Annotated in this window: 37 protein-coding genes and 1 pseudogene (1 of these 38 cut by a window edge); 26 read left to right on the top strand and 12 right to left on the bottom strand. The window is 75.8% G+C overall.

What is annotated here, in order from left to right; translation table 11 throughout:
• Window positions 1-95 (bottom strand): annotated as a pseudogene (locus tag NF338_RS12060) (superoxide dismutase); the annotation flags it as partial.
• A 147-nt stretch (window positions 96-242) separates the two neighbouring features.
• Here NF338_RS12060 and NF338_RS12055 point away from each other — a divergent pair.
• A complete protein-coding gene (locus tag NF338_RS12055) occupies window positions 243-599 on the top strand; it encodes an iron chaperone (RefSeq protein ID WP_264031001.1) in 357 nt (118 codons plus the stop codon).
• 106 nt (window positions 600-705) lie between these two features.
• Window positions 706-1,143, top strand: a complete 438-nt coding sequence (arfB, locus tag NF338_RS12050) for an alternative ribosome rescue aminoacyl-tRNA hydrolase ArfB (protein ID WP_264031000.1) — start codon at window positions 706-708, stop codon at window positions 1,141-1,143.
• A 94-nt stretch (window positions 1,144-1,237) separates the two neighbouring features.
• Here the strand turns inward: arfB and NF338_RS12045 are convergent, their stop codons facing one another.
• Window positions 1,238-1,867 carry a putative glycolipid-binding domain-containing protein gene (locus tag NF338_RS12045; protein ID WP_264030999.1) on the bottom strand — a complete coding sequence of 210 codons (630 nt, stop codon included), beginning with the start codon at window positions 1,865-1,867 and terminating at the stop codon, window positions 1,238-1,240.
• Between the two features lie 62 nt (window positions 1,868-1,929).
• On the opposite strand from NF338_RS12045, the gene NF338_RS12040 reads away from it, so the two are divergent.
• The gene (locus NF338_RS12040; protein ID WP_205201125.1) at window positions 1,930-2,349 is read left to right on the top strand and encodes a VOC family protein; all 420 of its coding nucleotides are present in this window, start codon (window positions 1,930-1,932) and stop codon (window positions 2,347-2,349) included.
• On the opposite strand, the gene NF338_RS12035 is transcribed toward NF338_RS12040, so the two are convergent.
• Window positions 2,346-3,029 (bottom strand): helix-turn-helix transcriptional regulator, encoded by a 684-nt coding sequence (locus tag NF338_RS12035; RefSeq protein ID WP_264030998.1) that lies wholly within the window; start codon window positions 3,027-3,029, stop codon window positions 2,346-2,348. The genes NF338_RS12040 and NF338_RS12035 overlap by 4 nt on opposite strands.
• Window positions 3,030-3,260: 231 nt before the next feature.
• On the opposite strand from NF338_RS12035, the gene NF338_RS12030 reads away from it, so the two are divergent.
• From NF338_RS12030 to NF338_RS11965, 14 genes are all read left to right on the top strand, one after another.
• The gene (locus tag NF338_RS12030; RefSeq protein WP_264030997.1) at window positions 3,261-5,087 is read left to right on the top strand and encodes a fatty acyl-AMP ligase; all 1,827 of its coding nucleotides are present in this window, start codon (window positions 3,261-3,263) and stop codon (window positions 5,085-5,087) included.
• A complete protein-coding gene (locus NF338_RS12025; protein ID WP_253051680.1) occupies window positions 5,084-5,350 on the top strand; it encodes an acyl carrier protein in 267 nt (88 codons plus the stop codon). Before NF338_RS12030 ends, NF338_RS12025 begins: the two co-directional genes overlap by 4 nt.
• Window positions 5,347-6,333: a 3-oxoacyl-[acyl-carrier-protein] synthase III C-terminal domain-containing protein gene (locus tag NF338_RS12020; RefSeq protein ID WP_264030996.1), complete on the top strand. Its 987-nt coding sequence runs from the start codon at window positions 5,347-5,349 to the stop codon at window positions 6,331-6,333. The genes NF338_RS12025 and NF338_RS12020 overlap by 4 nt, the downstream gene beginning before the upstream one ends.
• Window positions 6,330-7,817, top strand: coding sequence for an ATP-grasp domain-containing protein (locus NF338_RS12015; RefSeq protein ID WP_264030995.1), 1,488 nt, complete (start codon window positions 6,330-6,332; stop codon window positions 7,815-7,817). Before NF338_RS12020 ends, NF338_RS12015 begins: the two co-directional genes overlap by 4 nt.
• Window positions 7,814-9,130 carry a type III PLP-dependent enzyme gene (locus tag NF338_RS12010; RefSeq protein WP_264030994.1) on the top strand — a complete coding sequence of 439 codons (1,317 nt, stop codon included), beginning with the start codon at window positions 7,814-7,816 and terminating at the stop codon, window positions 9,128-9,130. Before NF338_RS12015 ends, NF338_RS12010 begins: the two co-directional genes overlap by 4 nt.
• A gap of 87 nt (window positions 9,131-9,217) precedes the next feature.
• Window positions 9,218-9,508 carry an acyl carrier protein gene (locus NF338_RS12005; protein ID WP_047233438.1) on the top strand — a complete coding sequence of 97 codons (291 nt, stop codon included), beginning with the start codon at window positions 9,218-9,220 and terminating at the stop codon, window positions 9,506-9,508.
• A 1-nt stretch (window position 9,509) separates the two neighbouring features.
• Window positions 9,510-10,451 (top strand): hypothetical protein, encoded by a 942-nt coding sequence (locus NF338_RS12000; protein WP_264030993.1) that lies wholly within the window; start codon window positions 9,510-9,512, stop codon window positions 10,449-10,451.
• Window positions 10,448-11,275, top strand: a complete 828-nt coding sequence (locus NF338_RS11995) for an acyl-CoA dehydrogenase family protein (protein WP_264030992.1) — start codon at window positions 10,448-10,450, stop codon at window positions 11,273-11,275. The genes NF338_RS12000 and NF338_RS11995 overlap by 4 nt, the downstream gene beginning before the upstream one ends.
• On the top strand, window positions 11,272-12,429 hold the full coding sequence (locus NF338_RS11990; RefSeq protein WP_264030991.1) for an acyl-CoA dehydrogenase family protein: 1,158 nt from the start codon (window positions 11,272-11,274) through the stop codon (window positions 12,427-12,429). The genes NF338_RS11995 and NF338_RS11990 overlap by 4 nt, the downstream gene beginning before the upstream one ends.
• Window positions 12,413-14,173 (top strand): MATE family efflux transporter, encoded by a 1,761-nt coding sequence (locus NF338_RS11985; RefSeq protein ID WP_264030990.1) that lies wholly within the window; start codon window positions 12,413-12,415, stop codon window positions 14,171-14,173. Before NF338_RS11990 ends, NF338_RS11985 begins: the two co-directional genes overlap by 17 nt.
• Window positions 14,170-16,098 (top strand): hypothetical protein, encoded by a 1,929-nt coding sequence (locus tag NF338_RS11980; RefSeq protein ID WP_264030989.1) that lies wholly within the window; start codon window positions 14,170-14,172, stop codon window positions 16,096-16,098. The genes NF338_RS11985 and NF338_RS11980 overlap by 4 nt, the downstream gene beginning before the upstream one ends.
• Window positions 16,095-16,868: an HAD-IA family hydrolase gene (locus tag NF338_RS11975; protein WP_264030988.1), complete on the top strand. Its 774-nt coding sequence runs from the start codon at window positions 16,095-16,097 to the stop codon at window positions 16,866-16,868. The genes NF338_RS11980 and NF338_RS11975 overlap by 4 nt, the downstream gene beginning before the upstream one ends.
• The gene (locus NF338_RS11970; RefSeq protein ID WP_264030987.1) at window positions 16,865-17,632 is read left to right on the top strand and encodes a 4'-phosphopantetheinyl transferase family protein; all 768 of its coding nucleotides are present in this window, start codon (window positions 16,865-16,867) and stop codon (window positions 17,630-17,632) included. Before NF338_RS11975 ends, NF338_RS11970 begins: the two co-directional genes overlap by 4 nt.
• On the top strand, window positions 17,629-18,966 hold the full coding sequence (locus tag NF338_RS11965; protein WP_264030986.1) for a condensation domain-containing protein: 1,338 nt from the start codon (window positions 17,629-17,631) through the stop codon (window positions 18,964-18,966). Before NF338_RS11970 ends, NF338_RS11965 begins: the two co-directional genes overlap by 4 nt.
• On the opposite strand, the gene NF338_RS11960 is transcribed toward NF338_RS11965, so the two are convergent.
• Window positions 18,953-19,753 (bottom strand): thioesterase family protein, encoded by an 801-nt coding sequence (locus tag NF338_RS11960; RefSeq protein WP_264030985.1) that lies wholly within the window; start codon window positions 19,751-19,753, stop codon window positions 18,953-18,955. The two genes, NF338_RS11965 and NF338_RS11960, sit on opposite strands and share 14 nt — an antisense overlap.
• A gap of 207 nt (window positions 19,754-19,960) precedes the next feature.
• A complete protein-coding gene (locus NF338_RS11955; RefSeq protein WP_264030984.1) occupies window positions 19,961-20,896 on the bottom strand; it encodes an ArgP/LysG family DNA-binding transcriptional regulator in 936 nt (311 codons plus the stop codon).
• A gap of 52 nt (window positions 20,897-20,948) precedes the next feature.
• On the opposite strand from NF338_RS11955, the gene NF338_RS11950 reads away from it, so the two are divergent.
• A complete protein-coding gene (locus NF338_RS11950; RefSeq protein ID WP_264030983.1) occupies window positions 20,949-21,638 on the top strand; it encodes a LysE/ArgO family amino acid transporter in 690 nt (229 codons plus the stop codon).
• Window positions 21,639-21,651: 13 nt separating this feature from the next.
• On the opposite strand, the gene NF338_RS11945 is transcribed toward NF338_RS11950, so the two are convergent.
• From NF338_RS11945 to NF338_RS11935, 3 genes are read right to left on the bottom strand one after another with little or no spacing between them, the layout of a single operon-like run.
• Window positions 21,652-22,032 carry a VOC family protein gene (locus tag NF338_RS11945; RefSeq protein ID WP_204538716.1) on the bottom strand — a complete coding sequence of 127 codons (381 nt, stop codon included), beginning with the start codon at window positions 22,030-22,032 and terminating at the stop codon, window positions 21,652-21,654.
• 44 nt (window positions 22,033-22,076) lie between these two features.
• Entirely contained in the window at window positions 22,077-22,505 is a 429-nt protein-coding gene (locus tag NF338_RS11940) for a methyltransferase domain-containing protein (protein WP_264030982.1), read from the bottom strand.
• A gap of 55 nt (window positions 22,506-22,560) precedes the next feature.
• Entirely contained in the window at window positions 22,561-23,430 is an 870-nt protein-coding gene (locus NF338_RS11935; RefSeq protein ID WP_264030980.1) for an MBL fold metallo-hydrolase, read from the bottom strand.
• Window positions 23,431-23,720: 290 nt separating this feature from the next.
• Here NF338_RS11935 and NF338_RS11930 point away from each other — a divergent pair, with 290 nt between their 5' ends.
• The gene (locus NF338_RS11930) at window positions 23,721-24,695 is read left to right on the top strand and encodes a LacI family DNA-binding transcriptional regulator (RefSeq protein ID WP_264030979.1); all 975 of its coding nucleotides are present in this window, start codon (window positions 23,721-23,723) and stop codon (window positions 24,693-24,695) included.
• 51 nt (window positions 24,696-24,746) lie between these two features.
• Here the strand turns inward: NF338_RS11930 and NF338_RS11925 are convergent, their stop codons facing one another.
• The gene (locus NF338_RS11925; protein ID WP_264030978.1) at window positions 24,747-29,777 is read right to left on the bottom strand and encodes a glycosyl hydrolase; all 5,031 of its coding nucleotides are present in this window, start codon (window positions 29,775-29,777) and stop codon (window positions 24,747-24,749) included.
• A gap of 284 nt (window positions 29,778-30,061) precedes the next feature.
• On the opposite strand from NF338_RS11925, the gene NF338_RS11920 reads away from it, so the two are divergent.
• The 3 genes from NF338_RS11920 to NF338_RS11910 all read left to right on the top strand — a co-directional run bounded on the left by NF338_RS11920 (window position 30,062) and on the right by NF338_RS11910 (window position 33,368).
• Window positions 30,062-30,541: a hypothetical protein gene (locus NF338_RS11920; protein WP_264030977.1), complete on the top strand. Its 480-nt coding sequence runs from the start codon at window positions 30,062-30,064 to the stop codon at window positions 30,539-30,541.
• A gap of 152 nt (window positions 30,542-30,693) precedes the next feature.
• Entirely contained in the window at window positions 30,694-31,731 is a 1,038-nt protein-coding gene (gene glsA / locus NF338_RS11915; RefSeq protein WP_264030976.1) for a glutaminase A, read from the top strand.
• Window positions 31,728-33,368, top strand: a complete 1,641-nt coding sequence (locus tag NF338_RS11910) for an MFS transporter (RefSeq protein WP_264030975.1) — start codon at window positions 31,728-31,730, stop codon at window positions 33,366-33,368. Before glsA ends, NF338_RS11910 begins: the two co-directional genes overlap by 4 nt.
• Window positions 33,369-33,396: 28 nt before the next feature.
• Here the strand turns inward: NF338_RS11910 and NF338_RS11905 are convergent, their stop codons facing one another.
• The 3 genes from NF338_RS11905 to NF338_RS11895 all read right to left on the bottom strand — a co-directional run bounded on the left by NF338_RS11905 (window position 33,397) and on the right by NF338_RS11895 (window position 37,128).
• Complete coding sequence (locus NF338_RS11905) at window positions 33,397-34,500, bottom strand: YihY/virulence factor BrkB family protein (protein WP_264030974.1); 1,104 nt, start codon at window positions 34,498-34,500, stop codon at window positions 33,397-33,399.
• 299 nt (window positions 34,501-34,799) lie between these two features.
• Window positions 34,800-35,966, bottom strand: a complete 1,167-nt coding sequence (locus NF338_RS11900; protein ID WP_264030973.1) for an AI-2E family transporter — start codon at window positions 35,964-35,966, stop codon at window positions 34,800-34,802.
• Window positions 35,967-36,018: 52 nt separating this feature from the next.
• Window positions 36,019-37,128, bottom strand: a complete 1,110-nt coding sequence (locus tag NF338_RS11895; RefSeq protein ID WP_264030972.1) for a LacI family DNA-binding transcriptional regulator — start codon at window positions 37,126-37,128, stop codon at window positions 36,019-36,021.
• A gap of 308 nt (window positions 37,129-37,436) precedes the next feature.
• On the opposite strand from NF338_RS11895, the gene NF338_RS11890 reads away from it, so the two are divergent.
• The 4 genes from NF338_RS11890 to NF338_RS11875 form a co-directional block, all read left to right on the top strand.
• Window positions 37,437-38,816 carry an ABC transporter substrate-binding protein gene (locus NF338_RS11890; RefSeq protein WP_264030971.1) on the top strand — a complete coding sequence of 460 codons (1,380 nt, stop codon included), beginning with the start codon at window positions 37,437-37,439 and terminating at the stop codon, window positions 38,814-38,816.
• A 277-nt stretch (window positions 38,817-39,093) separates the two neighbouring features.
• Window positions 39,094-42,042, top strand: a complete 2,949-nt coding sequence (locus NF338_RS11885) for a CBM35 domain-containing protein (RefSeq protein ID WP_264030970.1) — start codon at window positions 39,094-39,096, stop codon at window positions 42,040-42,042.
• Window positions 42,043-42,100: 58 nt separating this feature from the next.
• Entirely contained in the window at window positions 42,101-44,680 is a 2,580-nt protein-coding gene (locus NF338_RS11880) for a glycoside hydrolase family 31 protein (protein WP_264030969.1), read from the top strand.
• Between the two features lie 207 nt (window positions 44,681-44,887).
• A protein-coding gene (locus NF338_RS11875; protein WP_264030968.1) for a carboxymuconolactone decarboxylase family protein crosses the window boundary here: on the top strand, window positions 44,888-45,153 show its 5' portion. 94 nt of this gene lie beyond the right edge of the window; only the first 266 of its 360 coding nucleotides appear in the window; its start codon is at window positions 44,888-44,890; its stop codon lies off the right edge, out of view.

The raw sequence follows: 45,153 nt of genomic DNA, 5'->3' as shown, positions 1-45,153 counted from the left end.
TGCTTGGAGTGGTGCAGCTCCATGATCCGCCCGGAGATGTGCGGCTCGAGCGCACCGTAGTCGTAGGACAGCTCGGGGAGAGTGTAGACAGGCATGGTTCCTCAGGTTCCTTCCGTCGGTATGCAGCCACGCTAGGACCTCGACCACGGTTGAGGTCAAGGTGGGCGCACTGTGATCTTGCAGGTCGGACGGACCGTCCCGCTCGCCGAGCGGTCCGCCGCGGGTGGCGGGACGATGTCCCGATGGGGACCGTCACGGACTACCTGGCCGGCGTCGACGAGCCGGACCGCGCGACCCTCGCGCGCGTCGTCGGGGTCGCGCGCGACGTCGTGCCCGACGCCACGGAGGGCACGAGCTACGGCATGCCCGCGTTGCTCTACCGCGGCAAGGCGCTGCTCAGCGCCATGGCGTCGGCGAAGCACCTCGCGGTCTACCCGTTCAGCCCGGCCGCGGTGACCGCCGTCGAGGCGCGGCTCGACGGCTTCTCGCACGCCAAGGGGACCGTCCGGTTCTCGAGCGACCACCCGCTGCCCGACGACGTCGTCCGCGACCTCGTCGCGGCCCGCGTCGCGGAGGTCGACGCGCAGCTCGACCGCTGACGGCGCCCTCGCGACCGCCCGTGGTTCCCGGGCCGACGAGCAGGCGCGCCGGCGGCAGGCCACGAATCCCCTGGGCGCGCGGGGCGCCGTCGGGCACGATGGACCGATGCCCGACGACGCCCGCCCCGGCCTGCGCGTGACGACCATCCTGGTCGTCCCCGAGGCGGAGCTGTCGTGGCGCTTCTCGCGCTCGTCCGGGCCCGGCGGGCAGGGCGTCAACACGACCGACTCGCGCGTCGAGCTCTCGTGGGACGTCGCGCGCTCGGCGGTGCTCACGGAGTCCCAGCGCGCACGGGTGCTGGACCGTCTGGGCCGACGGGTCGTGGACGGCGTCGTCACGGTCACGGCGTCCGAGCACCGGGAGCAGCGGCGCAACCGCGAGGCGGCGCGGACGCGGCTCGCCGCCCTGCTGGCCGACGCCGTCGCGCCGCCGGGGCCGCCACGCCGCGCGACCCGTCCCACCCGGGGCTCGGTCGAGCGGCGGATCGCGGCCAAGAAGCGGCGGACGGACGTCAAGCGCCTGCGTCGCCCGCCGCAGGACTGACCGAGCACGACGTCACCCGCCGTCGAGCACTACATGACGGACGAAGAGGGCCGGATGGCGACTCTCATGTCGTTCTCGGCGGGAGCCCGGTGCGTCAGAGGCGGCGTGCGAGGTGCGGGTAGTCCACCACCAGGCCGTCGGCGTCGACCGCGAGGTCCGCCGTGAAGTCGCGCGTCGCGCTCGTGCAGGTGACGACACCCTGCCCGGTCGCGGGGTCGAGCGGCTCGCGCGCGGCGTAGACCTGGTCGCTGCGCAGGACCGCCAGGGACGGCAGGTCGACCCACGCCATGACCAGGTGTGTCTCGCCCGACGGCCCGCGGTCGTCGAGCAGGCCCAGCCGCAGGATCGGCATCGTGTTGGTGACCGGGCACAGCGCGACGTCGCAGTCCAGCGCGCCGTCGAGCGACGCCGGGTCGGCGATCCCCGGCGCGGCGAGGCCCGACGGCGGCGTCCCCGACTCGCGCACGTCGGCGCGCCACGCGCCGTCGGGCGTCCGGACGAGGTCGAGGTGGCGCGACCACCCGAGCCCGCGCACCGAGACGTCGAGGTGCTCGGTGACCCAGCCCGGACCGGTGCGCAGCGCCCACGCGGTCGCGTACGACGTCGCGCGCGACGTGCCCAGCGCCGCCAGCCGATCGTCGCGCACGGCGACGGTCGCGGCCTCCAGACGGTCCGGGTCGTCGTCCCAACCAGTCCACGCGACGTGCCTCGTCGATGCGGTCACGCGCGCCAGTCTGGGCCGAAAAGGCGGTGCTCGCGCGGCGGAGGCGTGGCAGGGTCGCGCCCATGACGTCTCGCATCTCCCACACCACGTTCGACGCGCGCGACTCCTACGCGCAGTCCGTCTTCTGGGCCCAGGTCCTCGGGTACACCGACGTGCCCGGCGACCCCAACCTCCCCGGCCACGAGGAGTGCATGATCATCCCGCCCGCGGACGCGACGACGCCCGCCGAGAGCCGCGGCCACGTCCTGTTCGTCGAGGTGCCCGACGACAAGGAGCTCAAGAACCGCGTCCACCTCGACCTGCGGCCCACGGACCGCACGCGCGAGGAGGAGGTCGAGCGCGTGCTCGCGCTCGGGGCGACGCAGGTCGCGGACCGGCGCACGCCCGACGGCGGGGGCTGGGTCGTGCTCGCCGACCCGGAGGGCAACGAGTTCTGCATCCTGCGCAGCGACGCGGAGCTCGCGGCGGCGGCCGCGCGCTAGCGGTCGGTGATCCGGATCCAGCCGCGCTGGGCGGCCCGGGCGCCGGCCTCGAACCGGCTCGTCGCGCCGAGCCGGCCCATGAGCCCGGCGGCGTGACGTCGGACCGTCCGCGGCGACACGCCGAGCCGCGCGGCGACGGCGGTGTCGGTCTTGCCCTCGGCGAGGAGCCGCAGCAGCGTGTCCTCGCTCGGGGCCAGCGCGTCGTCGGCCGCCCGCGCCCGGCCCCACTCGGACTCGGCGAGGGCCCGCAGCGCGAGGACGGCGTCCCGGTCGGTCACGGCGCGCGTGCGGTCCGGGCGGGCGACGAGCACGACCGTGTCGTCGAGGGCGACGAGCGACAGGGGCAGCGACGGGGCCACGCGGTGCTCGACGGCGGGTCCGTCGCGCGGGGCGTCGGGGACCGGGTGCTCCGTGGCGGGTGGCGTGGCGTCGAGCGGTCCCTCGTCGACCGTCTCGTCGTCGGTCGGCCCGTCGTCGAGGGGCCCGTCGCGCGGCGGCTCGACCGTCACGACCCGGAGGCGCGCCTCGCGCCGAACCTGCTCGCGGACCCGCGACCAGAGGGGGTCCGGGTCGTGCCCGCTGCCGTCGTCGAGGACCAGGACGTCGCGCGCGCGGCGCAGCGCGACGGCCCGCGCGGAGCGCCTGGCGCCGAGGACCGGGTCCCGCTCCGACGACGTCACACGGTGTGACTGTAGTCGACCTCGGCAGGGTCCCCGAGAGCCGTCCCGGCGGTCGGACGGATGTGACGAACGGGGAGGTCAACGGGTATTTGTCCTCTTCCGGACACGTCCGATTTGTTTACACCGCGGCCGTCCGCTGCCAGGCTTCCCCCGGACCGCCGGGTCGGGCTTCGTGCTGCCCGGCGTCCTCCGCGCCGGGACGGACCCGGCGCCGGTGACGGAGGGGGCCCCATGGGCGCGCAGCCCGACGACCTGACCCTCGTGGACCTCGTCCACGAGCACGCACGGGAGCGACCGGACCACGCGGCCGTCGTCGTCGTGCCGGAGGTGGGCGAGCGGCGCACGCTGACCTACGCCGAGCTCGACGCGCAGGCGGCGGCGCTCGCGGCCGACCTCGCCGCGCGGCACGAGCCGGGCGACCGGGCCCTGGTCCTCTACTCGGCGACCGCGTCGTTCGTCGTCGGGATCGTCGCTTGCTTCTACGCGGGCCTGATCCCCGTCCCGTCCCCCCTCCCGGGCGGGCAGGCCTACCAGCGCGAGCGCGTGCGCGGCATGCTCGTCGACTGCGACGCCGCCGTCGTGCTCGTCGACCCGACGGCCGCGACCGAGACGACGGAGTGGGCCGAGCCGCTGCGGCGCGCCGACGGCGGTCCCGTCGTCGTGACCGTGGTCGACGGCGCCACGGACGGCCCGGCCCGGCGCGGCCGCCCGGGCCCGCAGGACGTCGCGTTCCTGCAGTACACCTCCGGCTCCACGAGCAGCCCCAAGGGCGTCGTCGTCACGCACGCGAACGTCCTGCACCACCACGACGCCTTCTCGACGACCCTCGGCCTCGTCCCGGAGGACGTCTTCTGCAGCTGGCTGCCGGGGTACCACGACTTCGGCCTCGTCGGGATGCTGCTCGTCCCCCTGGGTCTCGGCGCGACGGCCGTCATCGTCCCCTCCACGGCGTTCCTCAAGCGCCCCGTCCGCTGGCTCTCCGCCATCACGGAGACCGGGGCGACCGTCACCGCGTCGCCGAACTTCGGCTACGACCAGTGCGCGCGGCGCGTGCGCGACGACCAGCTCGCCGAGCTCGACCTCTCCCGCCTGCGCTGGGCGCTGGGCGGTGCCGAGCCGGTGGACCCGGCCGTCCTGGACGCCTTCACGCGTCGGTTCGAGCCCGTCGGGTTCCGCGGGTCGGCCCACGGACCGGGGTACGGCCTCGCGGAGGCGACGCTGACGGCGACGTACCCGGACCGGCGGCTCCCGCTCGTCATCACCGCGGACGAGGCGGCGCTCGCCGACGGCCGCCTGGTCGTGCTCGAGGAGGCGTCGTTCCTGTCCGCCCTCCCGGACGCCGCGGCGCAGGGCCGGGGGAGCGTCCCGGGCGCGCGGCTCGTGTGCTGCGGGCTGCCGAGCGGCGTGGAGCTGCGCCTCGTCGACGACCAGGGCGCCGAGGTGCCCGACGGCGAGGTCGGGGAGGTCTGGCTGCGCGGCGGCACCGTCGCGGCCGGGTACTGGGGCGACGCGGCGGCGGGCGCGACGGCCGAGACGTTCGGCGCCGTCGCGGCCGACGGAACCGGCCCGTGGCTGCGGACCGGGGACCTGGGGGCGCTGCACGGCGGGCAGCTCGTCGTCACGGGCCGGATCAAGGAGCTCCTCATCGTCGCGGGGCGCAACCTGTACCCCTACGACCTCGAGCGCGAGCTGCGCCGCCTGCACCCCGGTGCCGACGGCCGTCCGGGGGCGGTGTTCGAGGCGGAGGGGCTGCCGGGCACGCTCTGCGCGGTCCAGGAGTTCCGGCCCACGCCGGGGGCCCGACTCGACGGCGCGAGCGCCGAGGACGAGCTGGACGCCGTCGTGCGCCAGATGGCCTCCCACCTGGCCTCCGTCTCGGGTGCCGCGGTGCACGACGTCGTCCTCGTGCGTCCCGGCCAGGTGCCGCGGACCACGAGCGGCAAGATCCAGCGCGGTCGGGCGCGCGACCTGCACGGCGCGGGCGACCTCGCCGCGCTCCACTCCCTGCGCGCGTCCCGCGACCGCGCGCGCACCGAGCTCGCAGGGACCCGCTCATGACCGCACCGCTGCCCGACGCTCTTGACGACCTCGTGCTCCGGCACGTCGCCACCGCCCTGGGGGTCGCTCCCGCGGACGTCGACCCGGCGGGCGACCTCGCCGGCCTCGGCCTCGGCTCGGTCCAGGTGCTGGCGCTGCTGGGCGACCTGGAGGACGCGCTCGGCGTGGACCTAGACCCGGAGGCTGTCGTCGACAACCCGACGCCACGCGCTCTCGCCGAGCACCTGCGCAGCGTCGTGGACGTCCCCGGGACCGCGGCATGACGACCCTCGTCGACGTCGGCGCGCACGTCCCCGCGACGCGCGTGCCCATCCGCGACCTCGCGGACGAGCTGGGCCTCGACCACCTCGAGCTCGGCGTGTTCGAGCGCTTCTTCGGGCTGCGCGAGGTGTGCACGGCGCCGGACGAGAGCCTCACCGACCTGCTCGTCGCCGCGGCGCGCGCCGTGCCCGGCCTCGCGGGCAACGAGCACCGCGTCCGGTACGTGCTGGGCGCGCGGACCATCGCGACGGTCGCCCCGGTCGGGGTGAACCCGCTGCACGACGCCGCGGACCGCCTCGGGCTGGACCACGCGGTCGTGTGGACCCTCACCCAGCACGCGTGCGCGTCCGCGCTGCTCGCGGTCGACGTCGCGGGGCGCCTGCTGGCGGCCGACGGCGACCCCGACGCGCTCGCGCTCGTCCTCACCGGGGAGAAGGCGTTCAGCCCCGGGTCCCGCCTCATCGAGGGCACGACGATCATGGGCGAGGGCACGGCGGCCGTCCTCGTGGCGGCGGACCCGACCAGTGGGGTCTCCGCGCGGGCGGGCAGCCCCGTGCTGTCCTACGCGACGCGCACCCTGGGCGAGTACCACCAGGTCCCGCTCCCGGAGGACCTGGCCGCGCCGTTCGGCGTCGCGTACACCGAGGTGCTCGCGGAGGTCGTGGTCGAGGCCGTCGAGCGCGCGGGCCTGACGCTGGACGACCTCGCGCTCGTCCTGCCGCACAACGTGAACCGCGTGTCCTGGCGGCGCCTGTGCTCGCGCCTCGGGCTGCCGATCGCGCGCGTCCGGCTCGACGACGTGCCCGTGACGGGCCACTGCTTCGGCGCCGACTCGTTCATCGGCTACGCCGCCGCGCGCGCCGAGGGCCGGCTGCGCCCCGGCGACCCGTTCCTCATGGTGGCGGTCGGGCTGGGTGCCACGTTCTCCGCCATGGTCCTGCGCTACGCGGGTGACGAGACACACGACACGGAGGAGCCCGCATGACGGTCGAGCAGGTGGCGGAGGCCGCCGCCCCGGACGCTTCCCCGGACGCCGTGACGGCGGCCGTTCGCGAGCCGTTCCTCGCACGGACCAAGCGCGCGCTCGCGGGCGCGCCCGACGCGCCGCTGGTGCTGCTCGGGAACTTCGAGGTCGAGGACGCGTGGGCGGTCGGGGAGGTCGGCCTGCCCTCGGTCGGCGGCGCGTCGGCGACGGCCGCGCTCGTCAACCGCATGGACGAGCTCGCGCTGCTCCTCGCGGGCCCGGACGACCACGTCGTGCTCAAGGCCGAGCCCGACCCGGACCACCTCGCCCACCTGGACGCGCTCGGCGTCGGGCTCCCGACCGTGCACGTCGCCGAGTCGAGCGACCCCCTGCGCACCGTCACGCGCGACGCGCTCGACTCGCCCGCGCTGCTCGCGCGCCTGCGCGACCTGGCGGCGGACGGCGTGCGCCTCCTCGCGCACGGCACGTCGACGGCGGAGGAGGACCTCGCCACCGCGACCGGCCTGCGCTCGGTGCTCGTCGACGCCGCGACGACCAAGGCCGTCAACAGCAAGGTCTACAGCCGCGGGCTGTGCGACGAGCTCGGGATCGAGCAGGCGCGTGGCTGGGCGTGCCGCACCGTCGAGGACTTCGAGCGCGCGTGCGCCGAGGCGGCGCGGCTCGTCGCGGACGGCGCGACCGTGGGCGTCAAGGACGCGTACGGGGTCTCCGGCAAGGGGATCCTCGTCGTCGACGACCCGCGTCGCCTCGACCAGCTCGTGCGCATGGTCACGCGCCGCGCCGCGCGCTCGGGCGACGACCGCCTCGCCGTCGTGGTGGAGGTCTGGGCGGACAAGGCGACCGACCTCAACTACCACTTCACGGTCGCGCAGGACGGCTCGGTCGCGTTCGACTTCGTCAAGGAGGCGATCACCGAGGGCGGGGTCCACAAGGGCCACCGCATCCCGTCGCGCCTGCCCGCGGTGCAGGTCGACGCGCTGGCCGAGCTCTCGGCCCGGCTCGGCGCGCGCCTCGCGGCCGACGGCTTCCACGGCCTCGTCGGGGTCGACGCGCTCGTGCGCACGGACGGCTCGCTGCTGCCGGTCCTGGAGATCAACGCGCGCAGCAACATGTCCACGTACACCGTCCCCCTGCAGGAGCGGTTCCAGCCGGAGGGCTGGGTCGCGCTCGCGCGGCAGTACCCGCTCGTGCTCGACGCCCCGCTGCCGTTCGCTGCGCTCCACGACGTCCTCGGCGACCTGCTCCCCGGTGCGGCCGGGCAGGCGGGGCTCGTCGTCCAGGGGACGGGCACGGTCAACGCCGGCGCGTCGTCCCCCACCCCGGGCGGCACGTTCGCCGGCCGGCTCCACGGCCTCCTCGTCGCGCCCGACGAGGACGCGCTCACCCGCCTCGACCGCGCCGTGACGGAGCGGCTGGCCGGGCGCACCACCGCAGGACCGACCGGTCGCACGACCGCGGACCCGACCGAAGGAGACCCCCGATGACCGCGACGCCGAGCCGGCCGACGCCCGGGAGCGCGGACCTCGCCGCGGTCGCGGAGGAGTTCGGCACACCCGTGTACGTGTACGACGGCGACGTTCTCGCCGCGAACTACCGCGCGCTGCGCGACCGGCTGCACCCCGCGCTGGGGATCTTCTACTCGCTCAAGGCGAACCCCAACGTCAGCATCTGCGGGCTGCTGCACTCGCTCGGCGCGAACGCCGAGGTGTCGTCGCTCACCGAGCTGCGCACGGCGCTCGCGGCGGGCGTCGCGCCGCAGGACGTCCTGTTCCTCGGGCCCGGCAAGAGCCGGGACGAGCTCGTCGCCTGCCTCAACTCGGGCGTGCGGGCGATCATCGTCGAGTCGCTGCCGGAGCTCGCGCTGGTGGACGAGCTCGCGCGCGCGACGGGGCGCCCCGCCCGCGTGGTGCTGCGCGTCAACCCGTCGTTCTCCGTGAAGGGTTCCGGGCTGACGATGGGCGGCAAGCCGCGCCAGTTCGGCATCGACGAGCAGCAGCTCCTCGACGCGCCGGACCTGTGCGCCGGACTGACGACGGCCCGGGTCGTCGGGGTCCAGGTGTACATGGGCACGCGCATCCTCGACGAGGGCACGATCGTCGAGAACACGACGCGGATCTTCGAGCTCGCGGAGCGGCTCGCGGACCGCCTCCGCTTCCCGCTCGAGCTCGTCGACGTCGGCGGCGGGCTCGGCGTCGCGTACTTCGAGCGCGAGCGCGACCTCGACGTCGACGTCCTCACCGCGGCGCTCAACCCCGTGATCGAGGCGTTCGTGCAGCGGCACCCCCGGACCGACCTCGTCATGGAGCTCGGCCGGTACCTCGTGGCGCTGTGCGGCACGTACGTCGCGCGCGTGCGCTACGTCAAGGAGTCGATGGGCGAGCGGTTCGCCGTCGCCGACGGCGGGACCAACCACCACATGGCGGCGGTCGGCATCGGCTCGTTCGTCAAGCGCAACTTCCCCATGCGCAAGGTGGGCCCCGCGTCCGGCGCCGAGGACGTGCCGTGGAACGTCACCGGCCCGCTGTGCACGCCCAACGACACGATCGGCAAGGCCGTCCCGCTGCCGGCCGATCTCGCGGCGGGCGACCTCGTCGCCGTCGACCGGTCCGGCGCGTACGGCGCGACGGCGTCGCCCGTGCACTTCCTCAGCCACGGCTACCCCGCGGAGGTGCTGACGCTGGGCGACGAGTCGTTCCTCGTGCGGCACGCGGACACGCCCGACGACCTCCTGTCCCGCCAGGTCTTCCACGACCTCGGCGCGCGCGTCGCCTCGGCCGAGGCCGTCGCCGCCCCCTGACCCGCCGGCCGGTCCGGCCGTCATCGACCCCTCAACCTGCCGCCGTCCGTCATCGCGGGCGCCCGACCCACCACCCGGAGGAACATCGTGAGCACCAGCACGAACACCGAGTCCCAGGAGGCCCTCGGCCGCGAGCGCGTCGTCGGCGCGGTCGTCGAGGCGCTGTCGAGCGTCCTCGGGCGCCCGCTGCCCGACGTCACGGACGCGACCCGTCTGTTCGACGACCTCGACCTCGACTCCACGAGCGTCCTCGGCCTGCTCATGGCCCTCGAGGACTCGCTCGACATGGAGGTCGACCCGGAGTCGCTCGAGCAGCACCACCTCGAGAGCGTGGGCTCGCTGACGGACTTCGTCGTCGAGCACTCGACCCGGAACTGACGTGACGCTCGGGGGCGGGAGCAGGGCAGCGTCCTGGGCGGAGCCCGGCGGCGCCGTCCTACGGGTGCGGGGCGTCGTGGACGTCCCGGTCGACGACCTCGTCCCCGTCGGGGACGGCACGCGCCGGTCGGTCGCCGAGGACCTGCGGTACGTGTACGGCGAGGACCAGCCGACGGACTGGCTGGAGAGCGGCCCGGGCCGGGACTACCCGACGATGATCCGCGCGGCGCGCGCCGCGCTGCGCGACCGGGGCCTGCTCGCCGACGTGCGCCTCGTCGTCCTCGTCGTGACCACCCCCGACCTGCAGCACGAGCGCCTGCTCGGCGGGTTCGTCGCGGACCTGTTCGACGACCGGCCGTACACGTTCTGCGTGACCGAGCAGGGCCTCGCGGGACCGTTCACGGCGCTGCGGCTCGCGCACGAGGAGCTCGCGCACGGCGGCCCGCAGGGTGTCGGGCTCGGGGGAGACGCCCTCGTCCTCGTCCTGGAGCAGTGCACGCTGCCCCCGACGGCGACGCGCGTCCCCGCCCGCGACCGCGTCGTCGCGCTCGTCGTCGGGCACGACGGCGCGGGCCGGCCGGTCGAGGGGCTGTCGGTCGCGCGCGCGCCGCGCGGGCCCCGGTCGGACGCTGCGGCGCTCGTCGTCGCCCCGGACGGGTCGCGGGTCGCGTCGCCCGACGTCCGGCGCGTGGTCCTCGGCGTCGACGTGGACCCGGGCGAGGTCTCGGACCTCGACGGCGTCGTGCTGCACGCCGACGCGGGCGCGGCGGCGACAGGCGTCTGGGAGGTCCTCGCCGCGTGCGACGACGCCCCGGACGCGCCGGTCGTCCTGCACGAGCGGTGCCTCGAGCTGGGCTATCGCTGCTCGCTCGTCCTCGGCCCACGCACCGTCGCGGCGTCCCCGGACGCCGACGACCTGTCCCGAGAGGCGGTGCTCGCATGAGCACGGACGTCGTCGCACCCTCCCCCGTCGCGGCGGCCGAGGTGCGGGCCGAGGAGGGCGCCGCGGCGCCGCGCGTGGACGGCCCCGCCGACCTCCGCGCCGTCGCGCGCGAGCTCGGCGCGGTCGCGGCGCTCACCGCGCTCGGGGGTCTGCTGCCCGTCGCGGCGCTGCCGGGCGAGTGCGTCCTGCTGCCCGACGACGTCCCGCCCCCGGGCGGGTGGGCGCGGGTCGGCGAGGTGGCGTCGGACGTCGGCACGCTGCTCGTGTGGCGGTCGCCCCGCACCGAGGCGGCGCCCGGACCGGCCGCGCCCGCCGTGGGGGCGACCGGACCTGCCGCACCCGCAGCCGACGAGCGCGTCGTGACCAGCACGGCCGACGCCGCCTGGCGGGTCGGGGTCGCCTGGGTCCGGACCGGGCTGTGCGAGCGCCTGACGGACCGGGCCGTGGAGCGGCTGCGGGGCCGCACGGTCGGCGGCACGGCGACGGTGAACCTGCCGCCCGTCCGCCTCGTCCTCGCGGACGCCGCGCTCGCGCACCTCGAGGCGCAAGCGCTCCTGGGCGGTGTCGCGGCGCGGGACGCCGCCGGGTCGCCGGACCGCGGAGCCGCGGTCTCCGGGTCCTCGCTCGCGCGCGTCACGGCGGTCCTCGACCGCTCGTCGCGTGCCGTCCACAACCTGTTCGGCGCGTCGGGGTACGTCGACGGCGACGCAGCGCGCCTCGCGCGCACGATCGACCTGCTGGGCCACGCGAGCGGGACGCTGCCGGGCCGTGTCTCCGGCACACCCGGCGGCACACCCGGCTGCGAAGAGGGGCAGGACGCATGACCACGGTCGACCTCGTCGCGCTGCGCGACCACCTGCGACCCGTCGGCGCGGCGCTCCGCGAGCACGCCCTCGCGATCGACGCCGACCCCGCGGCGCTCCACGTGCTCCTGGACTCGGGCGCCCTGCCGTACCGCCAGCTCGGCGGGTTCCCGCCCGGCTACCTCGACGACCCGCTGCGCGTGCGGGGCGTGCCGGTGCACGTGCGCACGTGCGTGGAGCGCGTCGTCGTCGCGGAGACGCTCGCGTGGGGCGACGCGTCCGTCGTCGTCGGGGCGCCCGGGCCGTCCATGTCGGGGGTCGTGCTCGACGACCTCGCGGACGACGAGCAGCGCGACCGCTTCTACCGGCGCGTGGCGCAGCCGGGCACGTGGACGTTCTTCGGCCTCACCGAGCCCGACCGCGGCTCGGACGCCGCGGCGCTGGAGACGGCGGTCGTCGAGGCCGACGGCGCTCCCGTGCTGCGCGGGCACAAGAAGTACGTGGGCAACGTCGCGCGCGCGAGCCTCGGCGTCGTGTTCGCGCGGCACCGCCCGGGCCCGCTGGGCGTCGGCGTGTACCTCGTCGACACCGACCGGCCGGGCTTCGACGCCGCGCCGCTCGTGACCACCGGGATGCGCGCGGTGCAGCTCGGCGAGGTGCGGCTGCACGACGTGCCGCTGCTGGCCCAGGACACGCTCGGTCGGCACCTGTCGCCGTCGCGCCGCGGTCTCCTCGGGGCGGTGCGCACCTTCAACCGGCTGCGCCCCGTCGTCGCGTCGCTCGCCGTGGGCGTCACGCAGGCGGCGCTCGACTACGTGCGCGCCGAGCGGTCGTCGTTCACCGCCGACGAGCGGTGGCGCCTGGAGACGTTCGACGACCGGCTCCACGCCGCGCGCGCCCTCGTGCTCCAGGCCGCGCGCGCCGCGGACGCGGACCCGGCGGACGGGACGCTGCCGGCGGCGGCCAAGGCCACCGCGCTCGACCTCGCGGAGGAGGTCACGCACGCGGTGCCGCCGCTGCTCGGCCCGGGCGCGCGGTGGGAGCACCCGTACCTCGACAAGCTGGTCCGCGACGTGCCCGGCCTGGAGATGATGGAGGGCACGCGGACCGTCCAGCGGCTCACCCTCGCGCAGGGCTGGTTGCAGGGCAGGGCACGGCATGCCGAGCTCGTCTAGGGAGGCGGCCGCGACCCCGGTCGCGACCGCCGCGCCACGGGAGGCGCTGCCGCCCGGGCCGCCGCCACCTGTCGGTGGGCCGACGGTCGGGGCCCTGCGCCGCCGCGTCGTGCGCCTCGCCGCCCCGATCTGCGCCGCGCTCGTCGTGGGCGCGCTCGCACAGCTCGTCATCGCGGCGCTGCTGGGGCACATGGGCGACGACGCGCTCTACGTCCGGTCGCTCTTCATCCCCGTGACGTTCCTCGTCCTCGCGGTCCAGGAGGGCCTGGACGTCTCGACGCAGGTCGGCTTCGCGCGCCTGCACGGGTCCCAGGGTCGGGCAGCGGGGGACGACACCGGGGACGGCACGGGCGACGGCGGCACGGCCGTCGTCCCGACGTCGGCCACCACGGCGCTGCTGGGGAGGTTCGTGGCGGCGGGCGCGGCGGTGCTCGGCGGGGTCGCCCTGGTCGTGGTCCTGGCCGCTCCGGCGCTCGCCGGCGTGCTGTCCGTGCCCGCGCCGCTCGTCGCCGAGTTCGTCGCGTTCGCGCGGTGGACCGTCCTCGCGAGCGTGCTGTCCGTCCCGACGGCGGTGGCGGCCGCCGCGCTGCGCGGGTGGGCGCGCACCGGGGCGTCGGCGACCGTGGCGCTGCTCGTCGCGGGGCTCCAGGTGCTCGTCGTGTGGCTCGTCGGGCTCGTGGCCGGGTTCGGCGCGCTCGCGGTCCCGGTAGCGATCACGGGCTCCACCCTCGTCGGTGCGGCCGTCGCCTGGGCGCTCCTCGTGCGGGCCCGGCTCCTTCCGCGCCCCGGCCACGTCCCCGGGCTGCGCCGCCTGCTCGCGCTGCGCCACCACCCCGCGCCGCAGCGGCTCGCCGCGGTGTGGCGACGGGCGCTCCGCGCCCTGCCCTCCGGGTCGTGGACGACGCCGACCCCGCCCCCGCCTCCCCCGCCTCCGTCCTCCACGACGCCGGCCCCGGTCGCGGCACCGTCCGCCCCGGCGGGTGCTGCTTCCTCCGACCCGCACTCCGGCCCGCCGGCCGCCGAGCCGACGACGGCGGGCGTTCCTCCCGAGGGCGCCGTGGTCGAGCGGGTCGACGTGCGCGGGCTGCTGCTCGGCGTCGGCCTGCCGGTCGGTCTGTCCTACCTGCTCCTCACCGTGACGAACCTCGTCATGGTGTGGGTCCTCGGTCCGTCGGGCACGGACGTGGTCGCGGGCTACGGCGGCGCCGCGACGGTCCAGACGCTCGTGATCGTGCCGGCCATCGGGCTCGCCGCAGCGGTGAGCATCGTCATGAACCAGCAGTGGGGTGCGGGGGATCTCGGGCTCCTCCCGCGGACGCTGCGCGCGGGCACGGTCGTCGTCGCGGGCGTGTACGTCGCGGTGGGGGTGCTCGTCCTGCTGACCGCGCCGTTCGTCGCGGGCCGCCTCTCGGCCGACCCGGACGTCGCCGCGCAGGCGGCGCTCTACCTGCGCGTGGTCGGCCCGTCGTACGCCGGTGTCGGGCTCGTGCTGTACCTCCTGACCCTGCTGGAGCAGCTCGGGTACGGGCGCGTCGCCGTGACGCTCAACGTGCTCTACCACGCCGTCTCGCTCGGCGTCGGCGGCGTCCTCGCGCGCGCGGGCGGCGGTCCCACCGCGCTGTACACGACGATCGCCGTGATGAACGTCGTCGGGCTGGTCGTCATGCTCCCCGTCGCGGTGCGCCTCGTCCGGCGGCGCGCTGCGGGCCAGCCGACCGAGCCCGCCGAGGAGGCCGCGCCGTGACGCTCCGGGGCGCGACGCCGCAGGCCCACGCCACGCCGGGCCAGGTGGCACCGGAGCCCGTGCTGAGCGTCGTCGTCATGCACCACCCGGCGCGGGGCGACGTCTCGGACCTGGTCGCGGCGTGCGCGCCGCTCGACGTGCGCGTCGTCGAGGACCCCGACCCCGACGGCCCGCCCAGCCCGCTGCGCACCGCGAAGCGCGCGTGGGCCGCCGTGGCCCCGGGCGCGACCCACCACCTGGTGCTGCAGGACGACGTCACCCCGGTCCCCGGGTTCGCCGAGCTCGTCCTGCGGGCCGTGCGCGCCCGCGACCGGCACGCCGTCGCGCTCTACTCGAACTGGAACAGCCCGCGCAACGCCTACCTCGTGCGCGCCGCGGCCGCCGCCGGGCAGGCGTGGGCGCCGCTCGGGCACGACGAGTGGGTCCCCACGCTCGGCCTCGTCCTCCCCGCGGAGGGCGCGCTGCGCCTCGCCGCGCACCTCGCGACCCTGCCCGACGACGAGCGGGACGACGACGAGGCCGTCGTGACCTTCTGCGCACGCGAGGGCTACCCCGTCGTCGCGACGCTGCCGCACCTGCTGGAGCACGGCGACGGCCCGAGCCTCGCGGGCAACGACGCGCACGGGGCCCGGCACGCGACGGTCCCGGCGGGCGACGCCGTCGACCCGGACGCCTGGGACCGGCCGGGTCTCGATCACGAGCCGGCCCGCTCGCCGGCCACCGCACGGCCGGTCGCGGTCACGCTCGAACGGTCGCGCTGCACGCTGCGCGTGCTCCGTCCGGACGCCGGCGAACCGCTGGAGCACCCGTTCGGCTGGGGCTGGGACGCGTGGTCGTGGTGGCTCGGCGTCGACCCGGCGGCCGTCGCGCACGACGTGTCGGTGCTCGTCGCGGGCGCCTCCCCGGAGCTCGGCCGGGTCTCGCGGGACGCGCTGCTCGAGCTCGGCGCGGCGTGCTGGCTGCTGGGCCACGACGTCGCGCGCACCGACTGGCCGCCGCCCGCCGGTCCCGACGCACCCGCGCACCGGGCCGCCGCCGTCCGGACGTGGGTGCTCTCCGGCCTCCTCCCCGCCGACCGCCCGGAGGACCTGGTCGACGAGCTCGTCGCGTTCGGCCTCGACGCGCTGCTCGCGGGCGAGACATGGACCGGCACCCCGTCGAACCCGGGGCTGCGGGCGGGTTCGACGCCGGGGTCGCCCACAACCCCGGGTTCGGCGACTGTCGTCGGGCCGGGAGCGCGCGCCGACGCGGGCGACTCGGACCTTGACGCCGCCGCGCTGGCGGCCGTACGACGCCTCGCGGAGCGCGACGCGGAGGTCGTGTGCCGGGCGGCAGGCCCGGCGGTGCCGGTACGCGTCGTCGTGCACGACTGCCCGGCGTGCGGCGCGCGCGCCGAGGACGCGGTGCGGCGCCTGACGGCGCAGGTCGACCTCGACGGCGTCGCCGAGCACCACGTGGCCAGTGCCGACGACGCCGCGCGCGTGGGCGGACGGGCCGTCGTCGAGATCCTCGCGTGCGAGCTCGTCGAGACGCGCGGGCTCCTCGGCGTCGATCCCGGCGGCCGCTACGTCTCGCGCGGGCTGTGGGCGGCGCGCAGGGCAGCCCCCGCATCGGCCGGCGCGACGGCGTGCGAGCCGCACCGCACGACGGCGCACCCGTCCGACGCCGCGCACCTCACCGCGGCGGAGGCCCTGGCGGCGTCCACCGATGCCGACGCCGCGCACCTCACCGCCGCAGAGCTCCTGGTGGCGCTCGCCGACGCCGACGCGGCGCACGTGCTGCCGGTCGTCGCGCGCGGGAAGGGGGAGGCGACCGGCCGGCCGAGCCCGGCGGCGCTGGGGCTGCAGCACACGCCCGGGCTCGCGCAGCGGTACGCCGACCTCCACGCAGAGGTGCGGCTCGCGCGCGCGGTGGAGCTCCTGTGAGCGCGACCTCGACCGGTCCGTCGGCGCACGCGTCCGCCGGCGCGTGGGCGTGGCGTGGCGCGGCCCTGCTGCTCGACCTCGACGGGACGCTCGTCGACTCCGCGGCCGCGATCGAGCGGCACACGCTCGCGTGGGCGGCCCGGCTCGGGCTCGACGGCGACGCGGTGGTCGCGGCGTCGCACGGCCGCCGCGACGTCGAGGTGGTCCGCCTCGTGGCGCCGGGCGCCGACGTCGCGCGCGAGGTCGAGTGGCTGCACCGCATCTCGTGCGACGACACCGAGGGAGTCGTGGCCGTGCCGGGCGCCGCGGACCTCCTGGACGGCCTGGACCCGCGGGTCTGGACGGTGGTGACGTCGGCGGCGCGCGAGGTCGCGCTCGCGCGCCTGACGGCCGCCGGCCTGCCGGTGCCCGCGCGGTTCGTGTGCGCGGAGGACGTGGCGCGCGGCAAGCCCGACCCGGAGGGGTTCCTCGCGGGTGCGCGGCTGCTCGGCGTCGACCCGCGGAGGTGCCTGGTCCTGGAGGACTCCACCGCCGGGGTCGCCGCGGGCCGGGGCGCGACGGCGACCGTGCTCGCCGTCGGCCCGGACGACGTCCCCGGCGCGCACCACGGGGTCCCGGACCTGCGTCCGGTGGCCGCCCGCGCGGTCGACGGCCGGGTGGACGTCGTCGTGACGACGCGCAGCGCGGGCACGTTCGGGGACGCGGTCGAGGGGCCGCTCGAAGAGCCTCTCGAGGGTCTCGACGACGGCCTGCCGGAGTTCGTCGCATGAGCGCGGTCGACCCGGAGCCCGAGGTCGAGCTGTGGTTCGTCACCACGACCCCGCCCCCCGCCGAGCACGACATCAGTGTCGTTCTGGGCTCCATCCCGACAGCAAGGTCGTGCTCGACGGCGGGTGGCGTCGTGCTCGGCGCCGAGGTGCTGGACGCGGCGGAGCGCGACCGCGCCCGGCGCCTCGCCTCGCCCGCCGACGCCGCGCGGTACGTGCGCGCCCACGTCGCCGCGCGCGAGATCCTCGCGGCACGCACGGGCCTGCCGCCCGCGGACGTCCGCTGGGAGGTGGGGCAGCACGGGAAGCCGGGACCCGTCGTCGGGCAGCGGTGGAACCTCAGCCGCAGCGGCGACCACGCGCTCGTGGCGCTCGCCGAGACGGACGTGGGCGTCGACGTGCAGGTGCGCGACCCGCGCGTCGACGTGCACCGCCTCGCCGCGCGGTTCCTCGCCCCGGCGGACGCGCGGTCGGACGCGGACGGGGACCTGTGGCGTCGTTTCTCACGGCTGGAGGCGTGCGCCAAGGCGGTCGGCGGCCGGCTGCTCGACGTGCTCGGGCTCGACGTGCAGGCCCCGGGGCTGGTGCGGGCCGACGGCGGCCCGTGGTCCGGTCAGGAGTGGTGGGTGAGCGACGTGGCGGCACCCGCCGGCGCGGTCGCGGCCTGCGCGACGCCGGGGCCGCGGCGGCACGCGCTCCGCACCCGGGTCTGGGGTACGGGCCGGCCGTCGCCCACGGTGCGGACCGGCGCGGGAGGTGCGCGGTGAGGGTCGTCCACCACGTCGAGGTCCGCGGGCGCGCGGGCGAGGGGCCCGCGACGTGGGGCCAGTCCGCGATCCGACGGGCGCTCGCCGCCCTGGAGCCGCTGGACCACCAGTTCAACCTCGTCTGGGGCGGCCCGCTCGACGAGCCCGTGCCGACCGAGGCCGCGACCGCCGTCGTGCGTGCGCTCGTCGAGCGGCACGACTCGCTGCGGACGCGCGTCCACCCGCAAGGCGACGGATTCGCCCAGGAGCTGTGCGGGGCGGGGACGGTCGAGGTCGTCGAGGAACGCGTGCCCGACGTGGCGGACGTCGCCGCGCGCGGCGCACGGCTGCGCGGCGAGCTCTGGGGCCGCGCGTTCGACTACCCGGCGGAGCTGCCCGTGCGGGCCGGGCTCGTGACCGTGGACGGCGCGGTGCACCACACCGTGCTCGTCGTCGCGCACACGGCGCTCGACGGCTGGGGGCTCCCCGTGCTCGACGGCGACCTCACGGCCCTCGCTGCGGGCGCCGCGCTGCCGGACGTCGAGGCGTGGACCCCGCTCGACGAGGCGGCCTGGCAGACCTCCGACGAGGGGCAGCGGCACGACGCCGCGGCGCGCGCACGCACCCTGCGCACCATGCGCGCGGCCCCGGCGCAGGTCTTCGCTCCACGCCTCGCCGAGAAGCCTGACGGGGGACCGCGGTACCGGCAGACGGTCCTGCGGTCGCGGCGCCTGGGGCCGGCAGCCGAGCGGGTGGCCGCGCGCTGGCGCACGAGCACGTCCGGGGTGCTGCTCGCGGCGTCGTGCCGGGCGCTCGCCGCCGCCGCGGGCCGCGACGACCTCGCGCTGCAGGTCATGGTGAGCAACCGCTTCCGCCGGGAGCTCGCCGAGGCGGTGGTGACGACCGCCATGGAGGGCCTGGTGCACGTCGAGGGCCTCGACGCGCCGTTCGACGAGGTGGGCACGCGAGTCTGGCGCGCGGCGATGACGGCGTACCGGTCGGCGTACTACGACAAGGACCGGCTCCAGGCGGAGGCCGCCGCCGACCCGTCGACCGCCCACGACGGCACCTGCTGGTACAACGATCGCCGCGGCACCGGTCCCGACCGGACGTTGCGCGCCCGCCCCACGCGGTCGCGGCGGCTCGCGCGCGCCGACGCGTCCGACGAGCAGGGCGGCGTCACGCTCACGCTGCACCTTGTCGACGCGCCGGACGGCGGCATCGACGTCGTCCTCACGGCCGACACGTCGCGCCTGGACGACGCCGCGGCCGAGCGGGTCGTCCGGGACCTCGAGCGCTGCGTGCTCGACGCGTCGCGCGCGGGGAGCCCCGGCGGGACGGTCACGCGCCGGTAGGGGCACCCTCCGGCGCGGCGAGCGTGCGGACGACGAGGGCCTGCGCGAGCGTCCCGAACGGTCCGGCCTCGTCGTGGAGCGTGCTGTGCGTGACGCCGGCACCCGCGGGGCCGAAGACGACCGAGGTGTCCAGGCCCACCCAGCCGCCGAGCGGCGACCGGAAGAGGTGGGCGGTGAGGTCGACGTTGGGGAAGGCGACCTCCCGCGGGTCCGCGCGGACGGCCATGCCGTTGGCGGCGTCGAGCAGCCCCGCGGTGCGGGCGAGCGGCCCGACCTCCTCGTCGGCGACGAGCGGGACGTCGGTGCGCACCCAGACCGTCGCGCGGCCCGGCTCGACCGCGGTGCGGCGGACCTCGACCGAGTCGATGAAGCCGCCGGGCCAGACGGTCGCGGGGTCCCACGGCGGGGTCTCGGCCGGGCCCGGGACGGGGTCTGGTGCCCCACCGGCGAGGTCGACGGTGTCGCCCGTCCGCACGAGCCACGCCCGGAGCGAGACGGCGCAGCGCCCCGCGCACCAGAGCGTCGCCTCGACGAGCTCCACGCCCCGCCCGGGGCGGACCACGCGGACCCGTGTCTCCACGTCGCCGATGCGGAAGACGCCCCAGATGTCGTAGGCGAGGCGCGACACCGCGAGGTCGTCGCGCCCGCGGGCGACGCGGTCGGTCTCGACCACGTGCGCGAGCAGCCCGAACGCGGGCGCGACGTGCTGCTCGTCGGTGCGCCATGCGCCGCCCACGTGCGCGGTCGCGCGGAACGTCGTCGGGCCGGTACGGACGAAGTACGCCATCGTGCTCCTCGGTGCGGGTGGTCGCTCGGCTCTGCGAGCGGGGGACCTCACGAGTGTGCCCCGTGCGGCGGCGCCCGGTGCCCGTCGTCGGAACCGACGCGTCCGATGCGGGTGGGGGAGCGCGGGGCCGGGACGTTCCGGTCGACGTGGGGGTCACACCCCGAGCGTGCCGCTCCTGGGCGACCGGCTCCGGGCCGTCGCCGCCCGTCAGGGGGCGCCGAGCGCGGCACGCGCAGCGCGCGCGACGGCCGCCGCGAGGCGGTCGAGCGACGTGGAGTGCAGGCGCCACTGCTGCCAGTGCTGCGGCACGTGCATCGCCCGGGCGTCGTCGAAGCCGACGAGGCGTCCCGCACGCTCGGCCCGGGCGCTCTGGAGGTCGGGGAGCATGCCCCAGCCCATGCCGAGCTCGATCGCGCGGCGGAACTCGTTCGACGCGGGGACGTGGTGGCGGGGCGGGTCGAGCGCGACCCCCTCTCCCTGGGCGCGCAGACGGAGGTAGCGCTCCTGGAGGTCGTCCTTGCGGTCGAACGCAAGGACGGGTGCGCGGGAGAGCGCGACGGCGGTCGGGCCCTCCGGGAACCAGCGCGCGACGAACGCGGGGCTCGCCATGGGGCGGTAGCGCATCTGGCCGAGCAGGGTCGAGCGGCAGCCGGGGACGGCCTCGGCGACCGAGGTCACCGCGGCGACCGCCGTCCCGTCGCGCAGCAGGCCGATGGAGTGCTCCTCGTCCTCGCGCAGCACCTCGAGCCGCGCCCACCCCGATGCCTCGACGAGCGCGGGCAGGGCCCAGGTGGTCAGGGCGTCGCCGGAGACGACGAGCGTGACCTCGGGCAGCGGCGCGACGCCGTCGGCCTCGGCCGGGTCGCTCGGGGGCTCCGCGGTCCCGATCCCCAGCTCCGCCAGCACGTCCGCCTGCTGCAGCGCGAGGTGGCGCGCGTGCCGGACGAGCACCTGGCCCGGCGGCGTGAGCTCGGCGGGCTTCCCGCGCCGCACGAGCACCTGGCCGACGGCCGACTCGAGAGCGCGCACGCGCTGGCTGACGGCGGACGGGGTCACCCCGAGCCGCTGGGCGGCGGCGTCGAACGTCCCGGCGGCGGAGATCGCGGCGAGCGTGCGGAGCTGGTCGGGCTGGAGGTCCACCATGTAGCAGATCTTAGGGAAGTGCAGAATCTTTCGCTGTACTTCACGGGTCCGCATGCCTACCGTCGAGGGCGTGCTCGCCGCTCTCTCGCCCCTCGTCGCCGGTCTCGCCGCCGGGCTGTCCCTCATCGTCGCCATCGGGGCGCAGAACGCGTTCGTGCTGCGCCAGGGCCTGCGCCGCGAGCACGTCCTGCCCGTCGTGCTGGTCTGCGCGCTCTCCGACCTCGTCCTCATCGCCGCCGGGACGGCCGGGCTCGGCGCGCTCGTGACCGGAGCGCCCGTGCTGCTCACCGTCGTGCGCTGGGGCGGCGCCGCGTTCCTCCTCACGCTCGCGGCCCTCGCCGCCCGCCGCGCACTGCGACCCGGCGGGCTCGACGCAGCATCCGGCGAGGTGTCCGGCGAGGTGTCCGGCGCCGGCGCGACCAGCGCGCGCTCCGCCGTCGGGACGTCGCTCGCCCTCACGTGGCTCAACCCGCACGTCTACCTCGACACCGTGCTGCTCCTCGGGTCGCTCGCGGCGGGGTACGCCGCCGCGCACGCCGGGGGAGCGGGCGGCCCCGACGCCGCCCGCTGGATCTTCGGCGCGGGCGCGATGGTCGCGAGCGTCGTGTGGTTCGCCGCGCTCGGCTACGGGGCGCGCCTGCTCGCGCCCGTGTTCGCCCGCCCCGGCGCGTGGCGCGTGCTCGACGGCGCGATCGCCGTCGTCATGGCGACGATCGGGGTGTCGCTCCTGCTGGGCGGCTGACGCGCCGTCGTCCTCAGGACGTCGCCCAGACCCCCAGCTCGTTGCCGCTCGGGTCGAGGAAGTGGAACCGGCGACCGCCGGGGAACTCGTACGGGCCCTCGACCACCTGGCCGCCCGCGCCCTGCACGGCGGCGAGGGTCGCGTCGAGGTCCGCGGAGAACAGCAGGACGAACGGGCCGCCGCGCGACACGTCGCCCGCCTCCGCGAGGCGCAGACCGCCCGCCTCGTCCGCGCCCGACTCCGCGGCCGTGCGGATCCCCGCGTACCCGGGGCCGTAGGGGACGAACTCCCAGCCGAAGGCCGCGCCGTAGAACGCCTGCGCCGCGGCGAGGTCGGTCACGGGGAGCTCGACATAGTCGATCGAGTGGTGGACGCCGTGCGCGTGGGTGCTCATGCGGTCATCGTGGCGCGGGCCACCCACACGCGCGCGAGCTCCGGTCAGCGGTCGGCGACCACGACGAACAGGGTGACGGAGGCGAAGAACGGCGCGGCCGTGAGGTGCGCGACCCAGCGCTCGTACGCGTCCGGGTCGAGGTGCCCGGCGTCCCGCGCGCGCCGGGCGACGCGCCCGAGGCCCAGGACCGCGTCGGCCTCGCGTGCGTCCTGGAAGACGGCCGTGACCGGGACGACGCGGCCGACCGAGAGGCCCGAGCGCTCGACGAGCGCGGGGAGCCGGCGGCCCATCCACGCGTTGCGCACCACCTCCTCGACCACGTACGCCTGGTACGCGTGCGTGGTCGCGCGGTCGGGCCCGTCGACCGCGAGGGTCCCCCAGTCGGGCTCCGCCAGCACGGCGCGCCCGCCCGGACGGAGCACGCGAGCGACCTCGTCGACGGCGCGCCCCGGGTCCGCGACGTGCTGGAGCACGCGATCCGTGCACGGTGCGATGACCCTGATCGACGGACATGCTGGTGGCGACCGGTCAGGTGAGGTGGTCGAAGTCGCCGCGGACCCAGGCGGCGTGGCGCTGTGCGGAGCGGAGCACGACCTCCCGCGCGTCGGCGGGGACGACGCCCTCGAAGTTGTTGTAGAGCCGCTCGAACGGGCGTCGAGCCACGTGCTCGGCGACGCGCAGCACGACCGCTGCGGACAGCGGGATGCGGTTGGGGTAGGACCGCATGAAGCTGACGGACGTCCGGTCGGGGTTGGCGAAGATCGTGTCGCCGGACAGGAGCACGCCCCGGCCGTCGGCGCCGGCCGCCCAGTGCACGACGGCGCTCCCGGGGAAGTGGCCGCCCGGCTGCGACAGGACGACGCCGGGCAGCACCTCGCGCTCGCCGGTCCAGGTCTCGATGGCCGGGTCGGGCCGCGCGACCCAGTGCGCGTCGGCCTCGGCGACGAGCACGGGGACGCCGCCGAGGGCGCGGCTCCACGCGACCTGGACGCCGAACATGTGCGGGTGGCTCGCGGCGATCGCGACGACCGGGCCGAGCGCGCGCACCCGCTCGACGGCGTCGTCGTCCAGGTAGCCGGGCGGGTCCCAGAGCAGGTTGCCCGCGGGGGTGCGCACGATCTTGGCCTGCTGCCCGATCCCGACGCTCGGCTCGCTCGACAGGCCGAACAGGTCGGGCTCCAGCTCCTCCAGCACGAGGCGCTCGCCGGCCGCGGCGAGCTCGGCGAGCGTGGTCCATGCCTGCCCGGTCGCGGGGACCCACTGGCGCTCGTCGGCGCAGATCGCGCACACGTCCGGTCGTTCGGCGTGCTCGACCGCGCACGTGCGGCAGATCCGCCACTCCTCGCGGGAGGCGGGGGCGTCGGGCGCGAGGGGCTCGGGGGACGGCGTCGTCGTCATGGGCACAGGTCTACCGTGACCCGCCGACACGCGTCACGCGTCACCTTCGAGACGGGCCGCCCCTGATCGCCATCCCTCGTCGTCGTGCGCCCCTGGCCGACGCCGGGAGCGCGCGACGAACCCGGGTTCGGTCCCCACCGCGCGCAGGTCCTGAGGAGCGACCCAGGGCTCGACGGCGGACCGGGTCCCGACACGACCGTGGGAACGCTTCCACCGACGGCCCTCCGCGGGTTAGCGTGGTGCTCCGGGCGCCGCCCGTCATCGCCGACCGGACCGCCCAGGAGATCGCCATGCCGCCCACCACGCTCGACGACGTCGCCGCGGCGGCCCGCGTCTCGCGGTCCACGGCGTCGCGCGTCGTGCGCGGCACGGGCCCGGTGTCCGACGCGGCGCGCCGCGCGGTCCTCGCCGCCGTCGAGGAGCTCGGGTACGTGCCGCACCCGGGTGCGCGGTCGCTCGCCAGCGGGCGGGGCGAGCGCGTCGTGGTCGCGGTCGGGTCGCCGTCCGCGGACCTGCTGGGCGACCCCTACGTCGCGCGCGTCGTCGCGGCGGCCAGCCGCGCGGCCGACACCCAGGGCGTCGGCGTGGCGCTGCGGTGGCTCGGTCGCGACCCGCGCGACGAGCTGGCCCGGCTCGCGCGCGACCCGGGCGTCGGCGGAGTGCTGCTCGTCGACTACTCCGCCGAGGTGCTCGCGAGCGTGCCGCGCACGCTGCTCTCCCGCGTGGCGGCGATCGGTCCCGCCGACGGCCGCGTGCCCTCCTACGACGTCGACGCCGCGGCCGGGATCACCGCGCTCGTCGAGCACGTGCTCGCCGACGGGCGGCGCGACGTCGTCATGCTCACCGGGCCCGGCTGGCTCCCCGGCGCGCGGCGGGCCGTCGAGGCGTACGACGCGGTCGTGCGCGCCGCCGGTGTCCCGCACCGCGTCGTGGCCGCCGACCTCACGGCCCTCGCGGGCGCGGAGGCGGCCCGCGAGGCGCGCCGGCTCTGGCCCGCCGTGGACGCGCTCGTCGCCATGAGCGACACGCTCGCCGTCGGCGCGATGCGCGCGCTCGCGGAGGACGGCGTCCGCGTGCCCGACGACGTCGCCGTCACCGGGTTCGACGACCAGCCCTTCGCGGAGCAGGCCGGTCCGGGCCTGACGACCGCGACCCACCCCGTGGAGCGGATCGCGGCCGCGGCGACGGCGGCCCTGCTGGACCGCCGCCGCCGCGACGACGAGCGCACGTTCCCGTCCGTCGTCGTCCGCCGCACGAGCGCCTGAGCGCGCGGGGCTCGTAGCGGGGTCGGCGCGGTGCACGCCGACCCCGCCACGTCACGCCGACGGCGTCCCGTAGGCGCGCAGCTCCCAGATCGACACGCCCCACGGGGTGAGGCGCTCCGGGGCATCGATCCGCAGGTACCGCCCGGTCCCCGCGACGGCGACGACGTCGGGCGCCGCGGACGTCTTGGCGACCGTGCGCAGCGTGGTCCACGGGCCCGTCGGCGAGTCGCCGACCTGGACCGAGAACCGCGCGGGCGCCGCGGTCTCCCAGTCGATCTCGACCCGCGTCAGCGCGGCGCGCTGCCCGAGGTCGACCCGGAGCCACTGGTCGTCGGCGAACTGGCTCTCCCACCGGGAACCCGGGTTGCCGTCGAGCGCGAGCCCCGGGAGCTGGCCCCCGCACACGCTCGACGCGACGGCCGGCCGGCCCTGGGCGAGCTCGACGACCCCCGTGCCCGGGTCGCCCGTCCCGCCGGAGGGCGTGCCGCCCACGACGACGTCGGCCGTCCCGCTCGCCCCGCCGACCTGCGCCGTCACGACGGCCGCACCGGAGCCCTGAGCGGTCAGCCGCCCGGCCGCGCTGATCGTCGACGTGCCGGTCACCGACCACGCCGCCGCCGTCGGACCGCCGTGCCCCGCGGCGTCGAACGCGTACGCGGTGAGGTCGAGAGCGGACCCGGGGCGCACGTGCGTCGACCCGGGCGAGACGAGCACCGTCGTCGGGGTCACGGCGTCGCCGGCGCGGACGCCGCGCACGCGCAGCTCGAACACCGAGACCCCGTACGCGGGCAGGAGCCGCGTCGGCGCGTCGAGCCGGACGTATCGGCCCGCGCCGTCGACCTCGATCGCGTCCGGGGAGGCGTCGGTCTTCGTCACGGTCCGCAGCGTCCGCCACGGGCCGTCCGGCGCGTCCGCGACCTGCACGGAGAACGTCGCCGCCGCGGCGCCCTCCCAGTCGACCTCGACCTTCTCCAGCTCGTGGCGCGCGCCGAGGTCGACCTGGAGCCACTGGCCGTCGGCCCACTCGCTCTCCCAGCGGGTGCTGGCGTCCCCGTCCACGGCGAGCTCGGGGCGGGCCCCGGCACCGATCGCGGAGCTCGCCGTGACCGCCTTGCCGCGCGCGACGTCGGGCAGGTCCGCCACGACCGCGACGACCGCGGACCCCGTGACCCCGCCCGCCGTCGCCGTGATGCGCCCGGCACCGGCCGCGCCCGCGGTGAACGCGCCGTCGGCCACGCTCCCGCGGTCGCCCGCCGACCACGTCACGCCCGCGAGGGGGAACGGGTCGCCGTACTGGTCGACGCCGGCAGCGGAGAACGCCTGCCGCTCGCCGGAGACGACGCGCGCGAAGGTGGGCTCGACGCTCACGCCGGCCAGGGCGGGCGCCGCGCCGACGCGCAGCGCGTACGACCCGGTGACGCCACCGGACGACGCCCGGACCGTCACCGGGTCGGCGTCCTGCGTGGCGCGGAACGTCGCCGTGCGGGCGCCGGTCGAGGCGACCGTCCCGCCCGCGTCGACGGTCCACGTCAGCCCCGGCAGGTCGACGACCGCGCCGTACTGGTCGTACCCGGTCGCGGTGAGCGCGACCTCCTGCCCCGCGGGCACGGTCCGGACGGAGCCCGCCGCGCTCACCTCGACGCGGTCGAGCGCCGCGTCGAGCCGGTGCCGCACGACCTGCCCGGGCGGCACGTCGATCGTCCCCACCTGTCGCGCGCCCTCGTAGACCGGGTACCGCTGCTGCTGGTCCGTCGGGTTGAAGACCACGTACGTGTACGCGTCCCCGTCGCGGTACACCTGGCTCGTCGGCGTCCCGACCCGGCGGTCCGTCGTGTGCTGCCCGAGCCCGCGGTTCGCGAGACCCGTGTAGTGCACGAGGCCGGCCATGGACACGCCGCGCGCCACCGGGTCCCCGCGCTCCTCGAGCTCGGCCGACACCACCGCGTACATGTCCGGGTCGACCTGTGCGACGTAGCCGAGCACGACGTTGCCGAGCGCGTCGCCCATGCGGGCGTACACGTCCGCCGCGTGCGCGACGTCGCCCGCGTCGCCCGGGTCGAAGCCGCGGACGTCGTACGCGTAGAGGTCCTCGAGCGCGCCGGGGTCGGCCGTGTAGTCGGTCGACAGGTAGCGGAACGCGGGCCACGACGTCGCCCACTCCTTCGGGTCCCGGTCCGGGGCGTCCGCCGGTGGCGCGACCGGGCGCAGGGCGGCGGGCAGCGCGTCGGGGTTCCACACGTCGGCGGGGAAGACGAGCTCCCCGTCGGCGCCGACGGAGAACAGCAGCGCGCCCCGGCCGGCGTCGTAGAGCGGGTTCGCCGCCGTGCGCGCCGTGACGTAGGCGGCGTGGTGCCGGTACGCGTTGCGGATGCCGTCCTGGAGCGACCGCACGGCCGCCGCCCGGTCGAGCTGCACGTCGGCGCCCCAGTCGGTGCCGACGCCGTACCACTGCTTCGCGGCACGGGCGAGGTTCCCGCCGTTGTCGCCCGGCACGTACTCGCCGAGGACGCCGGGACGCTCGTCGAACATCCGGGCCAGGAGCTCGGTGCCGAAGTCGGCGTCCTCGCCGAACCACGAGAACCACGGACCGGTCGGCATCCACTGGATCCCGTACATCCACGCCGGGTCGCCGGAGAAGTAGGTCGCGAACGCCTGGCCGGAGTCGAAGAGGATGCCGGTCGTGCCGTGCTCGTACGCGGCCGGGAAGTTGCCCGGCCCCTCGGACGCGGGGGCGCCGGCGCGGCCGTGGTAGTCGAACCAGTACTCCTGGACCGCGGCGCGCTCCGTCACGTAGCCCATCGCTCCGGTGTCGCGCATCGCGTCGTCGCCGAGCGCCGAGCCGAGCAGGAACAGCCCGACCCACGACTGGATCGCCTCCGAGCTCGACTCCTGGTTGTTGCCCCCGGGCGAGCTGAGGCCGCCCGCGTACGAGTGGCCCTGCCACGTGTCGAACGTGCGCAGGTAGGGGAAGGCGTCGTCGTCACGGTCCCAGTTGCCGTACTGCTTCGCGACGAGCGTCGCGAGGTCGCCGTACCGCGCGCCCCACTCCGGGTCCTCCAGGGCGAGGTACGCCGCCGCCAGGGTGAAGTAGCCGTAGTGGAAGTGGTTGTCGGTGAACTCGAGCGACCCGTAGGAGTCGGAGAAGCCGATGAGCGCCTGCCACGTGGGGTACCGCGCGAAGAAGTGCTCCGTCTCGCCCGGCGTGTACGTGAACCAGTCGTCGAGCGCGGTCGTCAGGGAGCCCTTGAGCGTCGCGTACGCGTCGTCGGCGCCGATCTCCTTGGCCACGGCCATGTACTCGGCGAGCTGGAGCACGTCCTTGCCGCCCCAGTACGTGTCGCCGCCGTACCCGGTCTTCGCCGCGTAGTCCTCGACGTAGCGGACCATGCGCTCGCGGTCGTACCCCGGGGTGCCCTCGGGGTCGGGCAGGAACGGCACGATGCCCTCGAACGGGTACCGCAGCTCCCAGCCACCGTGCCCCGCGGTCGTCCGCAGGAGCCCGCGCGGGGTGTCGTAGGTGCCGCCCGTGAACGCGAGGTCGTGCTCCGCCTCGCGGTAGTGGTGGGGGAGCCAGCCCTGGAGCGTGTCGAGGTTCGCGCCCTGCAGCGCCTCGGTGTCGACGTCCCACGTCTGCGTGACGAGGCCGCTCGCGACGTCGTAGTCGTACGCCATGCGCGTGTCCCGCACGACGGCGAACGCCCGCTGGTGCATCGCCGCCAGGTCGGCGCCCGAGCCCGCGCCCTGCGACACCGCCGAGACGACGAGATACGGTGCGCTCGCCGTGACGAGGAGCGCGTTCCCCGCGCGCTCGACGTGCGAGCCGTCGGGCAGGTGGATCCCGTACGAGCGCCCGTCCTGCTGGACGCGCAGCGCCGAGACGTCGGCCGGGAGGGTGAGCGGGGCGCCGTCGAGCCCGAACAGCTCCGCGTCCTCGTCGACCGTGATCCGCGGCTGCACGCCGTCGAGCTCGAACCACACGTACGGCACGCCGCGCGCGGCGGTGACGTCGATGCCCTGCGGCCGGTCGGCCGTCTCGCCCTCGCCGCGCAGGCGCCACGACACGTCCCACTCGCCCCAGCCGGTCACCGTCGCGTCCTGCGCGGCGAAGGTCGAGGAGAGCCGGGCCTCGAGCCCGTCGGGGTCGTCGGTGCGCACGACCTGGTCGACCAGGACGTGCGCCCAGCCCGCCTGGAGCTGGTCGACGACCTCGATGCGGGCCGTGCGGCCGCGCAGGTCCGCGACGTCCCAGGTCACCCACGCGAGCTGCTCGGAGTCCTTGCCGGTCGCGGCGCGGACGGTCTGGCCGTCGACGACGAGGCGCACCTCCTCCTGCCCGGGGTGGTTGCCGCCGCCGACGAGGAACGCGACGTGGTCACGGTCGACGGTGAACGTCGGCGAGGTGAGCGTGCCGGTGGCCCCGTCGCCCTGGGCCGCGGTGAACGAGTTGACGAGGCGGTTGCCGAGGAAGCCCGAGACGGGGCTCTGGCCCGCCGCGGTCCCGGCGGCCGGGCCGCCGGAGAAGGCGGTGCCCGTGGCGGTCCAGCCCGCGGGGTAGCCGTCCTCGAAGTCGGCCATGACGACGTCGCTCGGCCCGAGCGCGGGCTCGGCCGTGGCGCCGACGACGATCGGCGACTCGAGCACGCGCGCGGTCCCGGCGTCGTTCCAGCGCGTCGGGAGCGTGACGCGTGTCCCCTCGCGGGAGTTCGACACGACGAGCGGGTTGGCCCACAGGTCGCCCGAGTACCTGCTGACGAGCAGGTCGGTCCACCACGCGTTCGTCGGGACGGGGGTCCCTGCGAGCGACTCGTCGAGGTAGAGGTCCTTGTCGACGAACCCGCTCACGTCGCGGTTCGGGTTGTCGAGCGCCGCGGGCGGCGCGGACGCGTACGAGCCGGAGCCGACGCGGACGACGTCCGGGTTCTCGACGGGCTCGGCGCCCGCGGTCGGCGGCGCGGCGAGCGCGAGCCCGGCGACGAGCGCGACGGCGGCGACCGTGGTCGCCGCCCGTCCTCGGGGGGTGCTGCGGGGGGTCCGCGGGCGCGCGTCAGGGTGACGGCGCACGTCGGCGTGCGGTCGGGTCATGCTCACCTCTCAGGCTGGCGGGGCGGGCGGCGGTGCCCGCGCCGGTGTTCGTCGCCGAGGCCCCTACGCCCGGCGACAGCGATCCCGATCGACGATGTCCGTTTTAGACCATGAGGGAGCGCTCTCTCAGCGTAGGGCAGAGTCCGCTGGCGTCAAGCCCCGCCCGATGCGCCCCCGCGACCGATAGGGTCGGCGGCCGGACGACGGCGCTCCTGTGCGTCTCGTGGCCACCATCGACCGCCGCCCGTCCCGACGGGTGCGGTCCACACAGACCAGGGGGACCCATGACGCTGCCACCCGACCTTCCCGCCGGTGAGCAGGCTCCGACCGTCGCGCGACCGAGGCGCCGACGCCTCGTCCTCGTCGTCGTCCTCGCCGTCGTCCTTGTCCTCGTCGCAGCGACCGTGCTCGTCGTCTACCTCGACCAGCGCCCGCGCCTCGAGCGCCAGGCGAACATCGACGCCGTCGCGGTCGCGTTCGACGACTGCGGCCTCGGCCGCACGGGCGCGACCGTCGACCGCGACAACGGGTCGATCGACTTCGACGCCGTCGGGACGGGGGCCGGCCCGACCTGGGACGACGTCGAGTGCGTGGGCGACGCGCTCGGGATGCCGGAGGAGTACCTCACGCAGCTCCAGGGCCCGGGCGACGGGTTCGCCTCGGAGGAGCTCCGCTGGGACGTCTACCTGGCGCTGCGGCTCACGGGCGACGGCGACACCCACGTGTCGATCTACCACGACTGGCAGGCGGCGTCCTACGACTGAGGGCGACGACGCCCGGCCCGGATCCGTCGAGCGAGACCAGCACCCCGCCCGCCGCGCGGTGATCTCCCGCCGCGGCTTCCCCCTGCGCTCCCGGTGCGGGCGTGGCAGCATCGCGCGTGATCGTCGTGGACGATCCGGACGAAGGGAACGGGATGGGACTGGACGTCGACGGTGTCGAGCAGGAGGTCGCGACCGGGTCCCTCCCGGGCTGGCACCGCGTCGAGGAGCACGTCCGCGCGGCGCACGAGCGCTACCGCGGGAACGACGACGGCGCGGTGGCCGACTACATCCCCGTCCTCGCGGAGGCCGACCGGTCGCTGTTCGGCGTGTGCGTCGCCGAGTCGGGCGGTGCGGTCCACGCCGTGGGCGACGCCGACCTCGAGTTCTCCGTCCAGTCGATCTCCAAGGCGTTCGTCTACGCGCTCGTGTGCGAGGCCTACGGGCACGAGGGCGTGCTCGAACGGGTCGGGGTGGACAACACGGGCCTCGCGTTCAACTCCGTCATGGCGGTCGAGCTCCACGACGGCCACCCCCGCAACCCCATGGTGAACGCGGGCGCCCTCGCGACGACGGCGCTCATGCCCGGCTCGTCCTTCGCCGAGCAGTGGGAGAACGTGCGGACGGGCCTGTCCCGGTTCGCCGGCCGGTCGCTCGAGCTCGACGGGGTCGTGTACCGGTCCGAGGCGGAGACGAACATGCGCAACAAGGCCATCGCCCGGCTCCTGGAGAGCTACGGCCGGATCGAGGTCGACCCGCTGGAGGTCGTCGACGTCTACACCAAGCAGTGCGCGCTGCGGGTGAGCGCACGCGACCTCGCCGTCATGGGCGCGACGCTCGCGGACGGCGGGGTCAACCCGGTCACGGGCGAGCGCGTGGTCTCGGCGCAGGTGTGCCGGGACACGCTCGCCGTGCTCGCCTCGACCGGGATGTACGAACGCTCGGGGGAGTGGCTGTTCGAGATCGGCCTTCCTGCCAAGTCCGGCGTGGCAGGAGGGATCGTCGCCGTCGCGCCCGGCAAGGGGGCGATCGGCACGTTCTCCCCGCCGCTCGACCCGGCCGGGAACAGCGTGCGCGGGCAGCGCGCGACCGCGTACCTCTCGCGGACCCTCGGCCTCAACCTGTTCGCGTCGTCCGCGCAGGTCCCCGTGACGCCCACCCGCCCGACCGAGAGAACGGACCCGGCCTCGTGAGCACCCGAGACGTCGTCGACAGCAGCACCGCACCAGCGACGGAGGACCGCCGGTCGTGGGTGCCGATGGTCGGCCTGTTCCTCGCGCAGGTCCTCATGTCGTTCAACGTCGCCGCCCTGCCGGTGTCGCTGGGCGGCATGGTCGAGGACTTCGGCGTCCCGCCGACCGTCGCGAGCACGACGATCGTCGTCTACGGCCTCGCGGTCGCGGCGCTCGTCATGACCGGGGCGAAGCTCGGGCAGCGCATCGGGTGGGTCGCGATCTTCCGGGTCGTCGTCGCGACGTTCGCCGGCTCGGCGCTGCTCATGATCCTCTCGCCGACCGTCGCATGGGCCATCACGGGCCAGGCCGTCGCCGGCGCCTCGGCCGCGATCATCGTGCCCGCGCTCGTCGCCCTCATCGCGGAGAACTACCGCGGACCCCAGCAGGCGACGGCGATCGGCTCGCTGGGCTCGGCGCGCGCGGTGTCCGGTATGAGCGCGTTCTTCATCGGCGGCGCGCTCGGGACGCTCATCGGGTGGCGGCCCACGTTCGCGATCGTCCTGGCGCTCGCCGTCGCCGTCTTCGTCCTCAGCTTCCGGCTGCGGTCCGACGCCGGCGACCCCGGCATCCGGATCGACCTCGTGGCCGCGGTCCTCATCGGCGCGGCGGTCGTCTCGCTCACGCTCGGCTTCAACAACCTCAACGCCTGGGGCCTGTTCTTCGCCTCGGAGGGGGCACCGTTCGACCTCGTCGGCGTCTCGCCCGCGCCCCTGCTCGTGCTGCTCGGCGTCGTGCTCGGGCAGACGTTCTTCTGGTGGACGCGGCGCCGGACCGCCGCCGGCAAGGTGCCGCTCGTCGACCTGTCCGTCCTCGCGCGCCCGAGCGAGCGGGCGGCGGTGTACGCGATGTTCGTCGTGGTCGCGCTCGAGGCCGCGCTGAACTTCACCGTCCCGCTGTACATCCAGATCGTGCAGGGCCGCACCCCGTTCGACACGGCGCTCGCGATGATGCCGTTCAACCTCACGGTGTTCGTCACCGCGACGCTCGTCGTGCGGTTCTACCGGCGCTACCCGCCGCGCACGATCGGGGTCTTCGGCTTCACGCTGACCACCGTCGCGCTGCTCTGGTTGTCGTTCGTCGTGACGAACAACTGGGAGACGCTGCCCACGATCCTCGGCCTCGTCGTCTTCGGGGTCGGTCAGGGCGCCCTCGTGACGCTCGTGTTCAACGTGCTCGTCACCGCGGCGCCCAAGGCCCTCGCGGGCGACGTCGGCTCGATCCGCGGCACGACGCAGAACCTCGCCTCGGCGGTCGGCACGGCGCTCGCGGGGGCTCTGCTCGTGACGATCCTGTCGTTCAGCGTCGGGCGCGCGGTCGTCGAGCACCCCGAGCTGCCGCCGTCGCTCGTCGCCCAGGTCGACCTCGATACCGTCAACTTCGTGAGCAACGACGACCTGCGCACGGTCCTCGCGGGCACCGACGCCACGCCCGCCCAGGTGGACGCGGCCGTCGCGCTCAACGAGGAGGCGCGCCTGGGGACCTTGAGGATCGGGCTGCTCATCCTGGCCGGGGTCAGCGCGACGGCGATCCTCCCCGCGAGCCGTCTGCCGCGCTACCGGCCCGACGAGATCCCCGACCCGTCGCCCGCCCGGTAGCGCGCCCGCCCGGTAGCCCGCGCCAGGGCTACTGCCCGTCGTCGTCGCCGCTGCCCGTGCCCGTGCCCGTGCGCGCGCCCGCGCCCGCCGTGTCGGTCGACCGGCCACCGCTCGCGCGGAGGGCGCGCGCCTGCTCGACGGCCTCGTCGCGCTTGGCCGCCTTCTTGTCGCTCGCGCGCGTGTCGCGCGGCGGGAGCTGGAGCCGCTCCTCCGCGGCGATCCCGCCCTGGAGCTCGCGGCTGCGCTCGACCTCCGCGTCGAGCTCGGCGCCGAGCAGGAGGGCGAGGTTCGTGATCCACAGCCACAGCAGGAAGATGATGACGCCGGCGAGGGTCCCGTACGTCGCGCCGTAGCTGCTGAGGCCGCTGCCCAGGTAGAGCCCGAACGCCGCGGAGGCGAGCGCCCACACGAGGATCGCGAGGATCGCGCCGGGGCTGATCCAGCGGAACCTCGGCTGCTTCACGTTGGGCGTGAGGTGGTAGAGCAGCGCGACGAGGACCACCACGAGGAGGATCGCCACGGGCCACTTCGCGACCTGCCACACGGCGATCGCTGTGTCCCCGAGGCCGACGAGCTCGCCGACCTGCCGGGCGATCGGCCCCGAGAGCACGAGGCTCGCGACGACGAGCGCCGCGAGGACCACCACGACGACCGTCACGCCGAGCATCACGGGCCGCAGCTTCCAGATCGGGCGGCCCTCCTCGACCTCGTAGATGCGGTTCATCGACCGGCTGAACGCCCCGACGTAGCCGGAGGCCGACCAGAGGGCCAGCACGACACCGATGACGAGCGCCCACCCGGCCTTGTCGGTGTCGGCGGCCTGCTCGACGAGCGGCTCGATCATGCTCAGCGTGGTGGAGGGCACGACCCCCTCGACGCTCGTGAGGACCGAGTCGACCGCCTTCTCGCCGTCGCCCACGAGCCCGAGGATCGACACGAGCGCCAGGAGCGCGGGTGCCGCCGCCAGCACGGCGTAGTACGTGAGCGCGGCCGCCAGGTCGGTGCACTGGTCGTCCAGGAACTCGCGCACCGCGCCCTTGAGCGCGAACCCCCAGGACGGTTTGCGCAGGTCGGTGGGGGAGCCCGGCTTGCGATCGGAGTCGGGCTCGGGGCGTTCGGTGTCCGCGGTCATCGGGCCTCCTCGGTCGACGTCGCGGCGGGCCGCGCCCCTCGGCGCCCCGCCGGTCCTGTCCGTCTCCAGGCTCGGTTCGGTCCCGACCGCTCGCAAGCTCGGCGCGCGACCCGCGAGGTCCGTGCGGCCGGCGTGGGGCCTGGCACGCCCGTCCGGCTCGTCCCGCCACCGTCGCCGAGCACGACCCTGCTCCTCGTCGAGCACGACGTCGCTGTCGCCAAGGGGCCCAGAACGACAGCGACGTCGTGTTCGACGCCGGACCGAGGGACCGCTGGAGGCTCGTCGTGCCGACGACGGCGTCACCGCTCGTCGTCGCGGTGCTCCTCGTCCCGGTCGTCTGGCCCTTCTCCTGAGCGCCCCGCCAGAGCGAGGGCGAGGTCCCCGCCCGCGCCGGGGGCGTCGTCGGGCTCCGGCGGCGTGCGCAGGGCGGAGAAGACCGCCCACGTCACCCCGATCACGGGGATGGCGACGATCGCGCCGAACAGACCCCCGACGATCGTGCCCGCGCTCACGCCCACGCCGATGACGAACGGGTGCAGCCGGGCGTGCTTGCCCATGACGAGCGGCTGGATGAGATGCCCCTCGAGCTGCCCGACGAGCGCGATCCCGACGCCGACGAGCACCGCCTTCCACACGCCCTCGGACGCGAGCGCGACGAGCATCGCGACGGTCATCGCCGCGGGCGCGCCGATGAGCGGGACGAACGAGCCGACGAACACGAGGACCGCGAGCGGGAGGGCGAGCGGCACGCCGAGGCCCAGCAGCACGAGGTAGCCCAGCCCGCCGACGCACGCCGCGGTGAGCACCGCGCCGCGGGTGAAGGCACCGAAGAACCGCCACGCCACGTCGCCCGCCGTGCGCCACGCCGGGCGCACGCGCGCGGGGAGCTGCGCGACCGACCAGGACCACATGCCCTCGCCGCCGATGAGGAAGCACACCGCGCAGAACACGCCGAGGGCGACCACCATGAGCGCCACGAGCAGCGTCCCCAGCCGGGTCGCGGCCGCGCCGGCGAGCGTCGTGCCGTGGGCGCGCAGCCAGTCGACGACGCCCGCGCTCCACCGGTCGAGGTCCGCGTCGGTGATGGTGACGGGCAGCCCGCCCGACCGCGCGGCGTCGAGCAGCTCGCCGACGCCGTCGCCGACCCGGGCGACGACGTCGGGCCACTGCTGCGCGACGCCCGTCACGGCGAGCCCGACCACCGCGACCACGACCGCCACCCCCGTGAGCAGCGCGAGCACCGCCGCGACCGCGGGGTGGGAGAACCGGCGGTAGCGCAGCGTGACGGGCCGCAGCACGGCGGTGAGGACGAGGCCCAGGAACAGCGCCACGACGACGAGGCGGAGCTGGGAGAGCACCCACAGCACGACGGCCAGCACCGCGGCGGCGAACAGCAGCCGCCAGGACCAGGCGCCGACGCGGCGGAGCCAGAGCGGGGCGAGCACCGAGGCGTCGTGGTCGGTCACGCGCCGATGCTCCCACGGGCCCCCGCGGGCGGAGGCCCGACCCGCGGGCCGGCTACCGCGCGGGCGCGGTCGACGCACGCACGACGAGCGCGACGTCGATGCGGGTGACGCCGGTGGGGCCGTCGGCCGGCTCGTCGCGGGCCGCGTCCGGGGCGGGCCGCCGCGGTCGGGACGTGCCGTGGTCGAGCGTGTCCAGGAGCAGGTCGGCCGCGGTGCGGCCCTTGAGCGCGGTGTCCTGCGCGACCGTCGTGAGCGGCGGGTCGACGTAGCGCGCGATCTCGGCGTCGTCGAACCCGACGACCGACACCTCGTCCGGGACGCGGACCCCGGCCTGCGCCAGCCCGCGCGAGATCCCGGCGGCGAGGACGTCGGCCGTGGCGAACACCGCCGTCGCGCCGGGGTGCTCGGCCGCGACGCGTGCTGCGGCGGCGAGGCCGTCGTCGTACGTCGTGTTCGCCGCCACGACGTGGAGCACGACGCCGTCCCCCGTCTCCCCGCGGACCAGGGCCCGTCCCTCCCCGGCTGCCGGGTCGAGCCCGAGACCCGCGCGGAACCCCGCGAGGCGCTCGCGGACGACCTGGCTCGTCGTGCCCACGGGTCCGCACAGCACGACCTCGCGGTGGCCCAGGGCGCGCAGGTGCTCGCCCGCGAGCCGCCCGCCCTCGAGGTCGTCGGCGCGCACGGTCGCGGCGCCGGGGGCGTCCACGTAGGTGTCGACGACGACGGCGGGCACGTCCCGCGGCAGGTCGAGCGCCGCGAGCTCGTCGTCGGTGAAGCCCATGACGACGATCCCGTCGAGGTTCCAGCGCTGCACGGAGTCGAGCACGTCGCGGTGGTGCGTGACGCCGCGGAGCATGAGGTGGTGGTCGCGCTCGCGCAGGCGTGCCTCGACGGCCCCGGCGACGGCGACGTCGTGCGGGCTGCCCAGCAGGCTGCCGCCGTCGGCGCGGTCGGGCAGCAGCAGACCGACGAGGCGGGTCCGTCGCGCGGCGAGGCTCTGCGCCGGGCCGTTGGGCACGTAGCCCCGCACGGCGACGATGCGCTCGACCTCGCGCGCGGTCGCGGGGGAGACGCGGCCGAGGTTGCCGTTGACCACGTTGGAGACGGTCATGACGGACACGCCCGCCTCCCGGGCGATGTCCTTGAGCGTGACGCGGGCCATCGGCGGCGCGGCTCCTTCGGTCGAGGCGGGGCGTGGGCGGGCGGTGGTCGGCCCGGGAGCCGACGGTACGTCGTCGTGCGGCACCGGGCTCGACGGTCTCGCGCCGAGGCCCGTGACCAACTCGTGACCACCGAGCTCCTTGACGACCGATCCTAGACGCGTTTAGCGTTAAACATGTAGCGCTAAACCTCGCCGGGGACGGCGGCTCGTGCGGGACGGTCCGCACGGGTGCCGAGGGGCGGCGCGGGAACCCGAGCCAGCAGACCGTGGGCCATCATGGCCGCGGGAGTCCGCACCGAGGAGAGACGATGAAGTCAGCAACCACGGTGGGCGCGTTCGCGCTCACCGGCGCCCTGGTCCTCACCCTGACCGCGTGCAGCACCGGCGACGACGCCGAGGGTGACGGCGCCGCCAGCTCCGGCGCGGTCGAGATCGAGGTCTCGATCGACGCCGGCCTGGACGACGACGCACGAGCCAAGTTCGACGAGCGCGTCGCGCAGTTCGAGGGCGAGCACCCGGACATCACCGTCACGGCACGCGAGTACACGTGGGAGGGCACGACGTTCGCGACGGAGCTCGCCGGCGGCACGCTGCCCGACGTCTTCACCATCCCGTTCACCGACGGCCGCGGCCTCATCGAGCGCGAGCAGATCGCCGACATCAGCGACCTCGTCGCCGCGCTCCCGTACGCGGAGGACTTCAACCCGAACGTCGCGCAGGCCGGCCAGGCCGCCGACGGCTCGATGTGGGCCGTGCCCATCGCCGCCTACAGCCAGGGCCTGCACTACAACCGCACGCTGTTCGAGCAGGCCGGGCTCGACCCCGACGACCCGCCGACCACGTGGGAGGAGGTCCGCGAGGACGCGAAGACCATCGCGGACGCCACGGGCGTCGCGGGCTACGCGACCATGACGTCGGGCAACACCGGGGGCTGGATCCTCACGACGCTCACCAACGCGTTCGGCGGCTCCGTCCAGGAGTTCGACGGCGAGACCGCGACGTCGACGATCGACACGCCCGAGCTCACCGAGGTGCTCGAGTACCTGCACGCGCTGCGGTGGGAGGACAACTCGATGGGAGCGAACTTCCTCTACGACTGGGGGAGCATCAACCAGGACTTCGCCGCGGGCCAGATCGGGATGTACGTCTCGGGCGGCGGCAACTACGGCAACCTCTTCACGCAGAACGCGATGAACCCGGACGACTACGGGCTCACGGTCATCCCCCTGGTCGGCGACGGCGGCGTCCTCGGCGGCGGCACGCTCGCCGCGGTGAGCGCGAAGGCCTCGCCCGAGGAGCAGGCGGCCGGCGTCGAGTGGATCGACTTCTACTACATGGAGAAGCTCACGGACGAGGCGGCGGCGAAGCTCGACGCGGAGACCGCCGTCGCGAACGACCAGCCGGTCGGCGCCCCGGAGCTCCCGGTCTTCGACGAGCAGACCTACGTCGAGTCGCGCGCCTGGACCGCGGAGTACGTCAACGTGCCCGTGGACCAGATGAGCTCCTACACGGAGAACATCTTCGACCAGCCGGTCGTCCCCGAGCCCGCGCGCTCGACGCAGGAGATCTACGCGCTGCTCGACCCGGTCGTCCAGGCCGTGCTCACCGACGAGGACGCGGACATCGACGCGCTCGTCGCCCAGGTGCAGAAGGAAGCCCAGGCGCTCCTCGACGCCGCCCAGGGCTGACCGCCGTCTGCCAGCGGCTCTCGCGCCGCTCGCCGAACCCGGGGTTGCCGCACCCCCCGGTGCCGAACCCGCCCCTGTCCCCGGGTTCGGCACCGCAGCGGCCCCCAGCCCCGGGTTCGGCATGCCCCCGTCGCCGACCAAACGATCCGTCTCGCGATCGAAGGAGATCGTCGTGCACCGAACCTGGCCCACCCCCACCTCTGGCCCTGCTGTAGTCAGGAGACGGGCACGCTCGCATCGCTCCGACGGGGCTCGTTCCCTGCCCACGGCGGGGGCTGTGGTCGCCGCGCTCGTCGGGTCGGTGATGCTCTCCGCGCCCGCGTCGGCGGTGGCCGGGGTCCCGCCGATCGAGCTCGAGGCGGAGGACGCGGTGCTCGCCGGGGGCGCGGGTGTCAACGACAACCACCTCGGGTTCTCCGGGACCGGGTTCGTCGACGGGTTCGTCATGGACCACACCGGGACCGCGAGCGCGACGTTCACGCTCGACGTCCCGGAGGCCGGCGAGTACGGCCTCAACCTCCGGTACGCGAACGGGCTCGGCTCCGACATGACGCTCTCGCAGGTCGTCGTGCACGACGGCGCGGCCGAGGACCGGCAGGTCACGCTGCCCTCCGCGGTGGGGGCGTCGTGGAGCACGTGGTTCGTGCACCAGGAGGTCGTGTCGCTCGAGGCGGGCGAGCAGACCGTCGTCTACCGCTTCGACGCCGACGACACGGGCAACGTCAACCTCGACGCGGTCGCCCTGACGACGGTCGGCGACCTCTCGACGCCCGGCGGCGGAGCGACCGTGCCTGGCACGGAGCCGGGCTCCGGCCCGGACACGCGGTACGACGACGTCGCGGACGTCCTGCGCACCACGGCCCCCCGTGCGGGGCAGCCGTACGAGGCCGAGGCCGCGTTCACCGCGAACGGCGCGACCGTCGGGACGGAGGGCGTCGACCTGGCCGCGCCCCGCGCGCGCGTCGTCGTCGCGGTCGACGCCGCGAAGGCCGGCGACCAGACCGTGACGTTCCGGTACCGCAACACGACCGGCGCCGACCAGGACGCGGTCCTCGCGGTGGACGGGCAGCCCGTCGGGCGTCTCGTCCTGGCCCCGCGCGAGCGCTGGGGCGACGTCGCCGTGACGCTCCCGCTGCGTGCCGGGCTGGGCAGCGTCGAGCTGCGCCGCACGGTCGCCGACCAGGGCGACGTGCCCGACCGGGGCGCGCCGACGCCGTCGGGCCTGGAGATCGACCGCGTCACGCTGCAGCGCGGCGAGGCGTTCGCGGACCGCGGCGCAGTCACGCCCGCGACGACGTACGAGGCCGAGCACGGCCGCACGACCGGCGAGGTGCTCGCGCCGAGCCGCGAGTTCCGCACGGTCGCGGCCGAGGCGTCGGGCCGTCAGGCCGTCACGCTCGACCGCACCGGCGAGCACGTCGAGTGGACCCTCACGGAGCCGGCGAACGCGCTCGTGCTGCGCGCGTCGGTCCCGGACTCGACCGACGGGACGGGCCAGGACGGCTCGCTCGGCGTCTACGCGGGCGGGCGCAAGGTCGCCGACGTCGACGTCACGTCGCGTTACTCCCATGTCTACGGCGGCTACCCGTACGGCAACGACCCGACGCAGGGCGGGGCGCAGCGGTTCTTCGACGAGACGCGCGTGCTGCTCCCGCGCGAGCTGAAGGCCGGCACGACGCTGCGTCTGGTGCGCGACAGTGACTCCGCCGACCTCCCGTACACCGTCGACCTCGTGGAGACCGAGGTCGCGCCGGCGCCGCTCACGGCACCTCCCGGCTTCGTGGACGTGCGCGACCACGGCGCCACGGACGACTCCTCCACAGACTCGTCCACAGCCACCTCGACCGACGACACCGCCGCGTTCGTCGCTGCCGTCGCCGCGGCGCGCGAGGCCGGGACGGGCGTGTGGGTCCCGCCGGGCCGCTTCACGCTGACCGACCGCGTGCGCGTGCACGACGTCACGGTCCGCGGCGCGGGGCCCTGGTACTCCGTGGTCGCGGGTCGCGACGGCAAGGGCGGGTTCTACGCGCAGGGGTCCGGCGTGACGATCGCGGACCTCATGGTCGACGGCGACGTCCGGTACCGCGACGACGCCCGGTTCGACGCGGCGCTCGAGGGCAGCTTCGGGCAGGGCTCGCTCGTCCAGAACGTCTGGATCTCCCACACGAAGGTCGGCCTCTGGGCCGACACGGGCACGGACGGGCTCTACGCGCTCGGGCTCCGCGTGCGGGACACGTTCGCCGACGGCGTCCACCTGCACGGCCGGGTCGCGGACACGCGCGTCGAGCACACGACGGTGCGCAACACCGGCGACGACGCGATGGCCATGTGGTCCTCGGGCGGTGCGGTGACGCGCTCGTCGTTCGTGCGCAGCACGGTCACGAGCCCGCTGCTGGGCAACGGCGCCGCGATCTACGGCGGCGACTCCAACCGCGTCTCGGGGCTCGTCGTGCGCGACATGCTCACCGCCGCCGCGGGCGTCGCGGTGAGCACGCGGTTCAACCCCGTGCCGTTCTCCGGGACCACGGTCGTCGAGGACAGCACGCTGATCCGCACCGGCGGGTGGGAGCCCAACTGGAGCACGTCGTTCGGGGGCATCTGGGTGTTCGCGGACACGAGCCACATCACGACGCCCGTCGTCATCCGCGGCACCGAGATCCTCGACTCGACGTACGAGGGGCTCCTGGTGAGCGGCAGCCACTGGGTCAACGACCTGCGGGTCAGCGACACCAGGATCGAGCGCACCGGCTCGTACGGCGTCGCCGCGCGCCTCGGCGGTGACCACCGGTTCTCCGACGTCCGCGTCTCGGGCGTCACCACGCAGCCCGACGGCGACCACCACCTGTGGGGCACCGTCCACGACGAGGGCGGCAACTACGGCCTCCTCGAGGACGCGCCCGCGACGTGCTCGGTCGAGGCGGGGACGCTCACCGTCGGGACCACGACCCTCACGACCGTGCGCGTCACCAACACCGGCACCGAGCCGCTGAGCGGCTGGGAGCTCGCGTGGTACGGGCGGCCGGGCGACGTCGCGACCGCGGGCGTCGGCGCCACCGTCGCACAGGACGGTACGCGGGTCACGGCGTCGGGCGGGACCGCGCTGCGCCCGGGGCGCAGCACGTCGTTCGTCGTGCTCGGCACCACGCACGTCCCCGGCCTCGGCGTCGGCCCGGCGTTCGACACCGCCACGCTCGACGGCCTCGCGTGCGGGGTGACCCGCCCCTGACCTGAACCGCACCGCCACGACCAGCATCCCGAACACGCACCGACAGGAACTGCCGCACATGACCTTCCCGCCCCGCCTCGCCACCAGCCCCGTCGCCCGCCCCGAGGCGACGATCCTCGGCGACCGGTACCGGATCTCGGTGCTCGCCGACGGGTTGGTGCGCCTCGAGCGCGCGGAGGACGGCGTGTTCGAGGACCGCGCGTCGGCGTTCGCGCTGCACCGCGACCTGCCGGTGCCGGACTTCCGGGTGACCCGGTCCGGCACCGGGTCCGCGGACGGGATCGAGGTCGTCACGGACCGGCTGCGTCTGCGGTACGACGGTGGGCCGCTCAGCGCGAGCGGGCTGAGCGTCGAGGTGCTCGGCGCGCACTCGGCCTACCACGGGGTGTGGCGGTACGGGCAGCGCGGGCCGGGCGTCCCGGCGACGGCGGTCCCCCTGGAGGCGGACGCCGTGGGGAACGGGCCGGGCAACCTCGGCGGGACGGCCCGCACGCTCGACGAGGCGGACGGCCCGGTCCCGCTGGGCCCCGGGGTGGTCTCGCGCGACGGCTGGGCCGTGATCGACGACTCGGCCGGCCTCGTCCTGGACGACGACGGCTGGGTCGCCCCGCGCGACGGGTCGCGCCAGGACCTGTACGTCTTCGCGTACGGGCACGACTACCGGGCCGCGCTGCGGGCGCTCTACGCGCTGTCCGGGCCGCAGCCGGTGCTGCCCCGCTACGCGCTCGGCACGTGGTGGAGCCGCTTCCACCGGTACTCGGCCGACTCGTACGCCGAGCTCGTCCGACGCTTCCGCCGCGAGGGCGTCCCGCTCTCGGTCGCGGTCCTCGACATGGACTGGCACGTGACCGACGTCGACCCGCGGCACGGCAGCGGCTGGACCGGGTACTCGTGGAACCGTGACCTGTTCCCGCACCCGGCGGCGTTCCTGCGGTCGCTGCACGACGACGGCCTGCGCGTCACGCTCAACGTGCACCCCGCCGACGGGGTCCGGGCGTTCGAGGACGCCTACCCGGCGATGGCCGCGGCGCTGGGTCGCGACCCCGACGGCGGCGAGCCGATCGCGTTCGACGCGACGGACCGGGACTTCCTGCGTGCCTACACCGAGGTGCTGCATCGCGGGCTCGAGCGCGACGGCGTCGACTTCTGGTGGGTCGACTGGCAGCAGGGGGGCGTCTCGCGCGTGCCCGGCGTCGACCCGCTGTGGATGCTCAACCACGTCCACTACCTCGACAACGCGAGCGTGGGGTCGCGGGCCGCCGCGGGACGCGCGACGCGCGCGCTGACCTTCTCCCGGTACGCGGGCCCGGGGAGCCACCGCTACCCGGTCGGGTTCTCGGGCGACTCGGTCATCTCGTGGGAGTCGCTCGACTTCCAGCCCTACTTCACCGCGACCGCGAGCAACATCGGGTACGGGTGGTGGAGCCACGACGTCGGCGGCCACATGCACGGCACCAAGGACGACGAGCTCGCGACGCGCTGGGTGCAGCTCGGCGTCTTCTCGCCCGTCCTGCGCCTGCACTCGGCGGGGAACCCGTTCACGCGCAAGGAGCCGTGGACGTTCGGCCCCGAGGCTCGCGACGCCCAGGTCGCGGCGCTGCGCCTGCGCCACCGCCTGCTGCCCTACCTGCACACGATGAACGTCCGGGCCGCCCGCGAGGGCGTGCCCCTCGTCCAGCCGCTCTACCACGAGTGGCCGGAGCAGCCCGAGGCCTACGCGGCCCGCAACCAGTACCTCTTCGGGTCCGAGCTCGTCGTCGCGCCGATCACCGCCCCCGCGGACCGCGAGGCCGGGGTGGCCGCGGTACGCGCGTGGCTCCCGGAGGGCACGTGGGTCGACCTGCTCGGCGGGCTCGTCTACGACGGCGGCCGCGAGGCGTGGCTGCACCGCGACCTCGCGAGCATCCCCGTCCTCGCGCGGTCGGGCGCGGTCGTGCCGCTCGACGGCGCGACCGTCCCGGGAAACGGCGTGGCCCACCCGGAGCACGTCGAGGTCCTCGTGGTCGTCGGGGCCGACGGCGCGCTCGACCTCGTCGAGGACGCCGAGGGCCTCCCGGCGGGAGCCGCCGGCGGAGCGTCGGCCGGGGCGGACGGGTCGTCGCCGCCCGCGGAGGCTCGCACCCCGGTCATGTTCGAGCAGGCGACCGGAAGGGCCGTCGTCGGCCCGGTCGAGGGGGACACGCGCGTCGTGCCCGCCCCGCGGCGCTGGACCCTGACGTTCCCGGCGCTCGCGGCCGACGACGACGGACCGGTCGTGACGGTCGACGGCGCCCGGGCGGACGCGCTCGTCGAGCGCGACGACCGCGGGCTGCACGTCACGGTCGAGGCGGTCGCGCCGGCGTCCTGCCTCGTCGTCGACCTCGGGCGGGGACCACGGCTCGGGGACAACGACGTCGACGCGCGCCTGTTCGCCGTGCTCGACCGCGCTCGTGTCCCGTACGACGACAAGGAGCGCGCCCACCGCGTGCTCACGGCGGACCGGCCGCTGTCGGTGCGCGTGTCGCACCTGCAGGCGCTCGGCCTGCCACGCGCGCTCGAGTCCGCGCTCACCGAGATCCTCCTGGCCCGTGTGCCAGGTCAGCACGTCACCGGCGGGGACGTCCTCACCGGCCTGTCGGAAGCCGTCCGACCGGCCTGAGGGTCCATCGGGTGCTGCGCCGTTTCGTGCTGGGGCGGCGCGGCACCCGGACGAGCCTCTGCCCCGCCCTTGCTCCGGTCGTCATGCGTTCTGCGTGACGACCCCGCGCCGCACCGTCGTCATGCTGGCGGGAGGGGCGATCGGGCAGGGGCGACGGGCCCGGGGCGGCCGGCCCGGCCGGCCCGCGTCGGAAGGTGGGTGGTCGGCGTGGACCACGCGGAGGTGCTCCGGCGGCTCGCGGTCAACGACGAGAGTGTCGTCGACGGCGGCGCGACGGGCGACGACGCGCTGTCCGGCCGCGACCGGGCTCTGGTGCGGATCGCGGCCGCGGTCGCCGTCGGGGCGTCGGTCCCCACGTACGGCGCCGAGATCGACGGTGCGGTCGAGGCCGGGGTCGACGCGGCGGAGGTGGTGGGCGTCCTCATGGCGGTCGTGCCGGTCGTCGGGCTGCCGACGGTCGTGGCGGCCGCGCC

It is taken from the genome of Cellulosimicrobium sp. SH8 (assembly GCF_025818875.1).
Classification (GTDB): Bacteria; Actinomycetota; Actinomycetes; order Actinomycetales; family Cellulomonadaceae; genus Cellulosimicrobium; species Cellulosimicrobium cellulans_D.
Note: the sequence above shows the minus strand (reverse complement) of the source record. Positions and strands in the feature narration are given on the sequence as shown.

What these genes read in the sequence shown, in the direction of transcription:
- NF338_RS12055 (WP_264031001.1), top strand. Translation starts at nt 243, where the DNA reads ATGGGGACCGTCACGGACTACCTGGCCGGCGTCGACGAGCCGGACCGC.
- arfB (WP_264031000.1), top strand. Translation starts at nt 706, where the DNA reads ATGCCCGACGACGCCCGCCCCGGCCTGCGCGTGACGACCATCCTGGTC.
- NF338_RS12040 (WP_205201125.1), top strand. Translation starts at nt 1,930, where the DNA reads ATGACGTCTCGCATCTCCCACACCACGTTCGACGCGCGCGACTCCTAC.
- NF338_RS12030 (WP_264030997.1), top strand. Translation starts at nt 3,261, where the DNA reads ATGGGCGCGCAGCCCGACGACCTGACCCTCGTGGACCTCGTCCACGAG.
- NF338_RS12025 (WP_253051680.1), top strand. Translation starts at nt 5,084, where the DNA reads ATGACCGCACCGCTGCCCGACGCTCTTGACGACCTCGTGCTCCGGCAC.
- NF338_RS12020 (WP_264030996.1), top strand. Translation starts at nt 5,347, where the DNA reads ATGACGACCCTCGTCGACGTCGGCGCGCACGTCCCCGCGACGCGCGTG.
- NF338_RS12015 (WP_264030995.1), top strand. Translation starts at nt 6,330, where the DNA reads ATGACGGTCGAGCAGGTGGCGGAGGCCGCCGCCCCGGACGCTTCCCCG.
- NF338_RS12010 (WP_264030994.1), top strand. Translation starts at nt 7,814, where the DNA reads ATGACCGCGACGCCGAGCCGGCCGACGCCCGGGAGCGCGGACCTCGCC.
- NF338_RS11995 (WP_264030992.1), top strand. Translation starts at nt 10,448, where the DNA reads ATGAGCACGGACGTCGTCGCACCCTCCCCCGTCGCGGCGGCCGAGGTG.
- NF338_RS11990 (WP_264030991.1), top strand. Translation starts at nt 11,272, where the DNA reads ATGACCACGGTCGACCTCGTCGCGCTGCGCGACCACCTGCGACCCGTC.
- NF338_RS11985 (WP_264030990.1), top strand. Translation starts at nt 12,413, where the DNA reads ATGCCGAGCTCGTCTAGGGAGGCGGCCGCGACCCCGGTCGCGACCGCC.
- NF338_RS11970 (WP_264030987.1), top strand. Translation starts at nt 16,865, where the DNA reads ATGAGCGCGGTCGACCCGGAGCCCGAGGTCGAGCTGTGGTTCGTCACC.
- NF338_RS11960 (WP_264030985.1), bottom strand. Translation starts at nt 19,753, where the DNA reads ATGGCGTACTTCGTCCGTACCGGCCCGACGACGTTCCGCGCGACCGCG.
- NF338_RS11955 (WP_264030984.1), bottom strand. Translation starts at nt 20,896, where the DNA reads ATGGTGGACCTCCAGCCCGACCAGCTCCGCACGCTCGCCGCGATCTCC.
- NF338_RS11950 (WP_264030983.1), top strand. Translation starts at nt 20,949, where the DNA reads ATGCCTACCGTCGAGGGCGTGCTCGCCGCTCTCTCGCCCCTCGTCGCC.
- NF338_RS11945 (WP_204538716.1), bottom strand. Translation starts at nt 22,032, where the DNA reads ATGAGCACCCACGCGCACGGCGTCCACCACTCGATCGACTATGTCGAG.
- NF338_RS11935 (WP_264030980.1), bottom strand. Translation starts at nt 23,430, where the DNA reads ATGACGACGACGCCGTCCCCCGAGCCCCTCGCGCCCGACGCCCCCGCC.
- NF338_RS11930 (WP_264030979.1), top strand. Translation starts at nt 23,721, where the DNA reads ATGCCGCCCACCACGCTCGACGACGTCGCCGCGGCGGCCCGCGTCTCG.
- NF338_RS11925 (WP_264030978.1), bottom strand. Translation starts at nt 29,777, where the DNA reads ATGACCCGACCGCACGCCGACGTGCGCCGTCACCCTGACGCGCGCCCG.
- NF338_RS11920 (WP_264030977.1), top strand. Translation starts at nt 30,062, where the DNA reads ATGACGCTGCCACCCGACCTTCCCGCCGGTGAGCAGGCTCCGACCGTC.
- glsA (WP_264030976.1), top strand. Translation starts at nt 30,694, where the DNA reads ATGGGACTGGACGTCGACGGTGTCGAGCAGGAGGTCGCGACCGGGTCC.
- NF338_RS11905 (WP_264030974.1), bottom strand. Translation starts at nt 34,500, where the DNA reads ATGACCGCGGACACCGAACGCCCCGAGCCCGACTCCGATCGCAAGCCG.
- NF338_RS11895 (WP_264030972.1), bottom strand. Translation starts at nt 37,128, where the DNA reads ATGGCCCGCGTCACGCTCAAGGACATCGCCCGGGAGGCGGGCGTGTCC.
- NF338_RS11890 (WP_264030971.1), top strand. Translation starts at nt 37,437, where the DNA reads ATGAAGTCAGCAACCACGGTGGGCGCGTTCGCGCTCACCGGCGCCCTG.
- NF338_RS11880 (WP_264030969.1), top strand. Translation starts at nt 42,101, where the DNA reads ATGACCTTCCCGCCCCGCCTCGCCACCAGCCCCGTCGCCCGCCCCGAG.